This is a genomic window from Cryobacterium mannosilyticum (assembly GCF_004402705.1).
Classification (GTDB): Bacteria; Actinomycetota; Actinomycetes; order Actinomycetales; family Microbacteriaceae; genus Cryobacterium; species Cryobacterium mannosilyticum.
Window position 1 is genome coordinate 1 of sequence record NZ_SOFM01000011.1, and the last position, 57,671, is coordinate 57,671.

Here is a 57,671-nt window from a genome sequence, read left to right on the forward strand (position 1 = left end):
TAATGAAGGGCCATGAACCATTTTCTCAGACCCCTCAAACACGCCCAGGAACGACACGCCCTGCCGGTGGGCAGCCCCATAAAGCAACAGGCTCTCTACTGTGCGCCCGCTGCCCGAAGGTGCGCCATGAGGCTGCGGTCGGGCGGGGCGGGGCGGACCTAGAGCGCCGCGGCGACCGCGCGGCCCGCGGTGCGGCCCGAGAACAGGCAGCCGCCGAGGAACGTGCCCTCGAGCGAGCGGTAACCGTGCATGCCGCCTCCGCCGAAGCCGCTGGCTTCCCCGGCCGCGTACAGGCCGGGCACGGGTTGCCCATCGGGACCGAGCGCGCGAGCGAACAGGTCGGTCTCGATGCCGCCGAGGCTCTTCCGGGTGAGGATGTGCAGCTTGACGGCGATCAGCGGCCCGTTCTTCGGGTCGAGCAGTTTGTGCGGGCTCGCCACGCGGATGAGCCGGTCGCCGCGGTAGTGCCTGGCCTGCCTGATCGCGGTGATCTGGGCATCCTTCGTGAAGTCGTTGTCCAGCTCCCGGTCGCGGGCCCGGATCTCCCGTTCGATCCGGGCGAAATCGAGGCGCACCTCCGGTGAGCGGCGCTGCATGCCGGCCAGCAGTTCGTGCAGGGTGCCTGCGACGACGAAATCGGCGCCCTTCGCCTTGAACGCCTCCACCGGGCCGGGCGCCCCGGGGGTGACCCGTTTGGCGAGCAGGGCGAGGTCCTTCCCCGTCAGGTCGGGGTTCTGCTCGCTGCCGGAGAGGGCGAACTCCTTCTCGATGATCTTCTGGGTGAGCACGAACCAGCTGTGGTCGTGGCCGGTGCCGCGGATGTGCTCGAGAGTGCCGAGGGTGTCGAAGCCGGGGAACAGCGGCGCGGGCAGCCGTTTGCCGGTCGCGTCGAGCCAGAGCGACGACGGACCGGGCAGGATCCGGATGCCGTGGGCCGCCCAGACCGGATCCCAGTTCTCGATTCCCTCGGTGTAGTGCCACATCCGGTCGCCGTTGATCAGCCGGGCGCCGGCCCGCTCACTGATGCCGAGCATCCGGCCGTCGACGTGCGCGGGAACGCCGGAGAGCAGGTGCTCCGGGGCGGCGCCCAGCCGGGACGGCCACTGGGCGCGCACGAGGTCGTGGTTGCCGCCGATGCCGCCGCTTGTCACGATCACGGCCGAGGCCGCCAGCTCGAACTCGCCGACCCGGTCGCGGGAACTCGCCGCGCCGCGGGCGGCAGGGCTCGGCGCGAGCACGCCGCCGCGCACCCCGGTCACGGTCCCGCCGGTGACGACGAGCTCGTCGACCTGGTGCCGGTGCAGCGCCGTGACGTGCCCGGAGGCCACGCCCGCCCGCACCCGGGCGATGAACGGGGCGAGCAGGGCAGGCCCGGTGCCCCAGACGATGTGGAACCGCGGCACCGAGTTGCCGTGCTCGAGCGCCGTGTAGCCGCCCCGTTCGGCCCAGCCGACGACCGGGAAGAACCGGATGCCCCGCTCGTGCAGCCAGGCGCGCTTCTCCCCGGCCGCGAAGTCGAGGTACGCCTCCGCCCACCGCCTGGGCCAGTAGTCCTCGTCTCGGTCGAAACCGGCGCTGCCGAACCAGTCCTGCCGGGCCAGCGCGGCCGAGTCGTGCACGCCCAGGCGGCGCTGCTCAGGGGAGTCGACCAGGAAGAGCCCGCCGAACGACCACCAGGCCTGGCCGCCGAGCGAGGACGCCGGTTCCTGCTCGACCAGGATCACCCGTTTGCCGGCGGCAACCAGTTCGGCCGTCGCGACGAGGCCGGCCAGGCCGGCCCCCACGACGATGGCGTCGGCCTCGGCCGAACTGCTGGACGGGGGGACGGCGCTCATCGTGGCTCACTCTCACTCGTCAAGTTCGACGGACATTTTGCCGGAATCGGCTCAAAATGGCCCTGTTGAGCTCCGGAACACGAAAATCTCCGTCGAATTCGACAGGGGCGGCTACTCGTCGAACGTGTTCAGCATGGCGTGGGCGGCCCGTTCCAGGTAGTCCCAGAGGGTCTCCCGCTGCAGCGGCGGCAGGTCGGCGCTGTCCACGGCCTCCCGCATGTGCGCGAGCCAGCGGTCGCGTGCCTCCGGGTTCACCTTGAACGGCTGGTGTCGCTGGCGCAGCCGCGGGTGGCCACGCTGCTCACTGTAGGTGCCCGGCCCGCCCCAGTACTGCTCAAGGAACATGGTCAGGCGTTCCTCGGCCGGACCGAGGTCGGCCTCGGGGTACATCGGCTTCAGGACCGGGTCGGTGGCGACCCCGCGGTAGAACTCGGCGACGAGCCTCGCGAAGAACGGCCGTCCGCCGACCTGTTCGTAGAACGAGGCACCGATCGCGGCGCCGTTCTCGCCGTCACGCAGATGCACGCGAGACGGAGTGGCGGCGGCCGCCGCGGCCGGGGCGGATGCCGGCATGGGCGCGGGCGTGGGCGTGGGCGTGGGCGCGGGCGCGGGCGTGGGGGTGGACTCAGGCGTCATCGCGGATCTCCGGATCTGGTGCCGACTTCGGCGAGCTCGGGGTGGGGTGTTCGGCGTCCAGCTCGGCGGCGGACTTCGCGGGCTTCCCGGCCGGCGTGTCGGCGGGTTTCACTGCAGCGTTCCCGGCCGGCTTCCCTGCCGGCTCCTGGGCTGGGGCGCTGCCGCCGGATGTCGTGTCTGCCGGGTGCTCGGCGGCATCCGTCGCGGATTCCGTGGCCACGACGCGGCCCTTGCGCGGGGCGCGGGGGAGTCGGGATTTCTTCCGCACCTGCACCGGCCCGGTGAACGGGCCGGTGATCGCATCGGGAACGGCGGCGGCGGCCTCGGCGGCGGCGTCGGACGGTTCATCGGTGCCCGGGAGTGCGGCGGCGTTCACGGAGCCGTCCGGTCCGGTCATCACGACGCTGTTCAGCGGGGTCAGCCCGATGCCCAGCCCGTCGAGCGCCTTCTTGAGGTGCAGGCGGAGGTCGCGGGCGAAGTCCCACTTGGCCGAGACCCGGGTCTTCACCACGAGGCGCACGACGAGGGCCTCGGCCGAGATCGACTCGAGTCCCCACACCTCGGGCTTCTCCAGGATGACGGGGCGCCACTTGCGGCTGGAGGCGAGCGCCCTGGCCACCCGGAGCAGCTCGGCCTGCACAGCCTCCACATCGGAGGCGTACGGGATGGCGAGGTCGATGATCACCCTGGCCCAGCCCTGGGACATGTTGCCGACACGGAGGATCTCGCCGTTGCGCACGAACCACAGGGTGCCGTCGACGTCGCGCACCTGGGTGACTCGGATGCCGACCGTCTCGACGACGCCGGAGGCGAAGCCGACGTCGACGATGTCGCCGACGCCGAGCTGGTCCTCCACGACCATGAACAGGCCGTTGAGGATGTCCTTGACGATGTTCTGCGCGCCGAAGCCGAGCCCGGCGCCGAGCGCGGCCGTAAGCAGGGCGAAGGAACCGAGGATGTCCGTGTTGACGATGTTCACGATCAGCAGCACGGAGACGATCAGCAGGGTGACGTTGACGATGTTGGTGAGCACCGAGCCGAGCGTGCGGGTGCGCTGCACCACGCGCACGGCGGCCACCGGGGAGACGCTCAGCGCCTGGGTGTCCATCACGTTCTGGGTCTTCTTCACGCCGGAGACGATCTGCCCCACGACCCGGTCGATCACGAAGTGCAGCCCCCAGCGCAGCAGGAAGGCTCCGATGACGATTGCGGCGATGTTGATGACCTTGAGCCACAGATCGACGGTGAAGAATTGGGTGAGTTCAAGCCAGATTGCGTCGAAATTCATATTGCGACCAGTCTACCGAGAGCCGCCGGGCAGAGGCTGGGACCCTCGCCGACAACGCGGGACGGGATACCCAAAACCCCCGCCGTGCGCCCGGTGCGGGCGGCGGCGAGGGCCGTGAGGCGTTCCAGACGGATGCTCCGGGCCGGTTAGACCGCGTCCCGCGCCTGGGCGGCGAGGGCGCGCTCCACCCCGGCCAGGTTCTCGATCACCAGGCGGCGCAGGGCGAGCGGCTCCGGGTTGGCGTCGAGCCAGGCGCGGGTCGCATCGGCCAGGGCCTGGTCGGCCAGCGGGGACGGGTACAGGCCCAGGATCAGCTTCTCCGCGATCGAGAAGCTGCGCGATTCCCACACCGACTGCAGCATGGCGAAGTACCGGTCCACGAACGGCTCGAGCAGCGTGGTGTCGTTGGCCCGGAGGAACCCGGCCGCGGTCACGCGCACGATCGTGTTCGGCGCGGTGTCGACGTCGATCAGCGACGACCAGGCAGCCTGCTTGCCCTCCGGCGTCGGGATGGCCGCGCGCGCCTGGGCGGCCGACTGGGCGCCCGTCGCGGTGTTGTCACGGGCCAGGGCAGCGTCGATCTCGGCCGTGCCGGCCTTGCCGCCGGCGACGAGGGCGATCAGCAGCTCCCAGGCCAGGTCGGTGTCGATCGTGAGACCGTCCAGCGGTGTGGAGCCGTCCAGGAGCGCCGCGACCGAAGCCAGGTGGCTGCCGGTGGAGGCGACCGAGGCGAAGAACTTGACGAACTGGAACTGGGCGTCGGTGCCGGGTTCGGCGTGCCGGGCGAGGGACCAGAGGGCGTCGCCGACCTCGGTGACCGTGTTCGCGCGGAACTCCTCGGCGACATAGTGGGTCGCGGCGAGCACGACCTGGCCGAGCACGGTGCGCAGCGTGGTCGACTCGGTTTCGGTGGCGACGTTGCCCAGCACGAGGCTGATGAAGTCGCGTGGTGCCGTCTCTGCGTCGCGGGTCGCGTCCCAGACGGCGCCCCAGACGATCGCCCGGGCGAGCGGGCTCTCGATCGAGGACAGGTTCTCGAGGGCGACGTCCTGCGACGCGGCGTCGAGGCGGATCTTCGCGTAGGCGAGGTCGTCGTCGTTGAGCAGGACGAGGGCGGGACGGGCCAGTCCGACGAGCTCGGCGACATCCGTTCTCGGCCCGTCGACGTCGATCTCGACCCGGCGGGTGCGCACGAGGGAGCCGTCGGCGAGGTCGTAGAAGCCGATCGCCAGGCGGTGCGGGCGGATCGTGGGGTAGTCCGCTGCGGCGGTCTGCAGAACGGTGAAGCCGGTGATGGTTCCGGCCGGATCGACCGTGACCTCGGGGCGGAGCGTGTTCACGCCCGCCGTTTCGAGCCAGAGTTTCGTCCACTCGGTGAGGTCGCGGCCGCTGGAGGCCTCGAGCTCGACCATCAGGTCATTCAGTTCGGTGTTGCCCCACTCGTGCTTGGCGAAGTAGGAGGCAACGCCGGCGAAGAACGCGTCCCTGCCGACCCAGGCCACGAGCTGCTTGAGCACCGAGCCGCCCTTGGCGTAGGTGATGCCGTCGAAGTTGACCTGCACGTCTTCGAGGTCGGTGATGGTGGCCGTGATGGGGTGCGTCGACGGGAGCTGGTCCTGCTTGTAGGCCCAGCTCTTCTCCATCACGGCGAAGGTGGTCCACGCCTCGGTCCACTCGGTGGCCTCGGCGGTGGCCATGGTCGACGCCCATTCGGCGAACGATTCGTTCAACCACAGGTCATTCCACCACTTCATGGTGACCAGGTCGCCGAACCACATGTGCGCCAGCTCGTGCAGCACGGTGACCACGCGACGCTCCTTGATGGCGTCGGTGACCTTCGAGCGGAAGACGTAGGTCTCGGTGAAGGTGACCGCGCCGGCGTTCTCCATCGCGCCGGCGTTGAACTCCGGCACGAACATCTGGTCGTACTTGTCGAACGGGTACGGGTAGTTGAACTTCTCCTCGAAGTAGGTGAAGCCCTGGCGGGTCTTCTCGAACAGATAGTCCGCATCGAGGTACTGGAACAGGCTCTTCCGGCTGAACAGACCGAGGGGGATCGTGCGTCCGTCGCTCGAGGTCAGTTCGCTGCGCACAACGGAGTACGGGCCGGCGACGAGGGCCGTGATGTAGCTGGAGATGGTGTGGGTGGGCGGGAAGACCCAGGTCTGCGCGCCGTTGCCGGCATCCGTCGGGACGGGCGTGACGGAGTTGGAGATGACTTCCCAGGCCCGGGGCGCGGTGACCGTGAAGGCGAACGTCGCCTTGAGGTCGGGCTGCTCGAACACGGCGAAGACGCGGCGGGAGTCCGGCACCTCGAACTGGCTGTAGAGGTAGACCTCGTTGTCGACCGGGTCGACGAAGCGGTGCAGGCCCTCGCCGGTGTTCGTGTAGACGGCGTCGGAGACGACCGTGAGGGTGTTCTCGGCGGCGAGGCCGTCGAGCTGGATCCGGATGCCGTCGCTGACGGCTGCAGGGTCGAGGGCGACCCCGTTGAGGGTCACCGAGTGCACTGCGCTGGTGATCGCGTCGATGAAGGTGGACGCGCCGGGCGTGGCCGAGAACTCCACTGTCGTCGTGCTGCCGAACGTCTCCGCACCGGTGGTGAGGTCGAGGGCTACCGCGTAGCTCCGCACGGCAATGAGCGCCGCACGCTCCTGGGCTTCGATCCGGGTGAGGTTTTCTCCAGGCAACTTATTCTCCATCTCAGTTTCGACCGGGGCTTCTGGCTCCGGACGCACGACGGTTAAGCCTAGCCACTATTGCGGCGGAGGCAGGGAAAACGCGGGCAGGAGCCCGGTCCGGTGCATCCCGGGACACGCCGGGAACGGAATAGGAGCGGCCGGGCGGGGGTTGGCCCGGAGATGAAAGCAATAACCTATGCGCGCTACGGCAGCCCCGATGTCCTCGAACTCACCGATCAGCCGATGCCCAAGGTCGCTCCTGGCATGGTGCTGGTGCGGGTCAAGGCGGCGGCGGTCAACCCGGTGGACTGGAAGGTCATGGCCGGTTATCTGGACCCGATGATGGACATCCAGTTCCCGGCGATCCCCGGCTGGGACGTCGCGGGCGTCGTGGAATCGGTGGGGATCGACTCGCCGGAGTTCGCCGTCGGTGACGAAGTCATCGCCTACGGCCGGAAGGACTACGTGCAGGGTGGGACGTTCGCCGAGTTCGTCGCGCTTCCAGAGCGCATCCTGGCCCGCAAGCCGGCGTCGCTGGGCTGGGAGCAGGCGGCCGGGCTGCCGCTGGCCGGGCTCACCGCCTACCAGGTGCTGACCCGCCTGGGCGTGGGCGCCGAGGACACCGTCCTGATCCACGGCGGTGCCGGCGGCGTCGGACTGCTCGCGATCCAGATCGCCGTCGCCCGCGGCGCCCGGGTGATCGCCACGGCCTCCGAGGCGAACCACGCTTTCCTGAGCGCGCTCGGCGCTGAGCCGGTGCGCTACGGCGACGGCCTCACCGAGCGGGTGCTCGCGGCCGCTCCCGGCGGCGTCGATGTCGTCGCCGATTTCGTCGGTGGCGTGCTCGAGACCACGCTCGCCGTGCTCGCTCCCGGCGGCCGGCACGCCTCCATCGCCGACGGCACGGTCGAGCAGCACGGCGGCACCTGGATGTGGGTGAGCCCCGTGGCCGCCGACCTTCGGGCGGTCGCCGCCCTGGTCGAGGCCGGAACCCTCACGGTCGAGGTGGCCCGGTCGTTCCCGCTCGAGGAGGCCGCGGATGCCTTCCGCCTGAGCATGGAGGGCCACACCCGCGGCAAGATCGTGGTGCGGGTGAGCTGAGGCCGGTCCCGGCGGCCGGCGCGGCCGCCGGGGTCCGCCCACGGGATGGGTTGCGCCGACTACCTGTGGGGCACCCTGGGCACTCGGTCCTTCGCATCGGATGCGATCAGGTCCGCGCGGGGAGCGCCTGCCAGCCGTCGGCGCGCAGCCTGCCCTGGCGTTCGCGGCGCCAGGAGTCCGATTCCGCCACGGCGGCGAGGTGCAACACCACCCCGACGGTGGGCTCGTCGGAATAGTGCGCGAACGGGGCATGCTCGACGTGGTGCACCACGGTCCGTTGGGCGGAGAACCCCGTCAGTTGCCCGGGGACGAAGCTCTCGCCGGCCCGCGGAACGGCGTCGACGAGCGTGCGCCGGTGCAGTGCTTCGCCGGTGAACTCCGTGCAGGCGTCGTCGCCGAAGACCAGCAGTCGCACGTCGATCGCGGTGCGGTTCTTCGTGACCGAGTGCACCGTGCGCCCAGCGACCGCGGGAGAGCGTTCAGCGACCTGACCCCGGGTGATCGCGCCGGCCTGGTATTCGAACATCGCCGTCGCCACTGCACCGAGGCTGACCCGCTCGGCGTCGTTGCCGATCAGGAACTCCACCTCGTCGTACACCGGGTGAACGGGCTCCACGATCAGCACCGCGCGGGCGTCCGGGGTGATCGCATGATCGCCGCGGCGTGCCCGCCCTGCGCCGCTTCCGAGGAGCGTCTCCACCTCGTCGTAGACCGGGCTGCCGAGTTCGAGCACGAGCACCGGCCGTTCCCGCGGCACAATCCGCTCGGTGGTGGCGCGAAGCGTGCTGCGCATTTCACGGAGGAGAGCTTCCCTGAGTTCTGTGGAGATTTCGGTCATCGTCGGCTTTCCGTTTCGTTGCATCGTGCAGTGGCGGGGTCGTGCCGTTCGGGGATTCGGGCGGAGGCTAGGCTCCGGGCGCTGCCACCTGGGTTTGGGGAAGGGCGATGTCCCACCCCTCCTTGCGCAGCTCTCGCTGTCGTTCCAGTCGGCGCTCGCCCGATTCGGCCAGTGCTGCCACATGCACCACGACCAGGACCGTCGGTATGGCGCAGTTCTCCGGGAAGGGCGCGTGCTCGACGCGTTCCACCACCGGCCGCAGCGTGTCGAATCGACTCAATTGGCCGGGGGAGAAGAATTCTCCGGCGCGGGGCACGGCATCGACCAGGGTGCGGCGGTGCAGCGCCTCGCCCGTGTAGTGCGTGCAGTCCTCGTCGCCGAACACCATCACCCAGAGGTCGATGGCGGTGCGGTGCGCGTGGGGCGCCTCGGCAGGTGCTGCGGGGGTGCTGCGCGCATCCGCTGGAATGCGCCGCAGCCGTGCCATCCGGGTCTGGTGCTCCACCAGGGCGGTGGCCACGAGGGCGAGGCTCTCATGCTCGGCGATGGTGTCCAGGCGGGACTCGACCTCGTCATAGAGCGGACTCGCGGCGACCGGGTGGGCGCTCACGTGCGCCCGCGGACGCCGGGCGAGCGGTGGTTCGCTCGGGGCGAGGGAGGCCAGCATGTCGCGCAGCGACAGCTCCCTGGTCGGCGTGGGCGTCTCGGTCATCCGGTGGTTCCGTTCCGGTCGTCATCGGCAGTCGGCGGCACGCACAGCGTTGCGCAGGTCCGTTTGACCTCATCCGGGTCGGGAGCGAGCAGCCTGTCGGCAGGGCGTGGAGACCGCAAACGAGCACTGACCCCCCAAACTAGTCACAGTTGGGATGAGAACCTAACGGACCTGTCGCTTGGGCGCGCCGTGCACGCGGGTGGCGGCCCGCCGGTCGGAGGACGCCTCGGGCGTGACCCACCGGGCGACCCCGGCCAGAATCAGGAGCACGGCCCCGACGACGGCCGCGCCCAAGAACGCGGCGCCCGCGCCTGCCGCCTCGACGAGCACCCCGGCCAGGGCGCTTCCGGCCGCGGCCCCGACGTTGTGCGCCGTATTGACCCAGGTCGTCGCCTCGATCTCCCGCCCGCCGCGGCCGAAGTCACTCGCACCGACGTAGGCCACGATCATGATCGGCGACAGGCAGAGCCCGGCCAGCGCGATCAGGACGCCAAGCGCCAGCGTCGACGTGGCCAGTCCGGCGGCGGCGATCCCGGCCGCGAAGAGAGCGGCGATGACGAACAACTGTCGTCGTGCCGACGACCGGATCCGCAGGGCGCCGTAGACGAGCCCGCCGACCGCGCTGCCGGCGGCGAAGAGAGCGAGCACGATTCCCGCCTCGGCGGTCGAACCGGCATGGCCGGTCGCGCCGCCCGGAGCGGTGGCGCCAATCCAGGCTGGGACCGCGATGTAGACGGTGCCGACGAGGACCCCGGCCGCGAGTACGGGCAGCAGCAGGGCTGCGAAGCGCGGGTCGGTCAGAAGAGCATCGCCCGGCGTGCGCCCGTCGGCCTCGGCCGGGGCCTGGCCGGGCAGCATGGCCGGGGAGGAGACCATCAGCGCGGTCCCGACCACGATCAGGGCCGCGGGAATGAGCAGGGCCGTGCTGGGGGAGATCCAGAGCAGGATCGCCCCCGCGAGCACCGGGCCGGCCAGGTAGAGCACCTCCTCCAGCACGGCATCGAGGCTGAGGGCCTTCCGGAGGAGTCCGGGGGCCGGCAGGAGAGCCGCCCAGAGCACACGCATGATCGGTCCGAGCGGCGGCGCGACGGCGCCGACGACGCCGGCCAGCGCGATGCTCCACCAGGCCGAGTCGCCGGCCCCGGTCGCGAGGGCGAGCAGGCCGAGGGACGCGGCGAAAGAGAGTGAGAGCGTGAGCAGCATCCGTCGGCGGCCGAACCGGTCGATCAGCCGGGCCCGCAGCGGCGCCAGGAAGCCGGCGGTGGCCCCGTAAACGCCCATGGCGGACCCGGCAACCGCGTAAGACCCGGTGGCTGTTTCGACCGCGATGAGCATCGGCAGGCCGACGAGCGCATACGCGAAGCGGCCGGCGAGGGCGCTAGCGAAGACGAAAGGAACCCCGGGTGTCGTGAGCACGGCGGCGTAACCCGGCCGGGCGGCGTCGAGGGGCCGTGACGGCGGAATGGGTACTGAGGAAGAGGAGGGCATGGACGAAACTCCGAAGAATGTGCGCGCCGGGCGCGAGTGAAGGAACCGGGTGGTCGAAGCCGAACCGGTCGCTAATCACACAAGGGGAGCATCCGGCCACCAAAGCCGATCGGATGCCGCCCGGCCGGTTTCACCAGGTGGCGGGCTTGTAGTCCTTGAGGAAGACACCGTAGAGGTCTTCGCCGGCCTCGCCGCGCACGATCGGGTCGTAGACGCGCGCCGCACCGTCGACGAGGTCGAGCGGGGCGTGGAACCCCTCCTCGGCGAGGCGCACCTTGGTGGGGTGGGGGCGTTCGTCGGTGATCCAGCCCGTGTCGACGCTCGTCATCAGGATGCGGTCGGAGAGCATCTCTTTCGCGCTGGTGCGGGTGAGCATGTTCAGCGCGGCCTTGGCCATGTTGGTGTGCGGGTGGCCGGGGCCCTTGTACCCGCGGCCGAACACGCCCTCCATCGCGGACACGTTGACGATGTAGGTGCGCCGGGCGCCGGATGCGGCCATCGACGCACGCAGGCGGCTCACCAGCACGAACGGCGCAGTGGTGTTGCACAGCTGCACCTCGAGCATCTCGAGCGGGTCGACGTCCTCGACGTTCGCGGTCCAGCTGTTCGCCTCATGCAGGTCGGGGACGAGCCCGCCGGCGTCGATGGCGGTGCCGGCGGCGAGGCGTTCGAGCGACGACGAGCCCGGGGCGAGGGCCAGGGCGGTGAGGTCGTCGGCGGTCAGCACGGACGAGGCCGTGCCGGCGGCCGCGGCGGCCAGGATCGGGTGGCTGGTCACGGACGCCGCCAGGGCCGTCGGGTGCGCGTCATTGGTGTGGCCGAAGCTGACGATCTCGGGGATGCTGCCCTCGGGAAGCGGCGACGACTCGGCCTCGACCAGCATCGAGTAGGAGCCGGGGGAGCGACGCACGGTCTGCGCCGCGTTGTTGATCAGGATGTCGAGCGGGCCGGCCGCGGCAACGGAGTCGGCCAGGCCGATCACCTGGGCCGGGTCGCGCAGGTCGATCCCGACGATACGCAACCGGTGCAGCCACTCGGACGAATCCGGCATGGCACTGAACCGGCGCACCGCGTCGCGCGGGAACCGGGTGGTGATGGTGGTGTGGGCGCCGTCGCGCAGCAGGCGCAGGGCGATGTACATGCCGATCTTCGCGCGGCCACCGGTGAGCAGGGCGCGCTTGCCGGTCAGGTCGGTGCGGGCATCCCGTTTCGCGTGACTCATCGCCGCGCAGGCCGGGCAGAGCTGGTGGTAGAAGGCGTCGACGAGGGTGTACTTCTGCTTGCAGATGTAGCAGGCCCGGGGAACGAGCAACTCGCCCGCGGACGCCCGGTCCGTGCCGAGGCGCAGCTGGGCGCCGATGGTCTCGTCGTCGATGCGGGTGGGGGCGCCCGTGGCGGTCGCGGCGATCACCTCACGGTCGGCGTCCGCGATGGCCTGGCGCTTCTCGCCGCGCCGGGCGATCTTCACCGACTTGAACATCTTGGCGGTGGCCTGTCGCACGGTGACGAAGTCGGGGTCTTCGGGGTCGATCTCGCTCAGCGAGGCGAGCACGCGCAGTGCGATCGCCATCTCGGCGGGGTCGATGGTGGGTGCTGCCTCCGTCGAGGGTGCGGGCTCGGTCGAAGGCGCGGTGCTCATCCGTCAAGTCTACGATCCTCTCCCGAACCAACTGTTGCCCGGCCGGACAACAGTTGCCGGTGTGGCGGCGACAGTTGTCCGTTCGGGCAACAAATGGTGGAGAAAGTCGGGCTAGACCTTGAGTGGCTCCGGCTGGTCGTCCAGCACCGGAAGCTCAATCGACGAGGTCGGCGGCTCATAGGTGTGGTCGAACGGCATCTCGTCGGTGTTCAGGTCGGGGTTGTCGTCCTGGGTGGCGACGAGTTCACGGGCCTCGAAGACCGAGTCGACGCTCGGCATCGACCCGAGCAGCGGCAGGCCCGCGGTCTCCCGCATGAAGAAGATCGCGATTCCGCCGACGACGGATGTTCCCATCAGGTAGTACGCCGGCATCATGTCATCGCCGGTGCCCGCGATCAGCGCCGCAATGATGAACGGCGTGGTGCCGCCGAAAATGGCGACGGAGAAGTTGTACGCGATGCCCATCGCACCGTAGCGGCTTTCGGTCGGGAACAGCGCCGGCAGGGCCGAGGCGAGGTTGGAGACGTAGAACGTGACGGGCAGGGCGATCAGGGCCAGGCCGAGCAGAGTCGACCAGATCTCGCCGACGCCGATCAGCATGAAGGCGGGGACGGACAGCACGATGGCCGTCGCCGACCCCATCCAGAGCACGGGACGGCGGCCGATCTTGTCGGAGAGGCGTCCGGCCAGCGGGATGCACAGGGACATGATCACCAGGATCGGGATCGTCAGCAGGGTGCCGTGGAGCTCGTCGTACCCCTTGGTCGCGGTCAGGTATGTCGGCATGTACGAGGTCAGGGCGTAGCCCAGGCTGTTGGCCGCGGCGACGAGGATCATGGCGACGATGATGCCGCGCCAGTGCGCCTTGAACGTGCTGACCGGACCGTTCGAGGTGCTGGACTCGTCGGTGAACGACGGGTCCGTGGCGGCCAGTTCCTTGGCATCCAGGGACGCCTGGAAGGTGGGGGATTCCTCGATCTTCAGTCGGAACCAGATCGCGATCAGGCCGAGAGGTCCGGCGATGAGGAACGGGATTCTCCAGCCCCAGTCCTCCATGACCGGCTGTCCGAGCGTGACCTGAAGCACGGACACGAGCGCGGCACCGATGGCGAAACCGAGATAGCTGCCCATGTCGAGCAGGCTCGCGAAGAAACCGCGGTGCTTGTCGGGCGAGTGCTCGCTGACGAAGGTGGTGGCGCCGGCGTACTCACCGCCGGTGGAGAAGCCCTGCACGAGCTTGGTGAAGACGAGGAGCGCGGCGGCGAGCATGCCGACCATGGCGTAGCTGGGCAGCAGGCCCACCGCGAAGGTGGATGCCGCCATCAGGATCAGGGTCATCGACAGGACCCTCTGGCGGCCGATCTTGTCTCCCAGCCAGCCGAAGAAGACTCCACCGAGCGGGCGGGCGATGAAGGTCGCAGCGAAGGTGCCGAGCAGGAAGAGCGTCTGAACGGTCTTGTCCGCCTCGGGGAGGAACACCGGGCCCATCGTCGTGATCAGGTAGCCGAACACTCCGACGTCGTACCATTCCATGGTGTTACCGACGATGGTTCCGCCGAGTGCCTTCTTCAGGCGGGACTGGTCGACCACGTTGACGTGGGACACCTTTAAGCGGCGCTTCAGGAGTGGATTCTTGATCTTCCCGGAGGCGTTTTTGACGCCCTTTTTCAGGTCGGTCATGCTGGGGTCTCTCGGCATTTTGGCTTCTCTCGTGGAGGTCATGTACAGGTGAAGTAAAGGGGCCCGTTCTCGGGCATAACTAGCAATTTTAGCGCAAAAACGCCGTCAACCCGAATTTCTGCCGGAGATAGGGCCCCTGGACAGGGGTTTACACAAGGGTGGTGCCGGGCATTCGGGGGGTATTCGGCACCTAGGCTGGTGGCCATGGCTGACTCCGTGAAGTTCTGGTTCGACCCCTCCTGTCCCTGGGCGTGGATGACATCCCGCTGGGTGGGAGAGGTCGCCGAATTGCGCGGTTTCGACGTGACCTGGTGCGTGATGAGCCTTGCCGTGCTCAACGAGGACAACGAGGTCAGTGAGGAGTACCGTTCCTTCTTCCCGCGGGCGCTGAAATACACCCGCCTGGTGCAGGCCGCGCAGGAGCTGCACGGCCAGAAGACCGTCAAGGCGCTCTACGACGCGCTGGGCACCCGAATTCACCCGGGCGGCAGCATCGAGCCCGATGAGGTCATCCCTGCCGCACTGGCCGAGGTCGGGCTACCCGCCTCCTTCGCGGCCTGGGCCGACAGCACCCATTATGACGAGCAGATGCGGGCCAGTCACTTCGACGGGATGAACCGGGTCGGCCAGGACGTGGGCACCCCGGTGATCGCGGTCAACGATGTGGCCTTCTTCGGCCCCGTGGTGTCCCCGGCGCCCAAGGGCGACCAGGCGCTTGCGCTCTGGGACGGCGTTGTCGCAGTGGCCGGCTACGACGGTTTCTTCGAGATGAAGCGCACCCGCACGGTCGGCCCCATCTTCGACTAGGCACGCGTGGGCGACCGACGCTGAACGGTGCCGGACTAAATAGACTCGTGTCATGCGCATCTACATCGCCACCGATCACGCCGGGCTCGATTTCAGCCGCCACCTGTTCGAGCATCTCACCGAGGCCGGCCACGACGTCATCGACCACGGCCCGCAAACCTACGACGCCCTGGACGACTACCCGTCGTTCTGCATCAACGCGGCCCAGGCCGTCGTCAACGACCAGGCCGCGGGCATCGAGGCGCTCGGCGTGGTCTTCGGCGGCTCGGGCAACGGTGAGCAGATGGCGGCCAACAAGGTCGTCGGGGCCCGGGCGGCCCTGGTCTGGAGCCTCAACACGGCCAGGCTTGCCCGCGAGCACAACAACGCGAACGTCATCTCGATCGGGGCCAGGCAGCACACCATCGACGAGGCGATCACCTTCATCGACGCGTTCATCGCCGAGCCGTTCCCGGCCGACGAACGGCACCTGCGTCGCATCCGCCAGCTCGCAGAGTACGAGGCGACCCGCGACATCGTCGGCAAGAACATCGTCGGCGAAGACATCGTGCGCTAGCGTGCCCGAGGGCCACTCCGTACACCGCATCGCCCGCCAGTTCGCCCGCAATTTCGTCGGCCGGAGGGTGCACCTCTCCTCGCCGCAGGGACGTTTCGCCGCGGGCGCCGCGCTGCTCGACGGCCATGTGATGACGGATGCCCGCGCCGTGGGCAAGCAGATGTTCCTCGAGTTCGACCACGGGCTGTGGCTGCGGGTGCACCTGGGCATGTACGGCGCGTGGGACTTCGCCGGGGACATCCTGATGGATGCGACGATCGCGTCCGCGAACGGCCGGATGGGCCAGACCAGCCAGCGCGGAACCGACGTGGACTCCGCCGTGCTGGATGCGGCGGTGCTGGATTCCGCGGGGGAGAACTCGATGCACAGCATCGGCGCGCCGCGGCGCACCCGGGTGCGAATGGCCGAGCAGGAGAAGGAGATCGACCAGCCGGGCACCTTCCCACCGGAGCCGGTCGGCCAGGTGCGAGTGCGCCTGCTCACCGACACGGTGTCGGCCGACCTGCGCGGGCCGACGGCGTGCGAGGTGCTCGACCCGGCGCAGGTGCAGGCCGTGATCGACAAGGCCGGACCGGACCCGCAACTCGACGACAGCACGGCCGCGGAGGACCGGTTCACCGCCGTGGTGCGGCGCAAGCCCACCCCCATCGGTCTGCTCCTGATGGACCAGTCCGTCGTCAGCGGCATCGGCAATGTCTACCGCGCCGAGCTGCTCTTCCGGGCCCAGGTGAACCCGTACGCCCCGGGGAAGTCGCTCCCGGAAGACACCGTGCGCGACCTGTGGCGGGACTGGGCGCACCTGCTGAAGATCGGGGTGGAGACCGGTCAGATGATGACCATGGACGACCTCGACGGTGACGAGTGGCGGCTGGCCATGAAGAACCGCGCCGACCGGCACTGGGTCTACAAACGCGAGGGTCTGCCCTGCCGGATCTGCGGCACCCACATCACCCTCGCCGAGATGGGTGCCCGCAAGCTGTACTTCTGCCCGCGCTGCCAGGCCTGAACCATGCCCAGAGACAGGAACCTCGACCGATGAGACACAATCCCTCATTCGCGCTGGACGACCCGGCCGAGATCAGGCGCCTGGTGCGGGAGAACCCGTGGGCGACCATGATCAGCCACACCTCCGACGGGGAACTCGTCGCCTCGCACTACCCGGTCGTGCTCGACGAGGACAGCGACGAGATCGTACTGCTGAGCCATGTCGGCCGGCCGGACGAGCAGCTGCACGAGCTCGGCCGGCACGAACTGCTGGTGGTGATCCAGGGGCCCCACGGTTACATCTCGCCCGGCTGGTACGACGCGTCACCGGCCGTCCCCACCTGGAACTTCATCACCGCCCACCTCTACGGCACCCCCGAACTTCTCGGCGCCGCCGAGAACCTCGCCGTGCTCGACCGGCTCGTCGACCACTTCGAAGACCGGATGCCCGATCCCCGGCGGTTGAACGGCACCGCCGAGAATGCCGCCTACGCCGCCCGGATCTCGGCCGGCACGGTCGGCTTCCGGCTGCGGGTGACCCGGGTGGTTGCCAAGAGCAAGCTCAGCCAGAACAGGCCCGTCGAGACCGTCGCCCGGATCCTGACCGAACTGGAAGGCTCCGGGCCCTATGCCAGCCCGACCCTTGCCGCCGAGATGCGCCGGGTGCACGGCCGGACCGACTCACCGGGCGACCGGTCGTGACCGGGCTCTCGCTCACTCTGCGCAACGCACGCCTGCCCGGCAGTGACGGACGGGTCGACGTCACGGTCACCGACGGGGTGATCCGTCAGATCGGGTACCAGGGCAGGACGGCTCCCGGGCAGGAGAGCGTCGACCTCGGCGAGCGCTGGCTGATCCCCGGCCTGTGGGACAACCACGTGCATTTCAGCCAGTGGGCGCAGACCGCCCGCCGCCTCGACCTGTCCGCCACGGCCAGTGCGACCGAGGCGGCCGGGCTCGTTCGCGAACGGGCCGGGGAGACACTGACGGGGGAGACCCTCGTCGGCTTCGGTTTCCGCGACGGCCTCTGGCCGGATGCCCCCGGCCGGGCCGTGCTCGACGCCGCCTCCGGCGACCTCCCCGTCGTGCTCGTCAGCGGCGACCTGCACAGTTGCTGGCTGAACTCCGCGGCGCTCGCCGCCCACGGCTTCCCCGACCACCCCACCGGGCTGCTGCGCGAGGACGACGCCTTCGCCGTCGTCAATGCCCTCGGCACCGTGCCGGACACGGTGATGGACGGCTGGGTCGACACGGCGGCGCGCGCCGCGGCCGCCCGCGGCGTGGTCGGCATCGTGGAGATGGAGATGGCCTGGAACCCCGGTGACTGGCAACGCCGGATCGCGGCCGGGACCGACACGCTGAGGGTCGAGACCAGCGTCTACAGCCAGCACCTGGAGCAGGCCATCACGCTCGGCCTTCGCTCAGGAGCCGTGCTCGAGCGCACCGGCGGACTGGGCGTGATGGGGCCGTTCAAGGTCATCACGGACGGGTCGCTCAACACCCGCACCGCGTACTGTTTCGACGAGTATCCGGGGCTGGCGGGCCAACCCGGTGCGCACGGGCTGCTCACCGTGCCCCAGGACCGGCTCGTCGGCCTGATGCGCCGGGCGGCGGCGGGCGGCATCCGCCCCGCCGTGCACGCGATCGGCGACCGGGCCAACGCCCTGGCCCTCGACGCCTTCGCCGAGGTCGGCTGCGCGGGGAGCATCGAACACGCCCAACTGCTCCGCGCCGAGGATGTGGCCCGGTTCGCGGCCCTCGGCGTCGTCGCCAGCGTGCAGCCCGAGCATGCCCTCGACGACCGGGACGTCGCCGACCGCTACTGGGCCGGCCGCACGGGACGGGCCTTCGTGCTGAAGTCCCTGCTCGACGCGGGCGCCACCCTGGCTCTCGGCAGTGACGCCCCCGTCGCGCCACTGGATCCCTGGGTGACCATCGCGGCGGCGGTCGGGCGCACCCGGGGAGGACGTGAGCCGTGGCAGCCGGGGCAGGCGATCTCCAGGCAGGCCGCGCTCGCCGCATCCGCCCGCGGCCGGCACGGGATCTCGATCGGCGACGTGGCCGACCTGGTGGTCTGCGAGACCGACCCGTTCGTCGCATCCGTCGCCGACCTCCGGGTCATGCCCGTGGCCGCCACCCTGATCGCCGGAAGGTTCACGCACAACACCCTCCAGCCCTGACCCTTCGATCCTGACCCGATAGCCCCGCCGACAGCCCTGGCCGTGTGCCTCAGGGACGCCCGCGTGCGGGGGTTTTCCCCCGAGGCGATCCGGTTGCCAGCCGGATGCCGCCGAGACGGCCCACCGGGAAGGCTGGATGCAGGCACACTGGCTGGAGGAAGAACATGAGCACCACAGAAACAACAACATCCGCGACGATCGACGACCGGAGGGAGAACACCGTGCAGGACCCTGCTGTGCGGCGGGGCGGCTATCGGGCGCTGTGGCGCCGGGTGCCGCGGGAGCTCGGCTTCCTGCTGCCGACGCTGCCCATCGCCGTGGTCGGGCTCTCCCTGCTCAGCACCGTGTTCTTCACGGGTGCCGGCATGATCGCCATCTTCGTCGGCCTGTTCATCGTCGTGCTGGCCCTCTACATCGCCCGGGGGTTCGGCATGTTCGAGCTTGCCCGGCTGCGCTGGGCCGGGCAGAACCCGATCACGCCGCCACGCTGGGACCCGGCCGGCGAACCGGCAACGCCGCTCCGCACGGTGCTCGGCCCGCTCGTCAACGGGCACTACTGGCTCTACCTGTTGCACGGCATGGTCGTGAACTTCATCGCGGGACTGGTCAGCTGGATCGTCACCGTGGTCTGGCTGTCGGTCGGGCTGGGCGGGATCAGCTACTGGTTCTGGGGCCGGTTCCTGGAGAACGGCAACGGGGTCAGGGTGCCGCTCTCCACGCTCGTGACCGACTGGATGCTGCAGGGCAACCCGCCGGCCATCGACCCGTTCGTCGCTGAGAGCCTGTTCCAGCTCATCCTGGGTGCGGCCTTCCTGGCCACCCTGCCCTTCATCACCCGGGGATTCACCGCGATGCACCAGTTCATCGCCCGGGGCTTGCTCGGCGCGTGGCGCTCCGAGGCTCTCCAGCGGGAGGTCGCCGACCTGAGCGCGTCTCGGGGGGCCGCCGTCTCCGCGGAGGACCGGTCGCTCCGCCGGCTCGAGCGCGACATCCACGACGGACCCCAGCAACGCCTGGTGCGCCTGCAGATGGACCTGGCCAGCGCCGAGCGCAAGCTCGAGACCGACCCGGCGGCCGCGCGCGGGCTGCTCGCCGAGGCCAGGCAGCAGGCGCACGACACCCTCGAGGAGCTGCGCGCGTTGTCCCGCGGCCTGGTCCCCCCGATCCTCCAGGACCGCGGCCTGATCGCCGGCCTCGAATCGCTCGCCGCCCGAAGCACCATCCCCGTGCAACTCGAACTGACCGTCGACCCGGCGCTGCGGCTGCCATCCGAGATCGAACGCAGCGCGTACTTCGCCGCGTCCGAACTGCTCACCAACGCCGCCAAGCATTCCGGGGCCACCGGCATCCGGCTGCACCTGGCGCTCCGCCGGGTGCCGGACGACGACACCACCTGGCTGGACCTCTGGGTGATCGATGACGGCGTGGGCGGCGCGGTCCCGACCGAGGCGCACGGCCTGCGCGGTCTCGACGAGCGCCTCCGCGGCCTGCGCGGGGTGCTGTCGATCGACAGCCCGGCGGGTGGTCCGACCGCGGTGGGGGCTCATATCCCCCTCACCGACACCGCGCCCAGCTCGATCGCCCTATCCTGAACAGGTGACCCAGTCTGCGAGCGTGACGGATGCCGCACCGGCGGCCGCCCCCTTGCGACTGGTGCTGGCCGAGGATTCGCTCCTGCTCCGGGAGGGGCTGATCCGGCTCTTCGATGAGGCCGGCTTCGTGACCGTCGCGTCCTACGGCGACGCCGACGCGCTGCTCGCCGAGGTCGACGCGTTGCGGCCGGACATCGCCGTGCTCGATGTGCGGATGCCGCCCACCTTCCGCGACGAGGGGGTGCGTGCAGCGCTGGAGCTGCGGCGAAGGCTGCCGTCGGTGGGCATCCTGCTGCTCAGCCAATACGTGGAGGGCACCTACGCCCATGAGCTGCTCGCGGCCGGGGAGGGCGGCATGGGCTACCTGCTCAAGGACCGGGTGGCGTCGCTGGACGACCTCACCGACGCGCTCACCCGGATCAGCGCCGGCGGCACCGTGCTCGACCCGCAGGTGGTGCGCGAGCTGCTGGGTCGCCGCACCGACCCGCTCGCGGCGCTCACCCCGCGGGAACGCGACGTGCTCGCACTGATGGCCGAGGGCCGCACGAACGTGGGCATCGCCTCCGCCCTCGTGATCGGGGTCGGCGCGGTGGAGAAGAACGTCACCTCGATCTTCCAGAAGCTGCAGCTCGACGACTCCGGCTCGGACCACCGCCGGGTGCTCGCGGTGCTCGCCTTCCTCCGGCGCTGAGCCCCTCGCCCGTCCCGCGAGTCGCACCCCCGTGTGTCGCACCCGGGTGTCGCATCCCGGAGTAGTTCGGAACATGGATGCCGGGCCGAGGGGGGAGGATAGGAACATGAGCGCAATCGAGAATTCCAAGCTGGCCATCATCGGGGCGGGTGCCGTGGGCACCTCCCTCGCCTACGCCTCCCTGATCCGCCAGTCCGCGCGCGAGGTTGTGCTCTACGACATCAACGAGGCCAAGGTCGAGGCCGAGGTGCTCGACCTCGCCCACGGCACCCAGTTCACCGGCGCATCCTGCGTGTCGGGCGGGTCGGACCTGGACGCGATCGCGGGCGCCAACATGGTCGTGATCACGGCCGGCGCCCGGCAGCATCCGGGCCAGTCCCGCCTCGATATGGCCGGGGTCAACGTGGGAATCCTGCGCGAACTGATGCCCAAGCTCGTCGAGCGCGCCCCGGATGCCGTGTTCATGATCGTCACCAACCCCTGCGACATTCTCACCTACGCGGCCCTGCACTTCAGCGGGCTTCCGTCGGCCCGCGTCTTCGGCTCCGGAACCGTGCTCGACTCCTCACGGCTGCGCTGGTTGCTCGCCCACCGGGTCGACGTCGCGATCGCGAACGTGCACGCCGTGATCGTCGGTGAGCACGGCGACTCGGAGTTCCCGCTCTGGTCCCAGGCCAGGGTCGGCCCGATCTCGCTCGCCCAGTGGGTGGCGGACGATATCTCACCCGTCACGAACGGGCGCGCGAAGTTCTCGGAGGCCGAGTTCGAGGCCATCACCGAGGACGTCAAGACCGCGGCGTACCGGGTCATCGCCGGAAAGGGTGCCACCAACTACGCGATCGGTCTCTCCGGGGCCCGAATCGTGGAGGCGGTGCTGCGTGACGAGGGCGCCGTGCTTCCGGTCAGCTCGGTGCTGACCGGGTACCGCGGCGTGAGCAAGGTGGCGCTGTCGGTGCCGACCGTGGTCAACGCCGATGGCGTGTCCCGGGTGATCGAGGTGCCGTTCTCCGACTCTGAGCAGACCCTGTTCCAGCACTCGGCCGACACCCTCCGGGCGACCCTGGACCGGCTCGGACTGGACTGAGCCCGGCGCATCCGTCTCAACCGGTGATCTGCACCGGCGCACCATTGGAAACGAGCGCCCAATCGACGCGTGCGAACGTTGCTGGTTCCACCACCTGCGCCCGGGTGACCCAGTCGATGATCAGCTGTCGGATCTCCTGCTGGGCGTTGTGCACCACCGGTGCGGTCGTGACCCCGGGGAAAGCGCCGCCGCCGGACTGCCGGTAGTTGTTGATGGCGATGACGAATTGCGCCGCGGCGTCGATCGGAGCGCCGTCGTAGGCGAGGTCGGCGATCCTCGAGCCGGGGTCCCTGGCGACGTCGATAGTGTAGCTGAGGGATGCGTCGAGGCCGCCCATCACGTCGTAGTTGTAGTCCGGCGTGCCGGTCGGCGCCACGGCGGTGACCGCGTTCGTGAGCTGGTCCGGCGTGAACGGCCCCGCCCCGACGACCTGTCTGAAGTACTGGGCCGACTTTTCGAGGTAGGCCTTCACCTGGGCGCCGGTGAAAACGATGCCGAGGAGGGTGTTATCGAAGCTGTACAGTCCGGCCACGTCGCGAACGGTCACCTCGCCGGCGGGGATCGCGGCCTCCCGATTGAACGGGGCCGCGATCGACAGGATCGGCAGGCCGGCCTGCGGGGTCCCGGCGATCGCCGCGCGCACCGCCTGCCCCTGCACGAGATTGATGAAGTCCAGCGCCGCGGTGTCCTCGTAGCGCGCGGTGGCGCACGACATCGCCTCGGTGCAGCTGCCGATGACTGAGTTGACGTACCCGACGACCGTGTCGTGGTCGGCGCGGAGCAGGTCGGCCACCTTCGGGTCCTCCGGGACGGTGTTGCTGTTGAGCACGCTGGATCCGGCGCTCTCCACCTCCCAGCGGCCCCGGCGCTTGACCAGTGACAGTTCGATCAGGGACAGCCGCATGCCCCAGCGCAGCGGCTCCGTCAGAATCACGGTGCGACCGGTCTGCGCGTTGACGACTCGCCGCTCCGGAATCTCCTGGTGGGCATGACCGACCAGGATCGCGTCGATCCCGGGAACCTGCTCGGCCACCAGGGTCGCCGCGTTCTCGGGGTAGGGGAGGGCGTCGCCGTACGACGACGAGGTCGTGGCGCCGGAGTGCGCGGCCACGATGACGACATCCGCCCCCGCGGCACGCAGGCGCGGCACCCAGACGGCGGCCTGCTCGACGAGGCCGGGGAAGGTCAGCCGGCCCTCGACGTTCGCCTTGTCCCAGATGGCGATCCCCGGATTGGTCAGGCCGAGGATGCCCACCTTGATCGGCTTCTCACCGGCCGGCTGGATCGTCTTGATGACGTAGGGCGCGAAGGCAGGCAGCCCGGTCGCCGCGTCCAGGGCGTTCGCCCCGAGCAGCGGAAAGTCGAGCTGGTCGGCGAAGGTCCGGAGCAAGGGGATGCCGTAGTTGAACTCGTGATTGCCCAGGGCTGCGGCGTCGTAGCCGATGTAGTTCATCGCCGCGGCCATCGGGTGCAGGTGACCGTCGGTGATCGGCGCGATGCGCGCGAAATAGTAGGCCAGGGGAGTGCCTTGAATCGTGTCGCCGGCGTCGATCATCAGCGTGTTCTCGCGTCCGCGCTGCACGCGCACCGCCTCGACGAGCGTGGCCACCTTGGCCAGGCCGATGTCGTTCCGAGCCGAGTCGTCGTATTCGGTGTTCTGGAAGTAGTTCCAGTTGAAGACGCAGCCGTGCAGGTCGGTCGTGCCCATGATCGTCAGGGAGACGGGGTCTCCCGGCCGATGCCCGCCCCCGCGCTCTGCCGCCTGGGCCGGGGTCATGCCGGCGGCGGTCAGCACGCTCACCGCCGCGAAACTGCCCAGCACGTTGCGTCGAGTCAGTTGGATTGGCACATTCACTCCCCAGGCGTACCTCTCGAGAGAGGCGTTGTGAGGCAGCAACCAACCCCACCGGCCACGCTAGACCCGTGCGAGAATCCCTGTCAATCAATCCGGATTCGCACGGGGCGTGGGCTGTCGCAATTCGGATGCTGCGTCTAACCTGCCAATGAGGTCTGCAAATCACTGAGGTCTGCAAATCACTGACGGCATCGCGAAGGGGAGGATCAGATGGCGACGGACGGTCGGGCACGGGTGATCGTGCGGGACGGGCCATGGGGCTTTGTTTTCCTGTTGGCCTATATCGGGGCGGCCATCTACTTCATCTCCCTCTCGACGGGCACGTTCTGGGGCGTCATCCTGGGTCTGCTCCAGGCCATCGTCTGGCCGGTCTACGTCGTCTACCACGTGTTGCTCCTGATCGGCGCCTGAGACAGCGGAGCCAAGCCTGATCACGCAGAGCCAGAAAGGACTCGGCCATGACTCAACTCCTCCTGTTCCACCACGCCCAGGGATTGACTCCGGGGATCACCGCGTTCGCCGACCGGCTGCGCGCCGACGGCCATGACGTGCACACGCCCGACCTGTTCGACGGCCGCACATTCGACAGCATTGAAGCCGGCATGGCCTACGTCGGAGAACTGGGGTTCGGCGAGGTCATGGAACGCGGAACCCGGGCCGCCGACGCCGTCGGCGACAACCTCGTCTTCGCCGGCTTCTCGCTGGGCGTGGTGCCGGCCCAGATGCTCGCCCAGACCCGCCCGGGCGCCCTGGGCGCCGTGTTGTGCTACTCCTGTGTGCCTGTGTCCGAATTCGGCGGGGCCTGGCCGGTCGACGTTCCGGTGCAGATCCACGGCATGGATGCCGACCCCTACTTCGTCGACGAGGGCGACATAGACGCGGCCCGGGCCATCGTCGCCTCCGCTCCGAGTGCCGAGCTGTTCCTCTACCCAGGCGATCAGCACTACTTCGCCGACAACTCCCTGCCCTCCTACGACGCGGATGCCACCGAACTCCTGCTGCGCCGGGTCATCGATTTCCTGGGCCGGATTCGCGGGTAGCCGACTCGGTTCAGGGCAGCCGGGCGCCGACTGGTCATTGGCTGGTGGGCGGTTGCCAGAGCTCTACCTTGTTTCCTTCCGGATCGATGACCCAGGCGAACTTCCCGTACTCGGAATCGCCTGTGTTCTCCTGAACGTCTGGGTTCTCCAGAACGTTGCAGCCTTCTTCGCGCAGGGCCTCAACCAGGGCATCGAGATCCTCGACCCGGTAGTTGACCATGAACGAAAGTCGGGGACATGACCGTTCTAGGTGCCGCCCGCAATCGCGGCGGGATACGCGACGTCGACCCATTCCTGGCCGAGGGATTCCAGCTGCGCGCTTCCGGCCGTGACGCCGGCGACGACCGCGGCGAGTAGCGCAGCGTCGTCGTGCGCAATCCGCAGCACCGCGTCCTCCCCGTAGTCCGTACCCAGGATGAGCACTCCGCGCTGGCGCAACTCGGCCTCGATTCGACCGGCATCCGTGTGGGACAAAGCGAGCGTGAACAGTTCACGGCGTGCACGCTGCACGACCAACCCGCGGAACCGGGACTCGTCGATCGTGGTCAGAACGGCATCCGAGTAGGCGCGCACGAGGCCGCCGGCACCGAGAAGGGTGCCACCGAAGTAGCGGCTGACGACGGCCGTGCAATCGACGAAGCCGCGCCCGGACAGCGCCTCGAGCATCGGCCGGCCCGCAGTCCCTGACGGTTCTCCGTCGTCATTGGCCCGGCGCACCTGATCGGGAGTGCCGGTCGGACCCAGCACGAATGCCGAGCAGTGGTGGCGTGCGCTCCAATGTTCCTTGCGCGCCTCGTCGACCGCAGCACGCGCGGCATCCTCGGTCTCGGTTCTGACCAGGCGGCAGAGGAACCTGGATCGCTTCACTTCGATCTCGGTGTCAACGCGGTTGCCGACGCCGCCGTGCAAGGTGAGATCAGGCATACGCCTAGTCTCCCGCGTTATCGCATGGTGCGTTTCAGACGGAAGGGGCGAAAACCGACCGCGCGGAGCCGGACCTGCGGTGCTTTACTGACATGAGGAAATCTCAGAGGAGGTGCATGATGAAGACTCAGACTTACCTGGGTACTGACATTGCGGGGATGATGCAGGCCGCGCGGGCGGAAGCGCGCCGCATCATGGAGGCGAACAACGGCGACCTGGTCGCCGATCACAAAGCGATCCTGGACCGGCTGGAAGCGGCCGAACTGATCACCGACGAAGAAGTGCAGACGCTGCTGGACCTCTACAAGCTCGGGTTCGAGGCCGGGGAAGGGAAAGCCGACCCCCAGCGGGCGTTCTTCGAGTCACGGGACGTCTACGGCAAATTGGCCGCCGGCGGCAAAGCCAGCCCCGTCGCGCTGGTCGTCGCGTCGGCCGCCGTCGGGTCGTTCGATATCGCAGTGAATCCTGAAGGAACGACGACGGTCACGATCGCCAAGGTGAGCTACGGCTCCAGCCTTGCGGGTATCGGTGCCGGCATCGGGTCGCTCCTGGGCGGGCCGGCCGGAGGGGTGCTCGGTGGAGCGATCGGCGGCCTCTTGGGCGGGATAGTGGACGACAAGAAGGGTAAGAAGTAACCCGGCCGGCCAATCTGGAGGGGATGACGGGAATCGAACCCGCGCCATCAGTTTGGAAAACTGAGGCTCTACCATTGAGCTACATCCCCAGGCGCGATCTCCCGCGCACTCGATTACTTTAGTACACGTTCCGGGGTGACGGATGCACGGCGGGTCGCTTTCGCGTCCTGACCGTGCAGTAGACTTACCGAGGTCATTCCGCTGGTGCGTGAGCTTTGCGCTCCGAAGGATGACTCCAACGGGTTGAGAAAATATCCGGGGCGTAGCTCAGCTTGGTAGAGCGCTCGGTTTGGGGCCGAGAGGTCGCAGGTTCGAATCCTGTCGCCCCGACAGTCACCCCCCAGAACATCGTTCGAACACAGGAGATACCCACGTGAAGTCCACGGTCGAAAAGCTGAGTCCCACGCGCGCCAAGGTCACCATTGCGGTGACCCCCGAGGAGCTGAAGCCCAGCATCACCCACGCCTACGGGCACATTGCCGAGGACATCAACATCCCCGGTTTCCGCAAGGGCAAGGTTCCGCCGCCCATCATCGACCAGCGCGTCGGAAAGTCCGCCGTGCTCGAGCACGCGGTCAACGAGAGCCTCGACGGTTTCTACCGGAAGGCCGTTGAAGAGCACAAGCTGCGCCCCCTCGGCCGCCCGGAAGCCGACATCGTCGAATGGCCCAGCGACAAGGACTTCTCCGGAGACCTGCTCCTCGCCATCGAGGTCGACGTGCGCCCCGAGATCGACCTTCCCGCCTACGAGGGCCTGAAGCTCACCGTTGACGCCGTCGAGGTGTCCGATGAAGACGTCGCCGAGGAGCTCGACCAGCTGCGCAGCCGTTTCGGCACGCTCGTCACCGTCGACCGCCCCGCCACCACCGGCGACTTCGCCCAGATCGACCTGGTCGCCAGCATCAACGAGCTCGAGGTCGACAACGCGACCGGGATCTCCTACGAGGTCGGCTCCGGCGACTTGATCGACGGCATCGACGAGGCGCTCGACTCCCTCAGCGCCGGCGAGACCACCACCTTCAACTCGAAGCTGATGGGTGGCGACCACGAGGGCGAGACCGCTGAGATCACCGTCAAGGTCATCGCCGTCAAGGAGCGCGAGCTTCCCACCGCCGACGACGACTTCGCGCAGATCGCCAGCGAGTTCGACACCATGGCCGAGCTCACCGAGAGCCTCAAGGCGCAGGTCCTGCGTTCGAAGGCCTTCGGTCAGGGCAGCCAGGCCCGGGAGAAGCTCGTCGAGCAGCTCCTCGCCTCGGTCGAGGTTCCGATCCCGACGTCGATCATCGAAGACGAGGTGCGTCGCCACCTCGAGGGCGAGAACCGCCTCGAGGACGACGAGCACCGCGCCGAGGTGACCGAGTCCAGCGAGAAGACCTTCCGCCAGCAGATCCTGCTCGACACGATCGCCGAGGCCGAGAAGGTCCAGGTCAGCCAGGACGAGCTCACCCAGTACCTGATCCAGGGTGCCAGCCAGTACGGCATGGACCCGAGCGAATTCGTGCAGGCGCTGAGCGGCAACGGTCAGATCCCGTCGATGGTCGCCGAGGTCGCCCGTAACAAGGCCCTCGCGATCGCGCTGGGCAAGGCTGAGGTCGTGGACTCCAACGGGGCGCCGGTCGACCTGTCCGAGTTCGCCGCCGTCGCCGCGAACGACGAGGCCGCCGACGAGGAAGAAACCGAGGATGCCGTCGAGGCACCCGAGGCCGACGCCGCCCCGGCCAAACCGAAGAAGAAGGCCGCAGCAAAGAAGTAGCACGCCACGAGAACGGGGCCGGATGTCACAGACATCCGGCCCCGTTTTTGCGTGTCGCCCCGTCCTTCGTCACTTCAGCGTCCCGGGGGAGCGTCGCGGGGGCGGCGCGCAATCTGCCGAGGGCGAACACGGCCGTTCTCGCGCGTCCGACCCTATAGATTCATTCTGAAGCGACAAGCGAAACGGAGCGCGACATGGCCGATATGGCACCTACACCCGGCGTTTTTGACCGACTGCTGAAAGACCGCATCATCTGGCTCGGTTCAGAGGTTCGGGACGAGAACGCCAACGAGATCTGTGCCAAGATCCTGCTGCTGGCCGCAGAGGACTCTGAGCGGGACATCTTCCTCTACATCAACTCGCCCGGCGGCTCGATCACGGCGGGCATGGCCATCTACGACACGATGAAGTTCGTTCCGAACGACATCGTCACCGTCGGCATCGGCCTGGCCGCGTCGATGGGCCAGTTCCTGTTGTCCTCCGGCACCAAGGGCAAGCGCTACATCACCCCGAACGCACGCGTTCTGCTGCACCAGCCGTCCGGCGGATTCGGTGGCACCGCCGCCGACATCCAGACCCAGGCCAAGGTGATCCTGGACATGAAGAAGCGGATGGCCGAACTCACCGCAGAGCAGACCGGCAAGTCGGTCGAGCAGGTCCTCATCGACAACGACCGCGACAACTGGTTCACCGCCCAAGAGGCCGTGGCATACGGCTTCGTCGACCACCTGCGCGAATTCGCGTCGGATGTGGTCGGCGGCGGCGGCACCGACGACTCAGTGAACAAGAAGTAGGACGGGCAGAAACGACATGGAATTCACGAATTTTGGTCACCAGGCCGGGGGCCGCGCCCCGCAGTCGCCCGAGGCCCGCTACATCCTCCCCACCTTTGAAGAGCGCACCGCCTACGGGTACAAGCGTCAGGACCCCTACGCGAAGCTGTTCGAGGACCGCATCATCTTCCTCGGCGTGCAGGTCGACGACGCGTCCGCCGATGACGTCATGGCCCAGCTCCTCGTGCTGGAGAGCCAGGACCCCGACCGCGACATCGTGATGTACATCAACTCACCGGGTGGTTCCTTCACCGCGATGACGGCGATCTACGACACGATGCAGTACATCCGACCGCACATCCAGACGGTGTGCCTCGGCCAGGCGGCCTCCGCCGCCGCCGTGCTGCTCGCCGGCGGAACGCCCGGAAAGCGCCTCGCGCTTCCGAACGCGCGCATCCTCATCCACCAGCCTTCGGCCGGCGGTCAGGGTGGCGGGCAGGCGTCCGACATCGAAATCCAGGCCGCCGAGATCCAGCGGATGCGTGAGTGGCTGGAATTCACCATCTCCCACCACTCCAACCGCACGGCGGAGCAGGTCCACAAGGACATCGACCGCGACAAGATCCTCGGCGCCCCCGAGGCCCTCGAATACGGCCTGATCGACCAGATCCTGACCAGCCGCAAGAACGTTCCCACGCTCGTCAAGTAGCGCTTCGCAACAATCGCACGTCGAAAACGGCGGATGCCCGGCTGGCTGACAGCCGGGCATCCGCCGTTTTCGGGGCCTCACGGCCGTTTCTCGCCCAGCCGCCGTTATCGCATTTCCACCGGTCCGCACGGCTTGCACACCACAGTCACAGGCACAGGCTAGGCTCAGTTCAGCGTTACCAGCAATACCGATGGAGGAGGCTGACGGATGGCCCGAATAGGCGAGAGTGCCGACCTGTTGAAGTGTTCCTTCTGTGGGAAGAGTCAGAAGCAGGTCCAACAGCTCATTGCCGGTCCCGGTGTGTACATCTGCGACGAGTGCGTCGAACTGTGCAACGAGATCATCGAGGAACGCCTGGCCGAGGCCGGCGCCGAAGAAGGCAACGGTGAGTTCGACCTCCCCAAGCCCAAGGAGATCTTCGGATTCCTCGAGGAATACGTCATCGGGCAGGAAGCCGCCAAGCGCGCCCTCGCCGTAGCCGTCTACAACCACTACAAGCGCGTGCGCGCCCGGGCCACCCTCACCGCCGCCGACGCCATCCACGACGACGTCGAGATCGCCAAGTCCAACATCCTGCTGATCGGCCCGACCGGCTGCGGCAAGACCTACCTCGCCCAGACCCTCGCGAAGCGGCTGAACGTTCCCTTCGCGGTGGCGGATGCGACGGCCCTCACCGAGGCAGGTTACGTCGGTGAAGACGTCGAGAACATCCTGCTCAAGCTGATCCAGGCCGCCGACTACGACGTCAAGCGCGCAGAGACCGGCATCATCTACATCGACGAGATCGACAAGATCGCGCGCAAGGCCGAGAACCCGTCGATCACCCGCGACGTCTCGGGCGAGGGTGTGCAACAGGCGCTGCTGAAGATCCTCGAAGGCACGGTCGCATCGGTTCCGCCGCAGGGCGGCCGCAAGCATCCGCACCAGGAGTTCATCCAGATCGACACGACGAACGTGCTGTTCATCGTGGCCGGCGCCTTCGCGGGCCTCGACGACATCATCTCCACCCGGGCCGGCAAGAAGGGGATCGGTTTCGGCGCTCCGCTGCACAGCAAGGGCGACGACGTCAACCTTTTCAGCGAGGTGCTCCCCGAAGACCTGCACAAGTTCGGTCTGATCCCCGAATTCATCGGCCGGCTGCCGGTCGTCACCACGGTCACCCAGCTCGACCAGGTGGCCCTGATGCAGATCCTCACCGTGCCGCGGAACGCCCTCGTGCGCCAGTACCAGCGCATGTTCGAGCTCGACGGAGTCGAACTCGAATTCGAGCAGCCGGCCCTGGAGGCCATCGCCGACCTGGCGGTGCTCCGCAAGACCGGTGCCCGGGGCCTGCGAGCCATCATGGAAGAGGTGCTCGGGCCGATCATGTTCGAGGTGCCGTCGAGCTCCGAGGTCGCCAGGGTCGTCGTGACCCGGGCCGCCGTGCTCGACAACGCCGAGCCGACCATCGTGCTGCACAAGGCGCGCCGGGTGGACAAGTCCGCCTGAGCCGACGGACCTCGTGGCCCAGCGCTGGGCTCGCGCAGGGCGCAAACTGTTGCCGCAACGGACAACTGTGGCCGGTGTGCGGACAACTGCTGTCCGCACTGGCAACAGTTGCCGGAGCGCGGGGCGGCTAGGTCAGGCCGCGCCGGTCGAGCAAGGGCTGGATGCGGGCGTCCCGGCCGCGGAAGTCCCGGTAGGCCGCCAACTGGTCGGCGCTCCCGCCCACGGCGAGCACGTGCTGGCGGAACCGTTCGCCGTTCTCCCTGCTGAGGCCTCCGTTCTCGGTGAACCAGTCCACCGTGTCAGCGTCGAGCACCTCGCTCCAGATGTAGGAGTAGTAGCCGGCGTCGTAACCGCCGGCGAAGGTGTGCGCGAAGTAGGTGCTCGCGTAGCGGGTGGGCACCGCCTCGTTCGCCAGGCCGGCGGCGGCGAGGGCGGATGCCTCGAACTCCGCGACATCCGTCACCACGGTGTCGGCGTCGATCAGGTGCCAGGCCTGGTCGAGCAGGGCCGCGGCCAGGTACTCGCTGGTGAGGAAGCCCTCATTGAATGTCGCGGAGGCACGGATGCGGTCGACCAGCTCGTGCGGCATGCTCTCGCCGGTCACGGTGTGCTTCGCGAAATTCGCCAGCACCTCCGGCCAGAGCAGCCACATCTCGTTGACCTGGCTGGGAAACTCGACGAAGTCCCGGTAGACGCTGGTGCCGGCGAACTTCGGATAGGTGACCCGGGCGAAAAGACCGTGCAGGGCATGACCGAACTCATGGAACAGGGTCGTCGCTTCGTCGTAGCTGAGCAGGGTCAGCTCACCGGGCGCGGGTTTGGGCACGTTGAGGTTGTTGCAGACCACCGCGGGGGTGCCCAGCAGCTCGGACTGGGAGACGAGGGGGTTCATCCAGGCGCCGCCGCGCTTGGAATCCCGGGTGTACAGGTCGAGGATGTACAGCCCGACGGGGGAGCCGTCGGCCTCGGCGACCTCGAAGAGGCGAGCCTCCGGGTGCCAGGCGACCAGGTCCTCCCGCTCGGTGAACGTCACCCCGTACAGGCTGGTCGCGGCGAAGAACACGCCGTCGTGCAGCACGCGTTCGACGTCGAAGTAGGGCCGCAGGGCCTGGCTGTCCACGTCGAACCGGGCCCGGCGCACCTTCTCGGTGTAGAACGCCCAATCCCAGGCGGCCAGGGTGAAACCGCCGCCCTCACTGTCGATGACCGCCTGCAGGTCGGCCTGCTCGGCCAGCGCGTTCCGGGCAGCGGCCGGCGCAAGCCGTCCGAGCAGGTCGGCGACCGCGTCCGGCGTCTTCGCAGTCTCGTCCGCGGTGACCGCGGATGCGTGGTTGGCGAACCCGAGCAGCCGGGCCCGGGCGGCGCGCAGGGCGGTGATCTCGAGCACCAGGGCCCGGTTGTCGTGAACCCCGCCACGGATGCCGCGGGCACGGGAGGCGGCCAGCAGCCGCTCCCGGACGCCCCGGTTGGTGAGTTGCGCCAGGTAGGGATGGCTGGTGGGAAGCACGAGGGTGATCACGTAGCGTCCGGCCAGCCCGCGGGAGTCGGCCGCCAGGGCCGCCGCCGAGATCTCCCCGGCCGAGAGCCCGTCGAGCTCGGCGACATCGTCGAGCACGAGGGCCAGGTCGTTGGTGTCGGCCAGCAGGTTCTTCTCGAACCGGGTGCCGGCGACACCGAGCCGCGCGTTCAGGTCGCGCAGGATGGCCTTGTCCTCGTCCGACAGGCCGGCCCCGGCGAGCGTGAACTCGGTGAAGTACCGTTCGACCAGATACCGCGACTCCGGGTCCAGGCCCAGCGCATCCCGTTGCTCATGCACGGCGGCGATGCGGGCGAAGAGCGCGGGGCCGAGCCGGATGGCGTCGGCGTGCGCGGCGAGCAGCGGCGCCAGCTCCTCCTCGAGCGCGTTGGTGAAGTCGCTCGAGTGCGACGAGCTCAGGTTGAAGAAGACCTCCGCCACCCGGCTGAACGCCTGGCCGCTGCGTTCGAGGGGCAGCAGGGTGTTCTCAAAGGTCGGCGGTTCCGGATTCGCTCCGATGGCCGCCACCTCGGCTCGCTGCTCCGCCATGCCCTCGAGGAAGGCGGGGCGGTAATGCTCCTCGGTGATCTCCGCGAACGGGGGAAGCCGGAACGGGAGCGTGCTCGGGCGCGAGAAGGGATTCATCGATTCACCATGAAACAAACCTAGTTCGACCGACACCGGTTCCGCTTCCGTGCGTAGGCTCAGGGCATGACCGACCAGCGCGACCAGCCCGAACGCCCCGAGACCGCACCGCGCGACCACTACACGCACGGTCACCACGAAAGCGTGCTCCGCTCGCACACCTGGCGCACCGTGGCGAACTCGGCGGCCTACCTCATCCCGCACCTCCACCCCGGATCAACCCTCCTCGACGTGGGCTGCGGGCCCGGCACCATCACGGTCGACCTGGCCCGGCGCCTCTCACCCGGCCAGGTCACCGGCATCGACGCCGCGGAGGAGATCATCCACCGCGCGGCCGGGCTCGCCTTCGACGAGGGGGTGCGCAACGTGGTCTTCCAGGTCGGCGACGTCTACGCCCTCGACTTCCCGGACGAGTCCTTCGATATCGTGCACGCCCACCAGGTGCTGCAACATGTCGCCAACCCGGTGGCGGCGATGAAGGAGATCCGGCGGGTGCTCAGACCCGGCGGGGTGTTCGCGGCGCGGGACGTCGACTACGGCGGGGTGATGATGCATCCCAAGCTGCCCGGCCTGTTGCTGTGGATGACTGCCTACCGTGACGTGCACTATTGGAACGGCGGCGACCCCGACGCGGGGCGGGCGCTGAAGGCCTGGGCCCGGCAGGCCGGATTCACCAGTGTCGCCAGCAGCGCGTCGATCTGGTGCTTCGCCTCGGACGCCGAACGCGAGTGGTGGGGAGAGTCGTGGGCCGTGCGCGCCACCGAATCCGCATTCGCGGCGCACGCGATCGAGGTCGGCGCGGCCGACCTCGCCGACCTGCGACAGATCGCGGCGGCCTGGCGGCAGTGGGCGGCCGACCCCGACGGCTGGTTCGGGATGCCGCACGGCGAGATCCTCGCCCGGAAGTAACATCAAGGGTGCCCTTCCTGGATCAGCTGAACCACTGGGCCCGGCACCAGCCGGGCGCGACGGCCGTCGAGGTCGGCGCCGACCGGCTCAGCTTCGCCGGACTCGCGGCCCGGGCGACCGGCGCGCTGCCCGAGGAGACCGACCGGGCGTTCATCACCGCCATCAGCCTGCCCAACGGCATCGACTTCGCCGTCGCCCTCACCGCCGGGATCGCCGGCGACGGCGCCGTCGCCGTGCTCGACCCGGGCTGGCCGGTCGCCCAGCGGGAGACCGTCACAGAACGGCTGGCCGCCGAGGGCGCTCGGTGGCAGCCGCGGTCCCGGCCCGGTTCCGTCCCGGCCCTGGCCGACGGGCGCCCCGGCTCGGTCTTCCTCTACGGATTCACCTCCGGAACCACCTCCCTGCCCAAGGCGTTCACCCGCACCCGCGAATCCTGGCGACGCTCCTTCGAAGCCGGCACCGACTACTTCGGGCTGACCCGGCACGACCGCACGCTCGCGCCGGGACCGTTGTCGTCCAGTCTCACCCTGTATGCCCTGGCCGAGTCCCTGCACGCCGGCGCCACGTTCGTCACCCTGCCGGAATTCGACCTGGCCGCCGCCCTCGCCTGCGTCGCCGACCGGGAGATCACCCGGCTCGTGCTGGTGCCCACCGTGCTGCGCCTGCTCGCCGAACGCGGCCTGGCCGGCGGGGTGGACGGCCGGGGGCTGACCAGCATCATCAGCGCCGGCGCCCGGCTGGATCCGGCCACCCTGGCCGCCGCACGACGGTTCGCGTCCAACGCGACCATCCACGAGTACTACGGGGCTGCCGAGCTCAGTTTCATCGCCGCATCGACGGTGCGCCCGGGGGAGGCGCCCGGAACGGACGTCACGGCCGTCGGCCGCGCGTTCCCCGGAGTCTCCCTGAGCATCAGGGACGAGACCGGGCGGGAACTGCCCCGGAACGAAACCGGCACGATCTTCGTGCGCAGCGACCTGGTCGGCAACGGCTATGCCTGGGGCGACGACGGCGAGGCCTTCCGCCGCGACGGCGACTGGTGCACGGTCGGCGACCTCGGCTTCCTCGACCGGGACGACGTGCTGCACTTCCGGAACCGTCGGGCGGACATGATCGTCACCTCCGGCCAGAACGTCTACCCGCAGGAGGTGGAGGCGGCCCTGCAGGGCCTGTCCGGCGTCACATCCGTCGTCGCGGTCGGGGTGCCGGATGCCCGCCGGGGCTCCCGGCTCGTCGTGGCGGTCCTCGGCGGTCCCGAGGTCGACGCGGCCGTACTGCGCCGGGCCGTCGCCGCCTCGCTCGCCGAAGCGAAACGGCCACGGTCCTACTACCGGCTCAAGGCGATGCCCCTCACCCCCAGCGGCAAACTCAACCGCAGCATCCTTGCCCGCTGGATCACCGAGGGAGACCCGCGTGTCACCGCACTGGACTGATTCTGCCCGGCCCGACGCTGCCGGGCCTGGCCACGCCCGGCCGGGCGCCGACCGTGAGCCGGTCGTCCTCCTCGGCCGCCGCACCGCCTTCGGCCGGGTGAACGGCGCTCTGGCGACGCTCACCGCCGACCGGTTGCTCGCGCCGGTGCTGGCCAGGCTGCTGGCCGACGCGGGCGTCGCCCCGGAGACGGTCGACGATGTCATCATCGGCAACGCGGTCGGCGGCGGCGGCAACGTGGCACGCCTCGCCCTCCTGCGCGCAGGCCTGCCCGTGACGGTGCCGGGCCTGACCGTCGATCGCCAGTGCGGCTCCGGCCTCGAGGCCATCGTCCTGGCCTGCCGGCTCATCGCCGCGGGCGCCGGTGACATCTATCTGGCCGGCGGCGTGGAGAGTTGCAGCACGGCGCCGCTCCGGGCCCACCGGCTCTCGTCGACGCCAGGGCACCCCGACTTCTTCGACCGGGTGCGGTTCTCGCCCGACGAGGTCGGCGACCCCGAGATGGGCGTCGCCGCCGAGAATGTGGCCGACCGGTTCGGCATCACCCGGGAGCGACAGGACGCGTTCGCACTCCGCAGCCACCGGCTGGCCATCATGGCCGGCGCGTCAGGGAAGCTGGCCGAGGAGATCGTCGCCCTGGCCACCGAGGCCGGCCGGGTCGATGCCGACGAGGGCCCGCGGCCCCGCCTCACGGCCGGCCTGTTGAGCCGGTTCGGTCCGGCCTTCCGGGCAGGCGGGACCGTCACCGCCGGCAACTCCTGCGCAGACGCCGACGGGGCCGTCGCGGTGCTGGTGACCAGCCGGCGGACCGCGGATGCCCTCGGCCTCGGCGGTGGGCTGCGATTCGTCGATTCCGCGGTGACGGGCACGAACCCGGACGTCCTCGGCATCGCCGGCGGCGAGGCGGCCCGGCTGGTGCTCTCCCGGCAGGGGATTGGGGCAGCGGACCTGTCCCGGATCGAATTCACTGAGGCCTTCGCGGCCCAGGTGCTGGCGTCGCTGGATCTCCTCGGTGTTGCGGAGGAGCGCGCCAATCTGCAGGGCGGGGCGCTGGCTGTCGGCCATCCGTTCGGCGCGAGCGGCGCGCTGCTGGTGCTCGGCCTGCTGCGGCAGTGCCGGGCCGCGGCCTCGCCGGGAGAACTCGGCCTCACGGCCGTGAGCATCGCCGGGGGACTGGGCGTCGCGGCGCTCTGGGCCTGGGACGACACGGGTGGTGCCGCGCGGCGGGACCGGTAGCCGGCGAGACGAGCCGCGGTTCAGCCTGGGGTCGGAATAGCGGTCGCTCCGGCCTTCATCGAACGTCGGGTCTCCAAGCGCAGTTCCATCTCGCTCATGACGATGGCCGCGAGGTCCCCGAGGGTGGCAAGTTCCTGTTCCGTGGCCAGGCGCGGTTCGAAGTCGAGCACGCACAGCGTGCCGAGGTTGTGTCCGTCGCGGGTGCGCAGGGGCACTCCGGCGTAGAACTGCAGGCCGAAATCGTCGGCAACAAGGGGGTTCGCCAGTGTCCGTGGGTCGAACCGGGCATCTTCCACGACCCAGGGCAGGTCATCCATGATGGCCGACGCACAGAGCCCGGGGTGCCTGTCGATATTGTCTATCTCGAGTCCGTGGTGGGACGTGAACCAGATCTGATCGTGATCGACGATGGTGACGAGAGCGACTGGAACCGAGAATACCCGGGCGGCAATCGCCGTGATCCGGTCGAATGCCCCGTCGGCCGGTGCCTCAGGCAGCCGGTAGCGCGCTACCGCGAGCATCCGGGCCTCCTCGGTCGACGGCTCGGGATCGGTGCCGACGCCCCTGTGCCGGCCGGTCTCGGACGCCACCAGCTGGCGCAGCGCCGGGACCAGATCGTGGATGGACGGGCGGTCTTTCGGGTTGCGGGCGGTCATGGCCGCCAGGAGGGCCCGCCATTCCGGGGCGAGGCCGTGCGGAATGGGCGGATCGTTTCGCAGCCGGGCCAGCGCTGACTGGATCGGGTCGCCGGGAAAGGCGACGGTGCGGGTGAAACACTCGAGGAGCACGAGACCCAGCGAGTAGATGTCGCTGGCCGACCCCAGGTTCTGACCGCGCGCCTGTTCGGGGCTGAGGTAGGCGGCCGTGCCCGTCGTGACGGTGTCCGTGTCACCGCCCGGGGCGGCGCCGACCAGGGCGATGCCGAAGTCGGTCAGCTTCGCACGGTACCGTGCGCTGCCCTGGTTGTAGTCCACCAGCAGAATGTTCGCCGGCTTGACGTCTCGATGCACGACGCCCCGATGGTGAATGTACTGCAGGCCCTCGGCCAGGTCGAAGCCGATGTGCGCTATCTGGCGAGGAGTGAGCGGACCGCGCTCGAGCTTGACCTTGAGATCGGCGCCCGTGACAAGTTCCATGACGAGGTAGACGCGCGGCCGGGCGGCATCCGTTCGGTCGACGCCCGCGTCGAGCAGGGTGACGAGACTGTGGTGATTGAGGCTCGCGAGGAGGTTCACCTCGTCTTCCTGCAGCCGGATGTCCTTCTCGCTCGTTGCCGACGCGTCGAAGACCTTGACGGCGACGTCGCGACCCAGCGATTCGTCCGTGGCGCGAAAGACCGAGCCCTTGCCGCCGCGGCCGATCAGTTCCTGCAACCGGTATCGTCCGCGCAGTCGCGGGGCGCCGGCCTCGGCGACCTCAGGCGAGCGCCCCGACGTGGTGATGACATCCATGAGAGAGCCTTCGTGTCGTGCCGCCGTCACCACAGGCGGTGCGGCGAGTCCACTTACTAGACGTAGCTCGATGTCGATATGTCACGCCGGTGACTCTTAGATCCAGTCCTCGTCGTCCTCGACCGTCACGGCAGGCTGGGTGATGGTGGCGCTGTCTTCCCCCGGGTTGTACCGGATGACGGTGCCGTCGTCGAGTTCGAGCACCGGCTGGGCCTCCAGCCAGGTCAGCGTCCAGCGCCAGCCGCTGTTGTCCTCGCCTAGGGCGGCGAGTTCCTCCTCGACCGCCTGGATGGCGATCTCGACCACGTGCGGCAGCCCCGTCGGAACCGGTCCGCCGAGTGGGAAGCGGTTTCCCAGCTGCACTCTAGAGCTCTATCTCGTAGGTGACCCAGTCGGTGCGGGTGGCGACATCGTCGTAGAGACGCTGGGCCTCAACGTTGTCGGCAGCCGTGATCCACGCCAGGGTGCTGAGGTGGTGCTCGGTGGCGTATTGCTTCGCGAACTCGATCAGGGCACGTCCCACCCCGGTGCTGCGCGACTCTGGGACCACGAACAGGTCGTCCAGGTAGAGTCCGCGGGTTGCGCTGAGCGTGTTGGGCACCTCGCGATAGTGGGCGAAGCCGATGAAGTCACCCTCGTCATTGACGGCGACCGCCCCGGCCAGCACGTGGTTCTTGTCGATGATCCAGCTCCAGACCTGGAGCGCCTTCTCATCGGTCAGCGCGCTCTTGTAGAACTCGCTGTAGCCCTCGAAGAGGCCTAACCACGAGAAAAAGTCCTTGTCGCCCAGTGTTCGTACCTTGACTGACATCCGGTTCTCCTAACTCTCTGGCACCGTGTCGAGCACGATATCAGTGACAGCCAATTCGCTGCCATCGACAAAAACCAATTCCGAGATACGACCAACGGCCCGCAGATCATCGGAAGCCTGCGCGAGCAGGGCAACCTCAGCGGCCGTTCCGCTAATTACAGCAGATGCGACGGCAGATTTCTGGGATGCTTTCGCATCGGTCTTGGCGCGCCGGATGCCGGTGAGCGCCCGGCTGGCCAAATCGAGCAGGGCGACGTTGCCGGCACTGCCCGCGGCGAGCTCGGCCTGGCTCGGCCACGGCGCTCGGTGCACCGAGCCGTCGTTGGACCAGGACCAGGCTTCCTCCGTGGCGAACGGCACGAACGGCGCGAACAGGCGCAGCAGGGTGGCGAGGGCCGTGCGGAGCGCGGCGACGGCCGACGCCTGGCCGGCGCCGCTCTCGCCGTAGGCGCGTTCCTTGACCAGCTCGAGGTAGTCGTCGCAGAAGGTCCAGAAGAAACTCTCGGTGAGTTCGAGCGCGCGGGCGTGGTCGTAACCCTCGAACGCGGCCGTGGCCTGGCCGACGACCACGCTCAGCCGGGCGAGCATGCTCTGGTCGATCGGCTCGGTCACCGGGGCGTCCGCGGCGCCGTCGAAGCCGAGGATGAACTTCGACGCGTTCAGGATCTTGATCGCGAGGCGACGGCCGATCTTGATCTGGGTCGGGTTCTTCGGGTCGAACGCGGCATCCGTGCCCAGGCGCGACGACGCGGCCCAGTAGCGCACCGCGTCGGAGCCGTGCTGCTCGAGCATGTCGGCCGGGGTCACCACGTTGCCCTTGGACTTGGACATCTTCTTACGGTCGGGGTCGACGATGAAGCCCGACAGCGCCGCGTGCTGCCACGGTGACACGCCGTGCTCGAGTTCGGCGCGGAGCAGGGTGGAGAACAGCCAGGTGCGGATGATGTCCTGACCCTGCGGGCGGAGCGAGTACGGGTAGACGAGATCGAACAGTTCGGGGTCGCGTTCCCAACCTCCGGCGAGCTGCGGGGTGAGCGATGACGTGGCCCAGGTGTCCATCACGTCGACCTCGCCGACGAAACCGTTCGCGGCCCCGCGCTGGTCGGCGCTGTAGCCGGGGGCGGTGTCGGACGACGGGTCGACCGGGAGCAGGTCGCGGGTGGCCACGATCGGCTGGTCGAAGACCGGGTTGGCGTCGGCATCCAGCGGGTACCAGACAGGAAGGGGGACGCCGAAGAAGCGCTGGCGGGAGACGAGCCAGTCGCCGGTGAGGCCGTTGACCCAGTTCTCGTAGCGCACGCGCATGAATTCGGGGTGCCACTGCAGGTCGGCGCCGTGGGAGATGAGGCGGGAGCGCAGGGCCTCGTCGCGGGCACCGTTGCGGATGTACCACTGGCGGGTCGACACGATCTCGAGCGGCTTGTCGCCCTTCTCGAAGAATTTGACCGGGTGCACGATCGGTTTGGGCTCGCCGATCATGTCGCCGCTCGCGCGGAGCAGTTCCACGACGGCCTGCTTGGCGGAGAAGACCGTCTTGCCGGCCAGCTGGGCGTAGGCGGCACGGCCGGCCTCGCTCACGATGACGTCGGGGGCCTCGGCGATGATCCGGCCGTCGAAGCCCATGATCGCGCGGTTGGGCAGGTCGAGTTCGCGCCACCAGACCACGTCGGTCACGTCGCCGAAGGTGCAGATCATCGCGATTCCGCTGCCCTTGTCCTTCTGGGCGAGGTGGTGCGCCAGGATCGGCACCTCCACGTCGAAGAGCGGGGTGCGCACAACGGTGCCGAAGAGCGCCTTGTACCGTTCGTCGTCGGGGTGCGCGACGAGGGCCACGCAGGCGGGCAGCAGCTCGGGGCGGGTGGTTTCGATCTCGATGGTGCTCTCGTCGGGCTTCCGGAACGACACCCGGTGGTAGGCGGCGGGCATCTCCTTGTCTTCGAGCTCGGCCTGGGCCACGGCGGTGCGGAAGGTCACGTCCCAGAGGGTCGGCGCCATTGCCTGGTAGGCCTCGCCGCGCTCCACGTTGCCGAGGAACGCGAGCTGGGAGGTGATCAGCGAATCGTGGCCGATCGTGCGGTAGGTCTGGGTCCAGTCGACGCTCAGGCCGAGGGTGCGCCAGAGGGCCTCGAACTGCTTCTCGTCCTCGATGGTGAGGCGCTCGCACAGCTCGATGAAGTTGCGGCGGCTGATCGGGAGCTGGTCGGCGGCCTTGCTGCTCTTGCCGTCGCCGCCCTCGAACGGCGGGGTGAAGTCGTCCGCGTAGGGGAGGGAGGGGTCGCAGCGCACGCCGTAGTAGTTCTGCACCCGGCGTTCGGTGGGCAGGCCGTTGTCGTCCCAGCCCATCGGGTAGAACACGTCGCGGCCGCGCATCCGCTGGAACCGGGCGATGACGTCGGTGTGGGTGTAGGAGAACACATGGCCGATGTGCAGCGAGCCGGAGGCGGTCGGCGGCGGGGTGTCGATGGAGAAGATGTTCGCGCGGCTGGCGGAGCCCCGGTCGAACCGGTAGGTGCCGGAGTCTTCCCAGTTGCCGCCCCACTTGGTTTCGAGACCCTCGAGGGCCGGTTTGTCCGGAACGCTGGCGGCGGTCATGTTTCTCCGTTTGTCTATGTGCGGCACCGAGTCGTTGGTGAGGTGCCTGAGTATTGGGCCTCACCCAATCTACCGGATGCCCTGTTCCCCGCCGATTCCGGCGGTGCCCGAGTGTTCGAGTGCGGCCTCCGGCTCAGCCCAGGCGGGGGACCGCGGCGAGCAGGGACTGCGTGTACGGATGCCGCGGCGCCGTGAAAACCTGCGCCGTGTCCCCGGTCTCCACGATCGTGCCGTCCAGCATCACCGCGACCTGGTCGCTGGCGTGCCGGATCACCCCCAGGTCGTGGGAGATGAGGAGCAGGCTGAGGCCTCGCTCCCGCTGCAGTTCGTCGAGGAGATCGAGCACCTGGGCCTGCACCGTCACGTCGAGGGATGACACCGGTTCGTCGCAGACCAGGATCTGCGGCTCCGAGGCCAGCGCCCGCGCGATGCCGACCCGCTGGCGCTGGCCGCCGGAGAGCGACAGCGGGCGCCTGCTCAGGAGCGTCGCCGGAAGCGACACCTGGTCGAGCAGCTCGAGCACCCTGGCCCGGTCGCGGGCGGCGTTCCCCGCCTGGCGGGCGGCGTGGCGCGCGCCCCGCACGGCGTCGCGCAGCACCGCGTCGACGCTCAGCCGAGGGTCGAAGGAGCTGAGGGCATCCTGGTAGATCGCGCCGAGCTCCGGGCGCAGGCGCCGGCGCTGCCGCTCGGTGACGGCGCTGAACGGGCGACCGAGCACCCGCACCTCACCCGCATCCGGTCGGCTGAGGGCCAGCAACAGACGCGCCGTCGTGGTCTTGCCCGAACCGGACTCGCCGACCAGACCGAGGGTGGTGCCGCGAAGGAGCCGGAGGGAGACCCCGTCCACCGCCCGCTGCTCGCTGCCGTCCGGCCTCCGGAAGGTCTTGACGAGTCCGGACGCCTCCAGCACGAGCTCGGCCGGAGCCGGGGCCGACGCCGACGCCGACGCCGGGGCAGAAGCCGGGGCATCCGCCCGGCCTTCTGGGGAGGACAGCCGGGTGCCGCGCGGCTTGTCGATCGGAATCGCGGCGATCATCCGCCGGGTCTGCTCATGCTTCGGCGAGGCGAGCAGCCTCGCGGCCGGCCCGCGTTCCACGATCCGACCGGCGCTCATCACCGCGATCCGGTCGGCGATCCGGCCCACCACGGCGAGATCATGACTGATCAGCAGGATGGCCGTCCCATGCCGTTTGAGGCTCTCCAGCAGGTCGAGGATCTGCGCCTGCACCGTCACGTCGAGTGCCGTGGTCGGTTCGTCGATCAGCAGCAGGGGCGGGTCGAGGGCGATCGCGGAGGCGATCAGCGCGCGCTGCCGCTGCCCGCCGGACAACTCGCCCGAACGCTGCCTCACCCGGGTGCGGCCGTCGGGCAGCCCCACCCGCTCGAGCACCTCCTGCACCCTGGTCCGCCGCGCCGCGCGATCGAGGGTGGTGTGCAGCCGGAGCGAATCGGCGATCTCGCGGCCGATCGGTCGCAACGGGTCGAGGGAGACGAGTGCGTCCTGCAGCACCAGGCCGACGTCCCGGCCGCGCCGCCGCCGCCACTGCGCGTCGGAGAGGCCGAGCACGTCGCTCCCGTTGATCTCCAGTTCGGCGGCCTGCAGCCAGGCGTCGTCGCCGGCCAGGCCGATCAGGCTCCGGGCGGTGACGCTCTTGCCGGAGCCGGACTCGCCGACCAGCGCCAGGCATTCGCCGGGGGCGATGTCGAAGGAGACCCCGGCGACGACCGGATCGGTCCCCGGCTGCCCGCCGAACCCCACCGCGAGGTCCCGCACGCGGAGCATCGAGACGAGCGGCGGGGTCACCGCGGCACGGCGGGCGGCGGGACCGGTTCCCTGGCTCATGCGTGCCTCAATCGTCGTTCGAGGGCGCGCCCCAGGCTCGTCGCGGTGACCGCGGTGAGCACGATGAACAGCCCGGGGAAGAAGGCCATCCACCAGGCCGACGTGATGTAGGTGCGCCCGGCCGAGAGCATGGCACCCCATTCGGCGGCCGGTGGGGCTGCGCCGAGCCCGAGGTAGCTCAGGGCCGACGCCCAGACCACGGCCTGCCCGATGCCGAGGGTGCCCAGCACGAACAGCGGCGCCAGGGTGTTCGGCAGGATGTGCCGCACCAGGATCTGCCGGCGGCCGCGGCCGAGCACGGTGGCCGCCTCCACGAACGCCGAGGACCGCACCGAGATGAGCTGGCCCCGGATGATGCGGGCATAGCCGGGCGCCGTCGCCAGCCCCACCGCCACGGTCGCCGTCTGTGTTCCGGGCCCGAAGACCAGGATAACGAGCAGTGCCAGCAGCAGTCCGGGGAACGCGAACAGCACCTCGAGGAACCGATTGACGGTGAAATCGACGACCCGGCCGAGCATCCCGGCCATGGTTCCGAGCACTATCCCCAGGCCGAGCCCGATCGCCGTGGCCAGGATGCCGATGACCAGGGAGCCTCCGGTGCCGTGGCTGACCCGGGTAAAGATGTCCCGGCCGGACTCGTCGGTGCCGAACCAGTGCGCGAGATTCGGCGGCTGGAAGGCCGACAACGGGTCGATGGCGAGCGGGTCTCCCGGTGCGAGAATGGAGGGCGCGACCGCGGCCACGACGAGGAACAACGCGAACGCCGCGGCGAGGGCCTCGGCCACGCCGATCCGGCGGCGGCGCGGCTCCCGGGCGCGCGCCTGGCGGCCGAGGTCGGCCTGGATCTCGAGGTCGCTCATCGCCGGCGCAATCGCGGGTCGGCGATCCACTGGGCCAGGTCGGTGAGGACGGTCATCAGGATGTACCCGACGGCGACGATCATCACCACCCCGATCACGACGGGCACGTCGCGCACGGTGACCGCGTTGAGCATCGTGCGGCCGAGGCCGGGCCGGGCGAAGATGGTCTCCACCACGACTGCGCCGCTGATCAGGGAGCCGAAGGCCCAGCCGGAGAGGCTGATCGCCGGCAGCGACGCGTGCCGGAGGGCATGGATCCAGCGCACGCCGCGATCGCCCTCGCCTCGGGCTCTCGCCGAGAGCACGAACGGCGACTCGAGCGCGGTGAGCAGGGACTCGCGCATGATCTGGCCGAGGAACCCGGCCAGGGGGACGGCGAGGGTGAGCACGGGCAGCACGAGGCCGGCCGGGCCCGGGGTGCTGATCGGCGGCAACCACCCCAGCCAGACGCTGAACAGCACGATCAGCGCGGTAGCCAGCCAGAAGTGGGGCAGCGCCGCCGCGACGATCTCCAGTCCGGAGCCGAGGTACCAGGCGAAGCGCCCGCCGCGGGTCGACCAGGTGGCGAGCACGAGCGCGAACAGCCAGGCGACGACGAGCGCGAGTGCCGCCAGCAGCAGGGTCCCGCCGAGCTGGCCGACCAGGAGCGGGGCGACATCCTGCCTGAGCGCGTAGGACCGGCCGAGGTCGCCGGTTGCCAGCCGGCCCAACTGGGCCAGGTACTGAACGACGACGGGCTGGTCGAGACCGTACCGGGCCCGTACCGCGGCCAGTGCCTCCGGCGACGTCTGCGAGCCCGGACCGCCGAGGATGGCCTCGGCCGGGTCGCCGGGGATCAGCCTGATCGCGAAGAAGGTGATCGTGGCCACCGCCCAGAGCACGAACACCGCCCCGGCCAGGCGGGCGGCGAGCAGCCCGGGCAGCGTCCGGCGGAGAGCGCGCCGTGGGCGTGCCCGAACCGGCCGGGCGGAGCGGGGTGCTCCATCCGGCCTCAGCGAACCCGCCGCCGCGTCGGTCACTCGGCGGGGAGCCAGGCGTCGTAGAACGTGGGAGTGGACACGGTCGGCATCGCGCGGGCCCCGGAGACGCGGGAGCTCAGCAGGTAGTGGTTCTGCTGGTCGTAGAGCGGCAGGAGGTAGAAACCCTCCAGGACCTTATTCTGCACGTCCGTGTAGAGGGCGGCGCGCTTGCCGGCATCCGTCACGGTGGCGGCCTCGGCGAGCAGCGCGTCGACCGCGGGGTCGTTCACCTGCGCGTGGTTGGCGAAGTAACCGCTGGGGGCAGGGACGATGCCGGCGGAGTCGAAGAGGATGCGCAGCACGTCAGGGCCGACCTTGGTGTACGGGGCGCTGACGGCGTCGTAGCCGTTCTCGCCGAGAGCCGTGTACCAGCTGGAGAGGTCCATCGGGGTGAGCACCACGTCGAAGCCGGTCTTCTTCGCGGTCGCCTGGAGCTGCTCGAACAGCGACTGCTCGGCGGGGATGGACTGGTTCGTGCTCACCGGGAACTGCACGGTCAGGCGCGCGCCGTCCTTCACCCGGTAGCCGGCCGAGTCGCGGGCCGTCCAGCCGGCCGAGTCGAGCAGCTTGTCGGCTGCTCTGGCGTCGTAGCCGAACAGGTCAGGCCGCTGCACGGCGGTGGCCTCCACGCTGGAGAGCGCGGAGTACGACCGCGTGGCGGTGCCCTGGAAGAGGCTGCTGACGGCATCGTCCACGTTGGCCGAGCGGATGAAGGCCTCCCGCACGAGGGGGTCGTTGAACGGCGGCCGGGACGAGTTCAGTTCGATCCGGTTCGAGGCTCCGGGCCGGGGCGCGTCGAGGTGGGTGATCGTGTCACCCTTCTCCGCCTGGACGATCGTGTCGGGCTGGGCGTTGTCGATCACGTCGACGTCACCGGCCTGCAGGGCCGCGAAGCGCGACGCCGAGTCGGGGATGAACCGCCAGATGATTTTGGCCAGGTACGCCGGGCCGGTGTGGTCCGCGTCGGCGGGCGGCGACGTGTAGCCGGCGTTGCGCACGAGCACGACCGAGTCCTGCTTCTCCCAGCTCTCCACCTGGAACGGGCCGGTGCCGACCGGGGCGGCGCAGTTCTCGTCCACGCCCCGGGCCAGGCCCGTCGGGGACTCGATCGCCAGCCACGGCTGGGTCAGCGATTCGAGGAGGGCGCCGTCCGGTTGGCTCAGGACGAATCTCACCACGTTCGCCGAGACGGCCTCGGTGCTCGCAACCTTCGCCAACGCCAGGTAGCCGGTCGAGGAGCCGGTCTTCGGGTCCCGCAGGTGCGCCACGTTTGCCTGCACGGCGGCCGCGTCGAGCGGGGTCCCATCCGTGAACGTCACGCCGTCCTTGAGGGTGAACTCCCAGGCGAGCCCGTCGGGGCTCTCCGTCCAGGACTTCGCCAGCCACGGGATGATCTGGCCGTTGGAGTCCCGGGAGACCAGCGACTCCAGGTACTGCGTGCTGACCAGGGCCTGCGGGTAATTGCCGCCGACGTGCGGGTCCAGGCAGGTCGGTTCGGCGTCTCCCGACGCGTAACTGAGCGTGCCGCCCTTCACCGGGGTGCCGCCGGCGTCGGTGCCGGGGGAGGCCGTGCACGAGGTGAGGAGGAGGGCGGCGGCCAGGACGGCCCCGATGACGGCCGGACGATGTGAATGGACCGAGGAATGCATGCGGTGATCTCTTTCCACGGCAGGGAACGGCCGAGTGTGCTGGTCGGGGAGCGGACCCGTGGTGGGCCGCCAGTGTCTCATCGTAAAACATCCGGTGGCGGCCGGGAATTCCACCCGGCGGATGCGGCAGGCTAGAATTACGTACGCATGACTATGATCCGGCCATCACCGGTGAGTCTTCGGAAGAACGGCCCTCCGGGGCCTGGTAGAACCGAACGGGTCGGGCCCGTCACAGCCTCTGAACAAGCGGTCGCCCGCTCACCCGGGCGGCAAGCGAGGTGGTACCGCGGCGGATCCCTTTCGGAGTCGGCGTCCTCGTGGAACAGGGCAGGCCTGCCTCACGCAGGAGGCAGAAACTGCCCGACTCGTCCAGGAGAAGCATGACGTACCCCCAAGGTCAGCAATCAGGTTCGGCGGACCAGCAGTCCGGCTCGATCGTGCCGTCGCCGAACTTTCCCCAGATCGAAACCGAGGTGCTCTCGTTCTGGAAGGACGATGCCACCTTCCAGGCGTCGATCGACAACCGCGAAGGCGCGCCCGAGTGGGTCTTCTATGACGGCCCGCCGTTCGCCAACGGCCTGCCGCACTACGGCCACCTCCTGACCGGGTACGCGAAGGACCTGTTCCCGCGTTTCCAGACCATGCGCGGCAAGCAGGTGCACCGCCGGTTCGGCTGGGACACCCACGGGCTGCCGGCCGAGCTCGAGGCCGAGCGGGAGCTCGGCATCGTCGACAAGAGCGAGATCGAGAAGATGGGCATCGGCGCCTTCAACGCCGTCGCCCGCAGCTCCGTGCTCAAGTACACCAAGGTGTGGGAGGAGTACGTCACCCGCCAGGCCCGCTGGGTCGACTTCGAGAACGACTACAAGACCCTCGACATCACCTTCATGGAGTCCGTGATCTGGGCCTTCAAGCGGCTGCACGACAAGGGGCTCGCCTACGAGGGCTACCGGGTGCTGCCGTACTGCTGGCGCGACCAGACCCCGCTGTCCAACCATGAGCTGCGGATGGACGACGACGTCTACAAGATGCGCCAGGACCAGACGGTCACGGTCACCTTCCCGCTCGTCGGGGCGAAGGCGGAGGTGCTCGGCCTCACCGCCGTGCGTGCCCTCGCCTGGACGACGACCCCGTGGACCCTGCCGACCAACCTCGCCCTCGCCGTCGGCCCGCAGATCGTCTACGCCGTCGTGCCGGCCGGCCCGAACGGCACCCCGGACGCCACCGTGCTCCGCGAGGAGACCGGGCGAACGGATGCCTCGGCCGAGGTGCTCGGCGCCGAGTACCTGATCGCGATCGACCTCGTCGGCAACTACGCCAAGGACCTCGGCTACGAGTCCGCGGCCGACGCGACCGCGGCGATCGCCCGCACCGTGCTCGGCAGCGAACTCGAGGGCGTCTCCTACGACCGGCTCTTCGACTACTACGCGGACACCGCGGTGTGGGGCACCGGGAACGCCTGGACCATCGTCGTGGCGGACTACGTCACCACCGCGGACGGCACCGGCATCGTGCACCAGGCCCCGGCCTACGGTGAAGAGGACCAGCGGATCTGCGAGGCCGCGGGCATCCCGGTGATCATCTCCCTCGACGACGGCGGCAAGTTCCTGCCCGACGTGCCCGAGGTGGCCGGCCTGCTCTGGTCGGACGCGAACAAGCCGCTCACCCAGCTGCTCCGCGCCGAGGGACGCCTGCTCCGCCAGGCCAGCTACGAGCACTCCTACCCGCACTGCTGGCGTTGCCGCAACCCCCTCATCTACAAGGCCGTCTCCAGCTGGTTCGTGCGGGTCACCGACTTCCGGGACCGGATGGAGGTGCTCAACCAGGACATCAACTGGGTCCCGGAGAACGTTAAGGACGGCCAGTTCGGCAAGTGGATCGGCAACGCCCGCGACTGGTCGATCAGCCGCAACCGCTACTTCGGCTCGCCGATCCCGGTCTGGAAGAGCGACAACCCCGACTACCCGCGGATCGACGTCTACGGCTCGCTCGACGAGCTCGAGGCCGACTTCGGCGTGCGCCCGACCGACCTGCACCGCCCGTACATCGACGAGCTCACCCGGCCGAACCCCGACGACCCGACCGGCCAGTCCACCATGCGGCGCATCACGGATGTGCTCGACGTCTGGTTCGACTCCGGCTCGATGCCCTTCGCCCAGGTGCACTACCCGTTCGAGAACCGGGATTGGTTCGACAGCCACAACCCGGCCGACTTCATCGTCGAGTACATCGGGCAGACCCGCGGCTGGTTCTACATGCTGCACGTGCTCTCGACGGCGCTGTTCGACCGCCCCGCCTTCAAGAACGTCGTCAGCCACGGCATCGTGCTCGGCAACGACGGGCAGAAGATGTCGAAGTCCCTGCGCAACTACCCCGACGTGAACGAGGTGTTCGACCGGGACGGGTCGGATGCGATGCGCTGGTTCCTGATGAGCTCCTCCGTGCTGCGCGGCGGCAACCTCATCGTCACGGAGGAAGGCATCCGGGAGGGTGCCCGCCAGGTCATGCTCCCGCTCTGGAGCACCTGGTATTTCTTCTCCCTCTACGCCAACGCGTCCGGCGAGAACGGCTACGACGCCTGCTGGCGCACCGACTCCACCGACGTGCTCGACCGGTACCTGCTCGCCAAGACCCGCGCCCTGATCACGGACGTCACCGCCGACCTGGAGAACCTGGACAGCACTCTCGCGTCCGCCCGGCTCCGGGACTTCGCCGACGTGCTCACCAACTGGTACGTGCGCCGGTCGCGCGACCGTTTCTGGGCCGGCGCCGCGGCCTCGGGAACCAGCGGCTCCGAGGCCTTCGACACCCTGTACACCGTGCTCGAAACGCTCACCCGGGTTGCCGCGCCCCTGCTCCCGCTCGTCACCGAGCGCATCTGGCAGGGACTCACCGGCGGCCGCAGCGTGCACCTCGAGGACTGGCCCGACCCAGAACTTTTCCCTGCCGACGATGTGCTCGTCGCGGCCATGGACCAGGTGCGCACCATCAGTTCCACCGTGCTCTCCCTGCGCAAGCAGGCAGGCCTGCGCGTGCGCCTGCCGCTCGCGAACCTGACCGTGGTCACCACCGACACGGCGGCGATGGCCCCGTTCGAGGCCATCCTCCGCGACGAGCTCAACATCAAGAACGTGTCCCTCGTGGAGCTCGCGGCCGACAGCGCCACCGCCTACGGCGTCACCTCCCGGCTCAACGTGAACGCCCGGGCCGCAGGCCCCCGACTCGGCAAGCAGGTGCAACAGGTGATCAAGGCCGCCCGCGCCGGCGACTGGACCGAGACCGACGGCATCGTCACCGCCGGCGGGATCGAACTGGCCCCGGGGGAGTACGAGCTCGTGCTGCAGACCGGCGGCCCGTCCGCCGACGCGGGCCAGGGCGCCGAGTCCGGCGACACGACCGCGCTCGCCCTGCTGCAGGGCGGCGGATTCGTGCTGCTCGACACGACCACGACGGCCGAACTCGAGGCCGAGGGATTCGCCCGGGACCTGATCCGTGCGGTGCAGGATACCCGCAAGTCAGCCGGATTCGAGGTGAGCGACCGCATCCGCCTCGACCTGGTCTTCTTCGACGACCTGGACGCGGCCACCTTCGCCCTCGCCGCCGGCGTCGATGTGCCGGCCGAAACCCTGACCACCCGCTTCGCCACCCACCGGGCGAGCGACGCCGACGCCGAGCTGCTGGCCGCGACCCTGCCGTCGGAGTGGCTCGGCGACCTGGTCGGCGCCCCAGTCGAACACTACGTGCGCTTCGAAGCGGGGCAGTACGCCAACCGGGGTGCCGTGCTCGTCGCCGTCGCCAGAGAGAACGGACTCATCCATGTCTAAGTCCAGCCCCACAGCAGGCGACGCCGCGCGGGAGGCCGGCGACGCCGTCTACACGGCCCTGCTCGCCCGCGTCGGCGAAGGATCGCCGCGGCCCCGCCTCGAACCGACCAGGCGCGCCCTCGAACTGCTCGGCGACCCGCAGACCGTGTACCCGATCATCCATATCACCGGCACCAACGGCAAGACCAGCACCAGCCGGATCGCCGAGAGCCTGCTCCGCGCGTACGGCCTGCGCACCGGCCTGCTGATCAGCCCGCACCTCGTGCGGCTCAATGAGCGCATCGTGATCGACGGTGAGTCGATCGAGGACGAGGCCCTCGCCGCGAACTGGGACGACATCGCCCCCTACCTGCGGATGGTCGACGACGAGCTCACCTCCGCCGGCGACGAACCGCTCACCTTCTTCGAGGCGCTCACCGTTCTCGCGTTCGCCTGCTTCGCGGACGCTCCCGTCGACGTCGCCGTGATCGAGGTCGGCATGGGCGGCGAGTGGGACTCCACCAACGTCGCCGACGGGCAGGTCGCCGTGATCACGCCGATCGCCCTTGACCACACCAGGCGCCTCGGCGACACCATCGCGGAGATCGCCCGCACCAAGTCCGGGATCATCAAGCCCGCGGCATCCGTCGTCACGGCGAAGCAGGGCGAGCAGGCGCAGGCCGAACTCGAACGCGCCGTCGAACTGACCGAATCGACCCTGGCCAGTGAGGGCGAGGACTTCGCCCTGCTCGCCAGCCAGGTCGCCGTCGGCGGGCAGCTCATCTCGGTGCGCGGCCTGGCCGGCACCTATTCCGACCTGTTCCTGCCTCTCTACGGCACGCACCAGGCGCAGAACGCGGCCGTCGCGATCGCCGCCGTCGAATCGTTCATCGGCGCCGGCAGTCAGGAACTGGCCTACGACCTCGTCGAGGAGGGGCTCGCCTCCGCCACCTCGCCCGGCCGGCTGCAGCTGGTCGGCACCGACCCGACCGTGCTGGTGGATGCCGCGCACAACCCGCACGGCGCGGCCGCCCTCGCCGCGGCGCTGGATGCCTACTTCGACTTCGACGAGATCGTCGCCGTCGTCGGCATCCTGGCCGACAAGGACGCCGCCGGGATCATCGCGGCGCTCGAGCCCATCGTCGCCCGCTTCCACGTCACCGCGTCGCACTCCGAGCGGGCCATCCCCGTCGACGACCTCGCCGACCTGGTGGCGCGCACGGTCGGTGACGACACCACCATCCGGTTCGACGACCTCGCCCAGGCGCTCGAATCGGCCAGGGACTGGGCCGAGGAATCCCCGCGGCGCGCCGTCATCGTCACGGGGTCGATCACCCTCGTCGGTGAGGCGATCGCCCTGGCCGACGCCCGGGAATGGCTGGCGAAGTGAGCCGTCGCTCGGTGAAACGGTCGCTGGCCTCGATCGTGCTGGGCTTCGAGATCATCGTCGTCTTCCTCGCCGCGCTGGTCATCTTCGGCCTCGGCGCGCTGCCGGCGTGGCTCGCGCTCGGCGGGGGAGCGGCGCTCTGCCTGGCGATGGCCCTGGTGATCGGCCTGCTCGGCCGCGACTGGTCGTACTACGCCGGCTGGGCGATCCAGGCCATCGTCGTCGCGACGGGTTTCCTCAACCCCACGATGTTTTTCGTCGGCGCAATGTTCGCTGCCATGTGGACGTACTGCATGGTCGTCGGCACCAGATTAGACAACCAGAAGGAGAGCTCATGAGCACCCAGATCGAAGAAACCCTCGTATTGGTCAAGCCGGATGGCGTCGCCCGCAACCTGTCCGGTGAGATCCTGCGCCGGATCGAAGCAAAGGGATACTCCCTCGTCGACGTGAAGCTGGTCGAGCCCGAGCGGTCGCTGCTCGTGCAGCACTACGCAGAGCACGAGGGCAAGCCGTTCTTCGAACCGCTCGTCGAGTTCATGGAAAGCGGCGCCATCCTCGCCCTCCGGATCGCCGGCGAACGCGTGATCGAGGGCTTCCGCGCCCTCGCCGGGACGACCGACCCGACGACCGCGGCACCCGGTACCATCCGCGGCGACCTCGGCCGCGACTGGGGCGGAAAGGTGCAGCAGAACCTCGTTCACGGCTCCGACTCGCCCGAGTCCGCCGCCCGGGAGCTGGCCCTCTGGTTCGACTGACCGCCGGTTCGACTGACCGCCGGTTCGACTGACCGCCGGTTCGACTGATCGCCCGGGGCTACTCCAGGCTCTTCCGCCGGGCCTCGATCTCGGCTTCGAGGTTCCGGATCCTCGCCGCCTCCGCGTGGAACTCGATCTCCCGTTCGAGGTCGGCCAGCTCGTCCTCCGTGGAGCGGCTCGGAACACCGGTGTACTTCCCGCGTGAGGGTTCTCCCGGTCGGGGTTCGCCCGGCCGGGAGGGTCGCGCCTGGCTCCGGCGGGGGTCGCCGAACGTGCCCCGATCGATCGGAGCCGCATACTCCCGCCCGACGGCGAACCAGAGGATGCTGCCGATCACTGGAAGCAGGATGACGATCATGATCCACACCAGCTTCGGCAGATGCTGAACCTGGCCGTCCTGCCTGGTGATGATGTCGATGAGCGCACCGAGCAGCAGCAGGAAGAACACCGCGGAGATCAGCATGTACATGGGCGACAGTCTAGTGACCCTGGCGCGCTGAACGGGGGTCGATTTTGGTCGTTGATCAGGGGTCGAATCGGGCCTGCCGTGCCCCGCCGAACCGTGAGAGAAGTCGCCCTTTCCCGGGTGGAATACCTGCTTTTCTCACAGCTCGGCGGGGTGGGGGGTTCGAGGCAGGTCAGAGCCGGTGCAGGAAGTCCATCTGCACCTGGGCGATCGCCGCGGCGACCAGGTAGCAGCCGATCGTGATCACGACGATCCAGGAATAGGCGCCGGCGGCGAAGCGACGCACGGCGGCAGGTGCCGGCAGGTTCCCCTCCGTGAGGTTGTGCAGCGTGACGGCGAGGAAGACCGGAATGGTCACGACCCAGGTCACCATGCACCACGGGCAGAGCACGTCCAGCACGAAGAAGCTCTGGCCCATCAGCCAGACCACCAGTGCGATCGCGCCGGTGACTCCGACGTTGAGGCCGATCCAGAACCAGCGGGCGAATCGGGCACCGGCGAGGATGCCGGCCCCGATCGTGATCACGACGGTCCAGCCGATGAGGCCGATCAGCGGGTTCGGGAAGCCGAAGATCGCGCCCTGCCACGAGCCCAGGTTGGTGCTGCAGCCCACCAGCACACTGAAGTTGCAGGAGAGCTGGGCCTGGGGATCCTCGAGGATGTGGATCTTGTCGAGGGTGAGCAGGAAGGCCGCGGTCAGGGCGATCAAACCGCCGATGATGAGGAAGATTGCGAGCCCGACGGGGCGCTTGGACGTCTCGGGCTGGGGCACCTTCGGATTATGCCATGCGCCTCGCGCGTCTTCCTGAGAATGCATGCGATAATCGAAGAAGTCGCTTGAGCCGCGCTCAAGCCGATGCCAGAGAAGGCCTAATGGGCAGCGAAAGCCCAGATTCATTGGTCCCACGACCAAAGGTATTAGCAGCCAGAGCCAAGAGCCGGTTGCGAACGAAGAGGATTCCCGAGGCTTTTGCGCAAGCAAAAACCTCGCATGAGAGTAGCCGGATGGGTGGCGCGGTCGCCCAAAACCGGTCAAGGAGCGCACCAGTGATGGTGGAAGACAACGAAATCAAGAAGCGCAAAGGACTGTTCGGCGGTCGCAGGACCAGCCGACGGGCATCCGCGGCCGCACCAACCACGCCGGAGGTGGCCGCAGAGCCGCAGTCTGTTGTGACGGATGCCGCCCAGGCCGCTGAGGCGGCGGCGACCAACGCCGCGCCGACCCGCGCGACCAGGACCAGCACGGCGCGGACGAGCGCCGCGACCACCACCGATGGCCCGGCCGAATCGAACTCCGCTTTCGAGGCCCAGCCCCAGACCCCAGCGGAACAGGAACCCACCGTGGACCTCACCACCCCGCCCGTCGAACAGCCCGAGGTGCGACGCCCGTCGACTTCGCTCCTCTTCCAGGCGCCGAACATCCTCCCGCTCCCGGCCCGCACCGCTGCGCGCCAGGGAACCGCCCGCCAGGACGGCTTCCGCCAGGACAACTTCCGCCAGGACAACCTCCGCCAGGACGGCTTCCGCCAGGACCAGGACGACGACGGCGATGAAGCGTCGACCGTGCGCCGCCGGGCCCGCCGCCGCACCGGCGACGAAGGACGCTCCGGCTCAGACGACCCGGCGAACACCGTCGTGCGGGTGCGCACCCCGCGCGAACCCGAACTGATCACCGAGCCCCAGCGGATCAAGGGCTCCACCCGGCTCGAGGCCAAGAAGCAGCGCCGTCGCGATGGTCGCGATGCCGGCCGCCGCCGCCCCGTGATCACGGAGGCCGAGTTCCTCGCCCGCCGTGAGGCCGTCGACCGGGTCATGGTCGTGCGCGCCAAGCACAACAAGATCCAGATCGGCGTCCTCGAAGACGGCGTTCTCGTCGAGCACTACGTGGCGAAGAACCAGGATGCGTCGCTGATCGGCAACGTCTACCTCGGCCGGGTGCAGAACGTGCTCCCCAGCATGGAAGCCGCGTTCGTCGACATCGGCCGCGGCCGCAACGCCGTGTTGTACTCCGGTGAGGTCGACTGGGATGCCGCCGCTGAGAACTCGGGCAACAGCAGCCAGGCCCGCCGGATCGAACTGGCGCTGAAGCCGGGCGACAAGGTGCTCGTGCAGGTGACAAAGGACCCGATCGGCCACAAGGGCGCGCGCCTGACCAGCCAGGTCTCGCTCCCGGGCCGCTACCTCGTCTACGTGCCCAACGGTTCGATGAACGGGATCAGCCGCAAGCTGCCCGACACCGAGCGTGCCCGGCTGAAGAAGATCCTCAAGGAGGTTCTCCCCGACAATGTGGGCGTCATCGTGCGCACCGCTGCCGAGGGTGCCACCGACGAGCAGCTCACCCTCGACGTGAACCGTCTCACCACGCAGTGGGCGTCCATCGCCAAGCAGGTCGACACGGTCCAGGCGCCGGCCCTGCTGCACAGCGAGCCCGACCTGCTGATCAAGATCGTGCGGGATGTCTTCAACGAGGACTTCCAGAAGATGGTCATCTCCGGCGACGACTCGCGCGAGATCATCGAGGCCTACCTGCGCCAGGTGGCCCCCGACCTGGTCGAGCGCGTCGAACGCTATGAGGGCGACGTCGACGCCTTCGACGAATACCGCATCTCCGAGCAGATCGAGAAGGCCCTCGACCGCAAGGTCTGGCTGCCGTCGGGCGGATCCCTCGTGATCGACCGCACCGAGGCCATGACGGTCGTCGACGTCAACACGGGCAAGTTCGTCGGCTCCGGCGGCAACCTGGAAGAGACCGTCACCAAGAACAACCTCGAAGCGGCCGAGGAGATCGTGCGCCAGCTGCGCCTGCGCGACATCGGCGGCATCATCGTCGTCGACTTCATCGATATGGTGCTCGAGACCAACCGGGACCTCGTGCTCCGGCGCATGCTCGAATGCCTCAGCCGCGACCGCACCAAGCACCAGGTGGCCGAGGTCACCTCGCTGGGTCTCGTGCAGATGACCCGCAAGAAGCTCGGTCTCGGACTTCTCGAATCGTTCAGCGAGAACTGCGAAGCCTGCGCCGGCCGGGGAATCATCATCCACCACGACCCGGTCGTCAAACACCGCCAGACCGCGCAGCCCGCCATGGAGCGTCGCCCGCGCAGCAAATCGGGCGGCAACGGCGGCAACGGGGACGCCGGCAGCCGCGGCGGCGACAACGGCCATCGGGGCGGCAACGACAACGGTCACCGCGGAGCCGGCGCGCAGCAGTCGGAGCCGGCCAAGTCCACTGTCGGCACGCACGGGATCACCGAGGACGCCAAGCACGCCCTCGCGCTGATCGCGGCGCGTACCATCACCCGATCGCTGACCGGTTCCATCGCCGTCGTCCCGGCCATGGAGGCCAACCCGATCGCGGCGGCGGTCGACGCGGCTGCTGTCGAGACGGCTGCGGGCGACGCGGCAGTGACCGAGACGGCGATGACCGAGACGGCGATGGCCGAGACGGCGACGTCTGCCCCGGTCACGGCCGGCGAAGCGGAGGCGGCGGCATCCGCGCCCCTGATCGACGACGCCTCGGAGTCGGTGGCGATCCTCGACATCCCGCTGAAGAAGTCCCCGCGCAGCCGGCGCACGGTCAGCAAGCAGGTCACCGACCAGCTCCTCGACTCCGTGCTCGAGGCTCTCCCCGAGCCCAAACAGCCCGGCCAGGGTCGTTCGCGCAGCCGCCGTGTCACCACCGCCGGCGGCTCGACCGCCACGGTGCAGCCCATCGTGACCCCCGGGCACGACGCTCAGCAGTAGCGGTTCCGCCCCAGGCGACCGATGGAGACCCGGCTTCGGCCCGGCCTTCATCGGTCGCCTATTTTTAACGGGCTCCGACGGGTGCGGGCTGCGGGAGCGGGGCGCCGACGGCTAGGAGCCCGGGTGCTCCGGACGGGTCGCGCGGTCCCTTTTCGTCACTCTGAGCCCGCTGGCCCGCAGGCGCAGCACCAGCTCCCGGTTGCCGACCGGATGCGCCCCAGCGGCCACCAGGACGTCGTAGAGGCGCGCGGGCACGTCATAATGATCCAGGTCGAATCCGCGCCGGGGGATCTCGTTGGCGGCCGCGAAGGCGTGCAATTCGTCCAGCGAGGTGTCGCTGACCAGATGGGACCAGACGGTACCGTGGGCGGGCCACATCGGACGGTCGATCAATACGGTCATCACCAGATTCTATGTTCCCGGTTCGGTTTGACCGGGGCAGGAGGATCAGCTAAAGTCGATTGTTGGTGTGCGATGGGCCTGAGCCCGCGCGGTCACCAAGGTTTTCTGACAGCGACGAGCCGACTTGGCCCGTTCAACGCAGTAACTTTCCATCTTAGGAATCGGGGCCTCACGGCTC

General features: G+C 69.1%; 48 protein-coding genes and 2 tRNA genes. 25 read left to right on the forward strand and 25 right to left on the reverse strand.

What is annotated here, in order from left to right:
* Positions 1 to 158: 158 nt before the first annotated feature.
* The 4 genes from E3O32_RS05105 to pepN form a co-directional block, all read right to left on the reverse strand.
* Positions 159 to 1,835, reverse strand: a complete 1,677-nt coding sequence (locus E3O32_RS05105) for an FAD-binding dehydrogenase (protein ID WP_134507454.1) — start codon at positions 1,833 to 1,835, stop codon at positions 159 to 161.
* A gap of 111 nt (positions 1,836 to 1,946) precedes the next feature.
* Positions 1,947 to 2,408 (reverse strand): globin, encoded by a 462-nt coding sequence (locus E3O32_RS05110; RefSeq protein ID WP_134507526.1) that lies wholly within the window; start codon positions 2,406 to 2,408, stop codon positions 1,947 to 1,949.
* 52 nt (positions 2,409 to 2,460) lie between these two features.
* Entirely contained in the window at positions 2,461 to 3,759 is a 1,299-nt protein-coding gene (locus tag E3O32_RS05120) for a mechanosensitive ion channel family protein (protein ID WP_134507455.1), read from the reverse strand.
* A gap of 146 nt (positions 3,760 to 3,905) precedes the next feature.
* Positions 3,906 to 6,449: an aminopeptidase N gene (pepN, locus tag E3O32_RS05125; protein WP_134507456.1), complete on the reverse strand. Its 2,544-nt coding sequence runs from the start codon at positions 6,447 to 6,449 to the stop codon at positions 3,906 to 3,908.
* Between the two features lie 171 nt (positions 6,450 to 6,620).
* On the opposite strand from pepN, the gene E3O32_RS05130 reads away from it, so the two are divergent.
* Positions 6,621 to 7,541: an NADP-dependent oxidoreductase gene (locus tag E3O32_RS05130; RefSeq protein ID WP_134507457.1), complete on the forward strand. Its 921-nt coding sequence runs from the start codon at positions 6,621 to 6,623 to the stop codon at positions 7,539 to 7,541.
* Between the two features lie 106 nt (positions 7,542 to 7,647).
* Here the strand turns inward: E3O32_RS05130 and E3O32_RS05135 are convergent, their stop codons facing one another.
* From E3O32_RS05135 to E3O32_RS05155, 5 genes are all read right to left on the reverse strand, one after another.
* Positions 7,648 to 8,334, reverse strand: a complete 687-nt coding sequence (locus tag E3O32_RS05135) for a hypothetical protein (protein ID WP_134507458.1) — start codon at positions 8,332 to 8,334, stop codon at positions 7,648 to 7,650.
* A gap of 112 nt (positions 8,335 to 8,446) precedes the next feature.
* On the reverse strand, positions 8,447 to 9,091 hold the full coding sequence (locus tag E3O32_RS05140; protein WP_134507459.1) for a hypothetical protein: 645 nt from the start codon (positions 9,089 to 9,091) through the stop codon (positions 8,447 to 8,449).
* Between the two features lie 162 nt (positions 9,092 to 9,253).
* On the reverse strand, positions 9,254 to 10,579 hold the full coding sequence (locus E3O32_RS05145) for an MFS transporter (RefSeq protein ID WP_134507460.1): 1,326 nt from the start codon (positions 10,577 to 10,579) through the stop codon (positions 9,254 to 9,256).
* A gap of 130 nt (positions 10,580 to 10,709) precedes the next feature.
* A complete protein-coding gene (locus E3O32_RS05150) occupies positions 10,710 to 12,218 on the reverse strand; it encodes an SDR family NAD(P)-dependent oxidoreductase (protein WP_134507461.1) in 1,509 nt (502 codons plus the stop codon).
* A 111-nt stretch (positions 12,219 to 12,329) separates the two neighbouring features.
* Positions 12,330 to 13,916 carry an MFS transporter gene (locus E3O32_RS05155; RefSeq protein WP_134507462.1) on the reverse strand — a complete coding sequence of 529 codons (1,587 nt, stop codon included), beginning with the start codon at positions 13,914 to 13,916 and terminating at the stop codon, positions 12,330 to 12,332.
* A 186-nt stretch (positions 13,917 to 14,102) separates the two neighbouring features.
* On the opposite strand from E3O32_RS05155, the gene E3O32_RS05160 reads away from it, so the two are divergent.
* The 8 genes from E3O32_RS05160 (at position 14,103) to E3O32_RS05195 (ending at position 21,792) form a co-directional block, all read left to right on the forward strand.
* A complete protein-coding gene (locus E3O32_RS05160; RefSeq protein WP_134507463.1) occupies positions 14,103 to 14,705 on the forward strand; it encodes a mycothiol-dependent nitroreductase Rv2466c family protein in 603 nt (200 codons plus the stop codon).
* Between the two features lie 52 nt (positions 14,706 to 14,757).
* A complete protein-coding gene (locus E3O32_RS05165) occupies positions 14,758 to 15,261 on the forward strand; it encodes a ribose-5-phosphate isomerase (RefSeq protein WP_134507464.1) in 504 nt (167 codons plus the stop codon).
* 1 nt (position 15,262) lies between these two features.
* Complete coding sequence (locus E3O32_RS05170) at positions 15,263 to 16,267, forward strand: Fpg/Nei family DNA glycosylase (RefSeq protein WP_134507465.1); 1,005 nt, start codon at positions 15,263 to 15,265, stop codon at positions 16,265 to 16,267.
* A 29-nt stretch (positions 16,268 to 16,296) separates the two neighbouring features.
* Positions 16,297 to 16,947, forward strand: a complete 651-nt coding sequence (locus tag E3O32_RS05175; RefSeq protein ID WP_134507466.1) for an FMN-binding negative transcriptional regulator — start codon at positions 16,297 to 16,299, stop codon at positions 16,945 to 16,947.
* Entirely contained in the window at positions 16,944 to 18,425 is a 1,482-nt protein-coding gene (locus tag E3O32_RS05180) for an amidohydrolase (RefSeq protein ID WP_134507467.1), read from the forward strand. The genes E3O32_RS05175 and E3O32_RS05180 overlap by 4 nt, the downstream gene beginning before the upstream one ends.
* 164 nt (positions 18,426 to 18,589) lie before the next feature.
* A complete protein-coding gene (locus E3O32_RS05185) occupies positions 18,590 to 20,017 on the forward strand; it encodes a sensor histidine kinase (protein ID WP_134507468.1) in 1,428 nt (475 codons plus the stop codon).
* 4 nt (positions 20,018 to 20,021) lie between these two features.
* On the forward strand, positions 20,022 to 20,708 hold the full coding sequence (locus E3O32_RS05190; protein ID WP_166790779.1) for a response regulator: 687 nt from the start codon (positions 20,022 to 20,024) through the stop codon (positions 20,706 to 20,708).
* A 106-nt stretch (positions 20,709 to 20,814) separates the two neighbouring features.
* Entirely contained in the window at positions 20,815 to 21,792 is a 978-nt protein-coding gene (locus E3O32_RS05195; RefSeq protein ID WP_134507469.1) for an L-lactate dehydrogenase, read from the forward strand.
* 16 nt (positions 21,793 to 21,808) lie between these two features.
* Here the strand turns inward: E3O32_RS05195 and E3O32_RS05200 are convergent, their stop codons facing one another.
* Complete coding sequence (locus tag E3O32_RS05200) at positions 21,809 to 23,641, reverse strand: bifunctional metallophosphatase/5'-nucleotidase (protein ID WP_241974584.1); 1,833 nt, start codon at positions 23,639 to 23,641, stop codon at positions 21,809 to 21,811.
* 216 nt (positions 23,642 to 23,857) lie between these two features.
* On the opposite strand from E3O32_RS05200, the gene E3O32_RS05205 reads away from it, so the two are divergent.
* On the forward strand, positions 23,858 to 24,058 hold the full coding sequence (locus E3O32_RS05205; RefSeq protein WP_134507470.1) for a hypothetical protein: 201 nt from the start codon (positions 23,858 to 23,860) through the stop codon (positions 24,056 to 24,058).
* A 47-nt stretch (positions 24,059 to 24,105) separates the two neighbouring features.
* Positions 24,106 to 24,687: a dienelactone hydrolase family protein gene (locus E3O32_RS05210; protein WP_134507471.1), complete on the forward strand. Its 582-nt coding sequence runs from the start codon at positions 24,106 to 24,108 to the stop codon at positions 24,685 to 24,687.
* A gap of 34 nt (positions 24,688 to 24,721) precedes the next feature.
* Here the strand turns inward: E3O32_RS05210 and E3O32_RS05215 are convergent, their stop codons facing one another.
* Together E3O32_RS05215 and E3O32_RS05220 are read right to left on the reverse strand one after the other, a co-directional pair.
* Positions 24,722 to 24,907: a VOC family protein gene (locus tag E3O32_RS05215; protein WP_134507472.1), complete on the reverse strand. Its 186-nt coding sequence runs from the start codon at positions 24,905 to 24,907 to the stop codon at positions 24,722 to 24,724.
* A gap of 26 nt (positions 24,908 to 24,933) precedes the next feature.
* A complete protein-coding gene (locus tag E3O32_RS05220; RefSeq protein WP_134507473.1) occupies positions 24,934 to 25,611 on the reverse strand; it encodes an IMPACT family protein in 678 nt (225 codons plus the stop codon).
* A 116-nt stretch (positions 25,612 to 25,727) separates the two neighbouring features.
* On the opposite strand from E3O32_RS05220, the gene E3O32_RS05225 reads away from it, so the two are divergent.
* Entirely contained in the window at positions 25,728 to 26,246 is a 519-nt protein-coding gene (locus E3O32_RS05225) for a hypothetical protein (RefSeq protein WP_134507474.1), read from the forward strand.
* A 15-nt stretch (positions 26,247 to 26,261) separates the two neighbouring features.
* On the opposite strand, the gene E3O32_RS05230 is transcribed toward E3O32_RS05225, so the two are convergent.
* Positions 26,262 to 26,335, reverse strand: a tRNA-Gly gene (locus E3O32_RS05230).
* 167 nt (positions 26,336 to 26,502) lie between these two features.
* Between E3O32_RS05230 and E3O32_RS05235 the strand changes: the two genes are divergently transcribed.
* From E3O32_RS05235 to clpX, 5 genes are all read left to right on the forward strand, one after another.
* Positions 26,503 to 26,576, forward strand: a tRNA-Pro gene (locus E3O32_RS05235).
* Positions 26,577 to 26,619: 43 nt separating this feature from the next.
* Positions 26,620 to 28,002: a trigger factor gene (gene tig, locus E3O32_RS05240; RefSeq protein ID WP_166790781.1), complete on the forward strand. Its 1,383-nt coding sequence runs from the start codon at positions 26,620 to 26,622 to the stop codon at positions 28,000 to 28,002.
* A gap of 203 nt (positions 28,003 to 28,205) precedes the next feature.
* Entirely contained in the window at positions 28,206 to 28,796 is a 591-nt protein-coding gene (locus E3O32_RS05245) for an ATP-dependent Clp protease proteolytic subunit (protein ID WP_241974585.1), read from the forward strand.
* 16 nt (positions 28,797 to 28,812) lie between these two features.
* Positions 28,813 to 29,484: an ATP-dependent Clp protease proteolytic subunit gene (locus E3O32_RS05250; RefSeq protein WP_134507476.1), complete on the forward strand. Its 672-nt coding sequence runs from the start codon at positions 28,813 to 28,815 to the stop codon at positions 29,482 to 29,484.
* Positions 29,485 to 29,691: 207 nt separating this feature from the next.
* Positions 29,692 to 30,972: an ATP-dependent Clp protease ATP-binding subunit ClpX gene (clpX, locus tag E3O32_RS05255; RefSeq protein ID WP_134507477.1), complete on the forward strand. Its 1,281-nt coding sequence runs from the start codon at positions 29,692 to 29,694 to the stop codon at positions 30,970 to 30,972.
* A 127-nt stretch (positions 30,973 to 31,099) separates the two neighbouring features.
* On the opposite strand, the gene E3O32_RS05260 is transcribed toward clpX, so the two are convergent.
* On the reverse strand, positions 31,100 to 33,133 hold the full coding sequence (locus E3O32_RS05260) for a M3 family metallopeptidase (RefSeq protein WP_134507478.1): 2,034 nt from the start codon (positions 33,131 to 33,133) through the stop codon (positions 31,100 to 31,102).
* A 66-nt stretch (positions 33,134 to 33,199) separates the two neighbouring features.
* Here E3O32_RS05260 and E3O32_RS05265 point away from each other — a divergent pair, with 66 nt between their 5' ends.
* The 3 genes from E3O32_RS05265 to E3O32_RS05275 are packed head-to-tail and all read left to right on the forward strand — an operon-like array spanning position 33,200 to position 36,709.
* Complete coding sequence (locus E3O32_RS05265) at positions 33,200 to 34,042, forward strand: methyltransferase domain-containing protein (RefSeq protein WP_134507479.1); 843 nt, start codon at positions 33,200 to 33,202, stop codon at positions 34,040 to 34,042.
* Positions 34,043 to 34,050: 8 nt separating this feature from the next.
* On the forward strand, positions 34,051 to 35,475 hold the full coding sequence (locus E3O32_RS05270) for a class I adenylate-forming enzyme family protein (RefSeq protein ID WP_134507480.1): 1,425 nt from the start codon (positions 34,051 to 34,053) through the stop codon (positions 35,473 to 35,475).
* Positions 35,456 to 36,709, forward strand: a complete 1,254-nt coding sequence (locus E3O32_RS05275) for a thiolase family protein (protein WP_134507481.1) — start codon at positions 35,456 to 35,458, stop codon at positions 36,707 to 36,709. The genes E3O32_RS05270 and E3O32_RS05275 overlap by 20 nt, the downstream gene beginning before the upstream one ends.
* Positions 36,710 to 36,729: 20 nt before the next feature.
* Here E3O32_RS05275 and E3O32_RS05280 read toward each other — a convergent pair whose 3' ends face one another.
* The 8 genes from E3O32_RS05280 to E3O32_RS05315 form a co-directional block, all read right to left on the reverse strand.
* Positions 36,730 to 38,160, reverse strand: coding sequence for a protein kinase domain-containing protein (locus E3O32_RS05280; protein WP_134507482.1), 1,431 nt, complete (start codon positions 38,158 to 38,160; stop codon positions 36,730 to 36,732).
* 96 nt (positions 38,161 to 38,256) lie between these two features.
* Positions 38,257 to 38,523, reverse strand: coding sequence for a hypothetical protein (locus E3O32_RS05285; RefSeq protein WP_134507483.1), 267 nt, complete (start codon positions 38,521 to 38,523; stop codon positions 38,257 to 38,259).
* 1 nt (position 38,524) lies between these two features.
* Positions 38,525 to 38,971: a GNAT family N-acetyltransferase gene (locus E3O32_RS05290; RefSeq protein WP_134507484.1), complete on the reverse strand. Its 447-nt coding sequence runs from the start codon at positions 38,969 to 38,971 to the stop codon at positions 38,525 to 38,527.
* Between the two features lie 9 nt (positions 38,972 to 38,980).
* The gene (gene valS, locus E3O32_RS05295) at positions 38,981 to 41,563 is read right to left on the reverse strand and encodes a valine--tRNA ligase (protein WP_134507485.1); all 2,583 of its coding nucleotides are present in this window, start codon (positions 41,561 to 41,563) and stop codon (positions 38,981 to 38,983) included.
* A 133-nt stretch (positions 41,564 to 41,696) separates the two neighbouring features.
* Entirely contained in the window at positions 41,697 to 43,406 is a 1,710-nt protein-coding gene (locus E3O32_RS05300) for a dipeptide ABC transporter ATP-binding protein (RefSeq protein WP_166790782.1), read from the reverse strand.
* On the reverse strand, positions 43,403 to 44,266 hold the full coding sequence (locus tag E3O32_RS05305) for an ABC transporter permease (protein WP_134507487.1): 864 nt from the start codon (positions 44,264 to 44,266) through the stop codon (positions 43,403 to 43,405). Before E3O32_RS05305 ends, E3O32_RS05300 begins: the two co-directional genes overlap by 4 nt.
* Entirely contained in the window at positions 44,263 to 45,285 is a 1,023-nt protein-coding gene (locus E3O32_RS05310) for an ABC transporter permease (protein WP_420898095.1), read from the reverse strand. Before E3O32_RS05310 ends, E3O32_RS05305 begins: the two co-directional genes overlap by 4 nt.
* Complete coding sequence (locus tag E3O32_RS05315) at positions 45,282 to 46,934, reverse strand: ABC transporter substrate-binding protein (RefSeq protein WP_134507488.1); 1,653 nt, start codon at positions 46,932 to 46,934, stop codon at positions 45,282 to 45,284. Before E3O32_RS05315 ends, E3O32_RS05310 begins: the two co-directional genes overlap by 4 nt.
* A gap of 380 nt (positions 46,935 to 47,314) precedes the next feature.
* Here E3O32_RS05315 and ileS point away from each other — a divergent pair, with 380 nt between their 5' ends.
* The 4 genes from ileS to ndk are packed head-to-tail and all read left to right on the forward strand — an operon-like array spanning position 47,315 to position 52,881.
* On the forward strand, positions 47,315 to 50,758 hold the full coding sequence (ileS, locus tag E3O32_RS05320; RefSeq protein WP_134507489.1) for an isoleucine--tRNA ligase: 3,444 nt from the start codon (positions 47,315 to 47,317) through the stop codon (positions 50,756 to 50,758).
* The gene (locus tag E3O32_RS05325) at positions 50,751 to 52,127 is read left to right on the forward strand and encodes a bifunctional folylpolyglutamate synthase/dihydrofolate synthase (protein WP_134507490.1); all 1,377 of its coding nucleotides are present in this window, start codon (positions 50,751 to 50,753) and stop codon (positions 52,125 to 52,127) included. Before ileS ends, E3O32_RS05325 begins: the two co-directional genes overlap by 8 nt.
* Entirely contained in the window at positions 52,124 to 52,462 is a 339-nt protein-coding gene (locus tag E3O32_RS05330) for a DUF4233 domain-containing protein (RefSeq protein WP_166790783.1), read from the forward strand. Before E3O32_RS05325 ends, E3O32_RS05330 begins: the two co-directional genes overlap by 4 nt.
* Positions 52,459 to 52,881 carry a nucleoside-diphosphate kinase gene (ndk, locus tag E3O32_RS05335; protein ID WP_134507492.1) on the forward strand — a complete coding sequence of 141 codons (423 nt, stop codon included), beginning with the start codon at positions 52,459 to 52,461 and terminating at the stop codon, positions 52,879 to 52,881. The genes E3O32_RS05330 and ndk overlap by 4 nt, the downstream gene beginning before the upstream one ends.
* A 58-nt stretch (positions 52,882 to 52,939) precedes the next feature.
* Here the strand turns inward: ndk and E3O32_RS05340 are convergent, their stop codons facing one another.
* Both E3O32_RS05340 and E3O32_RS05345 read right to left on the reverse strand, forming a co-directional pair.
* Positions 52,940 to 53,350, reverse strand: a complete 411-nt coding sequence (locus E3O32_RS05340) for a PLD nuclease N-terminal domain-containing protein (RefSeq protein WP_134507493.1) — start codon at positions 53,348 to 53,350, stop codon at positions 52,940 to 52,942.
* Between the two features lie 169 nt (positions 53,351 to 53,519).
* A complete protein-coding gene (locus E3O32_RS05345; protein ID WP_241974586.1) occupies positions 53,520 to 54,119 on the reverse strand; it encodes a vitamin K epoxide reductase family protein in 600 nt (199 codons plus the stop codon).
* A gap of 278 nt (positions 54,120 to 54,397) precedes the next feature.
* Between E3O32_RS05345 and E3O32_RS05350 the strand changes: the two genes are divergently transcribed.
* Positions 54,398 to 57,091 carry an Rne/Rng family ribonuclease gene (locus E3O32_RS05350; protein ID WP_241974598.1) on the forward strand — a complete coding sequence of 898 codons (2,694 nt, stop codon included), beginning with the start codon at positions 54,398 to 54,400 and terminating at the stop codon, positions 57,089 to 57,091.
* A gap of 111 nt (positions 57,092 to 57,202) precedes the next feature.
* Here the strand turns inward: E3O32_RS05350 and E3O32_RS05355 are convergent, their stop codons facing one another.
* Entirely contained in the window at positions 57,203 to 57,493 is a 291-nt protein-coding gene (locus E3O32_RS05355; RefSeq protein ID WP_134507496.1) for a DUF4031 domain-containing protein, read from the reverse strand.
* Between the last annotated feature and the right edge of the window lie 178 nt (positions 57,494 to 57,671).

Bases quoted from the DNA above. Each gene is read 5' to 3' on its own strand.
- E3O32_RS05315 (WP_134507488.1), bottom strand. From the start codon at position 46,934: ATGCATTCCTCGGTCCATTCACATCGTCCGGCCGTCATCGGGGCCGTC.
- E3O32_RS05260 (WP_134507478.1), bottom strand. From the start codon at position 33,133: ATGAATCCCTTCTCGCGCCCGAGCACGCTCCCGTTCCGGCTTCCCCCG.
- E3O32_RS05175 (WP_134507466.1), top strand. From the start codon at position 16,297: ATGAGACACAATCCCTCATTCGCGCTGGACGACCCGGCCGAGATCAGG.
- E3O32_RS05135 (WP_134507458.1), bottom strand. From the start codon at position 8,334: ATGCGCAGCACGCTTCGCGCCACCACCGAGCGGATTGTGCCGCGGGAA.
- valS (WP_134507485.1), bottom strand. From the start codon at position 41,563: ATGACCGCCGCCAGCGTTCCGGACAAACCGGCCCTCGAGGGTCTCGAA.
- E3O32_RS05140 (WP_134507459.1), bottom strand. From the start codon at position 9,091: ATGACCGAGACGCCCACGCCGACCAGGGAGCTGTCGCTGCGCGACATG.
- E3O32_RS05205 (WP_134507470.1), top strand. From the start codon at position 23,858: ATGGCGACGGACGGTCGGGCACGGGTGATCGTGCGGGACGGGCCATGG.
- E3O32_RS05150 (WP_134507461.1), bottom strand. From the start codon at position 12,218: ATGAGCACCGCGCCTTCGACCGAGCCCGCACCCTCGACGGAGGCAGCA.
- E3O32_RS05195 (WP_134507469.1), top strand. From the start codon at position 20,815: ATGAGCGCAATCGAGAATTCCAAGCTGGCCATCATCGGGGCGGGTGCC.
- E3O32_RS05165 (WP_134507464.1), top strand. From the start codon at position 14,758: ATGCGCATCTACATCGCCACCGATCACGCCGGGCTCGATTTCAGCCGC.
- clpX (WP_134507477.1), top strand. From the start codon at position 29,692: ATGGCCCGAATAGGCGAGAGTGCCGACCTGTTGAAGTGTTCCTTCTGT.
- E3O32_RS05130 (WP_134507457.1), top strand. From the start codon at position 6,621: ATGAAAGCAATAACCTATGCGCGCTACGGCAGCCCCGATGTCCTCGAA.
- E3O32_RS05340 (WP_134507493.1), bottom strand. From the start codon at position 53,350: ATGTACATGCTGATCTCCGCGGTGTTCTTCCTGCTGCTGCTCGGTGCG.
- E3O32_RS05185 (WP_134507468.1), top strand. From the start codon at position 18,590: ATGAGCACCACAGAAACAACAACATCCGCGACGATCGACGACCGGAGG.
- E3O32_RS05245 (WP_241974585.1), top strand. From the start codon at position 28,206: ATGGCACCTACACCCGGCGTTTTTGACCGACTGCTGAAAGACCGCATC.
- E3O32_RS05265 (WP_134507479.1), top strand. From the start codon at position 33,200: ATGACCGACCAGCGCGACCAGCCCGAACGCCCCGAGACCGCACCGCGC.
- E3O32_RS05355 (WP_134507496.1), bottom strand. From the start codon at position 57,493: ATGACCGTATTGATCGACCGTCCGATGTGGCCCGCCCACGGTACCGTC.
- ileS (WP_134507489.1), top strand. From the start codon at position 47,315: ATGACGTACCCCCAAGGTCAGCAATCAGGTTCGGCGGACCAGCAGTCC.
- E3O32_RS05305 (WP_134507487.1), bottom strand. From the start codon at position 44,266: ATGAGCGACCTCGAGATCCAGGCCGACCTCGGCCGCCAGGCGCGCGCC.
- E3O32_RS05215 (WP_134507472.1), bottom strand. From the start codon at position 24,907: ATGGTCAACTACCGGGTCGAGGATCTCGATGCCCTGGTTGAGGCCCTG.
- E3O32_RS05325 (WP_134507490.1), top strand. From the start codon at position 50,751: ATGTCTAAGTCCAGCCCCACAGCAGGCGACGCCGCGCGGGAGGCCGGC.
- E3O32_RS05225 (WP_134507474.1), top strand. From the start codon at position 25,728: ATGATGAAGACTCAGACTTACCTGGGTACTGACATTGCGGGGATGATG.
- E3O32_RS05110 (WP_134507526.1), bottom strand. From the start codon at position 2,408: ATGCCGGCATCCGCCCCGGCCGCGGCGGCCGCCGCCACTCCGTCTCGC.
- E3O32_RS05280 (WP_134507482.1), bottom strand. From the start codon at position 38,160: ATGGATGTCATCACCACGTCGGGGCGCTCGCCTGAGGTCGCCGAGGCC.
- E3O32_RS05250 (WP_134507476.1), top strand. From the start codon at position 28,813: ATGGAATTCACGAATTTTGGTCACCAGGCCGGGGGCCGCGCCCCGCAG.
- E3O32_RS05210 (WP_134507471.1), top strand. From the start codon at position 24,106: ATGACTCAACTCCTCCTGTTCCACCACGCCCAGGGATTGACTCCGGGG.
- E3O32_RS05120 (WP_134507455.1), bottom strand. From the start codon at position 3,759: ATGAATTTCGACGCAATCTGGCTTGAACTCACCCAATTCTTCACCGTC.
- E3O32_RS05350 (WP_241974598.1), top strand. From the start codon at position 54,398: ATGGTGGAAGACAACGAAATCAAGAAGCGCAAAGGACTGTTCGGCGGT.
- E3O32_RS05145 (WP_134507460.1), bottom strand. From the start codon at position 10,579: ATGCCCTCCTCTTCCTCAGTACCCATTCCGCCGTCACGGCCCCTCGAC.
- E3O32_RS05220 (WP_134507473.1), bottom strand. From the start codon at position 25,611: ATGCCTGATCTCACCTTGCACGGCGGCGTCGGCAACCGCGTTGACACC.
- ndk (WP_134507492.1), top strand. From the start codon at position 52,459: ATGAGCACCCAGATCGAAGAAACCCTCGTATTGGTCAAGCCGGATGGC.
- E3O32_RS05160 (WP_134507463.1), top strand. From the start codon at position 14,103: ATGGCTGACTCCGTGAAGTTCTGGTTCGACCCCTCCTGTCCCTGGGCG.
- E3O32_RS05105 (WP_134507454.1), bottom strand. From the start codon at position 1,835: ATGAGCGCCGTCCCCCCGTCCAGCAGTTCGGCCGAGGCCGACGCCATC.
- E3O32_RS05155 (WP_134507462.1), bottom strand. From the start codon at position 13,916: ATGCCGAGAGACCCCAGCATGACCGACCTGAAAAAGGGCGTCAAAAAC.
- E3O32_RS05290 (WP_134507484.1), bottom strand. From the start codon at position 38,971: ATGTCAGTCAAGGTACGAACACTGGGCGACAAGGACTTTTTCTCGTGG.
- E3O32_RS05300 (WP_166790782.1), bottom strand. From the start codon at position 43,406: ATGAGCCAGGGAACCGGTCCCGCCGCCCGCCGTGCCGCGGTGACCCCG.